46 protein-coding genes and 1 pseudogene are annotated in these 50,201 nt (G+C 68.6%); 25 read left to right on the plus strand and 22 right to left on the minus strand.

What is annotated here, in order from left to right; genetic code table 11:
• On the plus strand, positions 1-448 hold a 448-nt coding region (locus ACFE7F_RS07590; protein ID WP_375403246.1), incomplete at its 5' end, for a TolC family protein.
• Positions 449-580: 132 nt separating this feature from the next.
• Here ACFE7F_RS07590 and ACFE7F_RS07595 read toward each other — a convergent pair.
• The 5 genes from ACFE7F_RS07595 to ACFE7F_RS07615 form a co-directional block, all read right to left on the minus strand.
• Positions 581-2,926 carry a xanthine dehydrogenase family protein molybdopterin-binding subunit gene (locus ACFE7F_RS07595; protein WP_375403247.1) on the minus strand — a complete coding sequence of 782 codons (2,346 nt, stop codon included), beginning with the start codon at positions 2,924-2,926 and terminating at the stop codon, positions 581-583.
• Complete coding sequence (locus tag ACFE7F_RS07600; RefSeq protein WP_375403248.1) at positions 2,923-3,909, minus strand: FAD binding domain-containing protein; 987 nt, start codon at positions 3,907-3,909, stop codon at positions 2,923-2,925. Before ACFE7F_RS07600 ends, ACFE7F_RS07595 begins: the two co-directional genes overlap by 4 nt.
• Positions 3,906-4,415 carry a 2Fe-2S iron-sulfur cluster-binding protein gene (locus tag ACFE7F_RS07605; protein ID WP_375403249.1) on the minus strand — a complete coding sequence of 170 codons (510 nt, stop codon included), beginning with the start codon at positions 4,413-4,415 and terminating at the stop codon, positions 3,906-3,908. Before ACFE7F_RS07605 ends, ACFE7F_RS07600 begins: the two co-directional genes overlap by 4 nt.
• Before the next feature lie 338 nt (positions 4,416-4,753).
• Complete coding sequence (locus ACFE7F_RS07610; protein ID WP_375403250.1) at positions 4,754-6,163, minus strand: ATP-binding protein; 1,410 nt, start codon at positions 6,161-6,163, stop codon at positions 4,754-4,756.
• A 38-nt stretch (positions 6,164-6,201) separates the two neighbouring features.
• Complete coding sequence (locus ACFE7F_RS07615) at positions 6,202-6,894, minus strand: response regulator (RefSeq protein WP_375403251.1); 693 nt, start codon at positions 6,892-6,894, stop codon at positions 6,202-6,204.
• A 183-nt stretch (positions 6,895-7,077) separates the two neighbouring features.
• Here ACFE7F_RS07615 and ACFE7F_RS07620 point away from each other — a divergent pair, with 183 nt between their 5' ends.
• The 3 genes and pseudogenes from ACFE7F_RS07620 (at position 7,078) to ACFE7F_RS07630 (ending at position 10,096) form a co-directional block, all read left to right on the plus strand.
• Positions 7,078-7,860: a carbonic anhydrase gene (locus ACFE7F_RS07620; RefSeq protein ID WP_375403252.1), complete on the plus strand. Its 783-nt coding sequence runs from the start codon at positions 7,078-7,080 to the stop codon at positions 7,858-7,860.
• Positions 7,857-9,092: a hypothetical protein gene (locus ACFE7F_RS07625; protein ID WP_375403253.1), complete on the plus strand. Its 1,236-nt coding sequence runs from the start codon at positions 7,857-7,859 to the stop codon at positions 9,090-9,092. The genes ACFE7F_RS07620 and ACFE7F_RS07625 overlap by 4 nt, the downstream gene beginning before the upstream one ends.
• Positions 9,093-9,339: 247 nt before the next feature.
• Positions 9,340-10,096, plus strand: a pseudogene (locus ACFE7F_RS07630) (IS5 family transposase).
• Positions 10,097-10,423: 327 nt separating this feature from the next.
• On the opposite strand, the gene ACFE7F_RS07635 reads toward ACFE7F_RS07630, so the two are convergent.
• Genes ACFE7F_RS07635 through ACFE7F_RS07645 form a run of 3 tightly spaced genes read right to left on the minus strand, consistent with a single transcriptional unit; the run spans position 10,424 to position 13,681 of the window.
• A complete protein-coding gene (locus ACFE7F_RS07635) occupies positions 10,424-10,873 on the minus strand; it encodes a GreA/GreB family elongation factor (RefSeq protein ID WP_375403254.1) in 450 nt (149 codons plus the stop codon).
• Positions 10,870-11,892: a polysaccharide deacetylase family protein gene (locus tag ACFE7F_RS07640; RefSeq protein WP_375403255.1), complete on the minus strand. Its 1,023-nt coding sequence runs from the start codon at positions 11,890-11,892 to the stop codon at positions 10,870-10,872. Before ACFE7F_RS07640 ends, ACFE7F_RS07635 begins: the two co-directional genes overlap by 4 nt.
• A 1-nt stretch (position 11,893) precedes the next feature.
• Positions 11,894-13,681, minus strand: a complete 1,788-nt coding sequence (locus tag ACFE7F_RS07645) for a sensor histidine kinase (protein WP_375403256.1) — start codon at positions 13,679-13,681, stop codon at positions 11,894-11,896.
• 111 nt (positions 13,682-13,792) lie between these two features.
• Here ACFE7F_RS07645 and ACFE7F_RS07650 point away from each other — a divergent pair, with 111 nt between their 5' ends.
• Entirely contained in the window at positions 13,793-14,296 is a 504-nt protein-coding gene (locus tag ACFE7F_RS07650; protein ID WP_375403257.1) for an Lrp/AsnC family transcriptional regulator, read from the plus strand.
• A 48-nt stretch (positions 14,297-14,344) separates the two neighbouring features.
• On the opposite strand, the gene ACFE7F_RS07655 is transcribed toward ACFE7F_RS07650, so the two are convergent.
• Positions 14,345-15,625 carry a tol-pal system YbgF family protein gene (locus ACFE7F_RS07655; RefSeq protein WP_375403258.1) on the minus strand — a complete coding sequence of 427 codons (1,281 nt, stop codon included), beginning with the start codon at positions 15,623-15,625 and terminating at the stop codon, positions 14,345-14,347.
• A gap of 220 nt (positions 15,626-15,845) precedes the next feature.
• Between ACFE7F_RS07655 and ACFE7F_RS07660 the strand changes: the two genes are divergently transcribed.
• The 4 genes from ACFE7F_RS07660 (at position 15,846) to trmFO (ending at position 21,459) form a co-directional block, all read left to right on the plus strand.
• Positions 15,846-16,526 (plus strand): SDR family NAD(P)-dependent oxidoreductase, encoded by a 681-nt coding sequence (locus ACFE7F_RS07660; protein ID WP_375403259.1) that lies wholly within the window; start codon positions 15,846-15,848, stop codon positions 16,524-16,526.
• A 253-nt stretch (positions 16,527-16,779) separates the two neighbouring features.
• Positions 16,780-19,581, plus strand: coding sequence for a DNA gyrase subunit A (gene gyrA / locus ACFE7F_RS07665; protein WP_375403260.1), 2,802 nt, complete (start codon positions 16,780-16,782; stop codon positions 19,579-19,581).
• Positions 19,578-19,925, plus strand: coding sequence for a DUF952 domain-containing protein (locus ACFE7F_RS07670; protein ID WP_375403261.1), 348 nt, complete (start codon positions 19,578-19,580; stop codon positions 19,923-19,925). Before gyrA ends, ACFE7F_RS07670 begins: the two co-directional genes overlap by 4 nt.
• A gap of 169 nt (positions 19,926-20,094) precedes the next feature.
• Positions 20,095-21,459 (plus strand): methylenetetrahydrofolate--tRNA-(uracil(54)-C(5))-methyltransferase (FADH(2)-oxidizing) TrmFO, encoded by a 1,365-nt coding sequence (trmFO, locus tag ACFE7F_RS07675; protein WP_375403262.1) that lies wholly within the window; start codon positions 20,095-20,097, stop codon positions 21,457-21,459.
• Here trmFO and ACFE7F_RS07680 read toward each other — a convergent pair.
• Both ACFE7F_RS07680 and ACFE7F_RS07685 read right to left on the minus strand, forming a co-directional pair.
• Complete coding sequence (locus ACFE7F_RS07680; RefSeq protein WP_375403289.1) at positions 21,398-21,862, minus strand: histidine kinase; 465 nt, start codon at positions 21,860-21,862, stop codon at positions 21,398-21,400. The two genes, trmFO and ACFE7F_RS07680, sit on opposite strands and share 62 nt — an antisense overlap.
• A 60-nt stretch (positions 21,863-21,922) precedes the next feature.
• Entirely contained in the window at positions 21,923-22,573 is a 651-nt protein-coding gene (locus tag ACFE7F_RS07685) for a squalene/phytoene synthase family protein (protein WP_375403263.1), read from the minus strand.
• Between the two features lie 71 nt (positions 22,574-22,644).
• Here ACFE7F_RS07685 and ACFE7F_RS07690 point away from each other — a divergent pair, with 71 nt between their 5' ends.
• From ACFE7F_RS07690 to ACFE7F_RS07700, 3 genes are read left to right on the plus strand one after another with little or no spacing between them, the layout of a single operon-like run.
• Complete coding sequence (locus ACFE7F_RS07690) at positions 22,645-24,348, plus strand: TadE/TadG family type IV pilus assembly protein (RefSeq protein WP_375403264.1); 1,704 nt, start codon at positions 22,645-22,647, stop codon at positions 24,346-24,348.
• Entirely contained in the window at positions 24,345-24,941 is a 597-nt protein-coding gene (locus ACFE7F_RS07695) for a TadE family protein (RefSeq protein ID WP_375403265.1), read from the plus strand. The genes ACFE7F_RS07690 and ACFE7F_RS07695 overlap by 4 nt, the downstream gene beginning before the upstream one ends.
• Before the next feature lie 10 nt (positions 24,942-24,951).
• Positions 24,952-25,596: a pilus assembly protein gene (locus ACFE7F_RS07700; protein ID WP_375403266.1), complete on the plus strand. Its 645-nt coding sequence runs from the start codon at positions 24,952-24,954 to the stop codon at positions 25,594-25,596.
• Positions 25,597-25,614: 18 nt separating this feature from the next.
• Here ACFE7F_RS07700 and ACFE7F_RS07705 read toward each other — a convergent pair whose 3' ends face one another.
• Positions 25,615-27,099: a pyruvate dehydrogenase complex E1 component subunit beta gene (locus tag ACFE7F_RS07705; protein WP_375403267.1), complete on the minus strand. Its 1,485-nt coding sequence runs from the start codon at positions 27,097-27,099 to the stop codon at positions 25,615-25,617.
• Positions 27,099-28,154, minus strand: coding sequence for a pyruvate dehydrogenase (acetyl-transferring) E1 component subunit alpha (gene pdhA, locus ACFE7F_RS07710; protein ID WP_375403268.1), 1,056 nt, complete (start codon positions 28,152-28,154; stop codon positions 27,099-27,101). The genes ACFE7F_RS07705 and pdhA overlap by 1 nt, the downstream gene beginning before the upstream one ends.
• 115 nt (positions 28,155-28,269) lie before the next feature.
• On the opposite strand from pdhA, the gene ACFE7F_RS07715 reads away from it, so the two are divergent.
• The 3 genes from ACFE7F_RS07715 to ACFE7F_RS07725 are packed head-to-tail and all read left to right on the plus strand — an operon-like array spanning position 28,270 to position 31,783.
• Positions 28,270-29,544 carry an MFS transporter gene (locus tag ACFE7F_RS07715; RefSeq protein WP_375403269.1) on the plus strand — a complete coding sequence of 425 codons (1,275 nt, stop codon included), beginning with the start codon at positions 28,270-28,272 and terminating at the stop codon, positions 29,542-29,544.
• Positions 29,541-30,458, plus strand: a complete 918-nt coding sequence (gene cysK / locus ACFE7F_RS07720) for a cysteine synthase A (protein ID WP_375403270.1) — start codon at positions 29,541-29,543, stop codon at positions 30,456-30,458. The genes ACFE7F_RS07715 and cysK overlap by 4 nt, the downstream gene beginning before the upstream one ends.
• A complete protein-coding gene (locus ACFE7F_RS07725) occupies positions 30,458-31,783 on the plus strand; it encodes a cell wall hydrolase (protein WP_375403271.1) in 1,326 nt (441 codons plus the stop codon). Before cysK ends, ACFE7F_RS07725 begins: the two co-directional genes overlap by 1 nt.
• Here ACFE7F_RS07725 and ACFE7F_RS07730 read toward each other — a convergent pair.
• Genes ACFE7F_RS07730 through hisI form a run of 4 tightly spaced genes read right to left on the minus strand, consistent with a single transcriptional unit; the run spans position 31,746 to position 34,868 of the window.
• The gene (locus ACFE7F_RS07730; protein ID WP_375403272.1) at positions 31,746-33,563 is read right to left on the minus strand and encodes an acyl-CoA dehydrogenase C-terminal domain-containing protein; all 1,818 of its coding nucleotides are present in this window, start codon (positions 33,561-33,563) and stop codon (positions 31,746-31,748) included. The genes ACFE7F_RS07725 and ACFE7F_RS07730 overlap by 38 nt on opposite strands.
• Before the next feature lie 4 nt (positions 33,564-33,567).
• The gene (locus ACFE7F_RS07735; protein ID WP_375403273.1) at positions 33,568-33,984 is read right to left on the minus strand and encodes a MerR family DNA-binding transcriptional regulator; all 417 of its coding nucleotides are present in this window, start codon (positions 33,982-33,984) and stop codon (positions 33,568-33,570) included.
• 33 nt (positions 33,985-34,017) lie between these two features.
• A complete protein-coding gene (locus ACFE7F_RS07740; RefSeq protein WP_375403274.1) occupies positions 34,018-34,509 on the minus strand; it encodes a hypothetical protein in 492 nt (163 codons plus the stop codon).
• Complete coding sequence (hisI, locus tag ACFE7F_RS07745) at positions 34,506-34,868, minus strand: phosphoribosyl-AMP cyclohydrolase (protein WP_375403275.1); 363 nt, start codon at positions 34,866-34,868, stop codon at positions 34,506-34,508. The genes ACFE7F_RS07740 and hisI overlap by 4 nt, the downstream gene beginning before the upstream one ends.
• Positions 34,869-34,978: 110 nt before the next feature.
• Between hisI and purF the strand changes: the two genes are divergently transcribed.
• A complete protein-coding gene (gene purF / locus ACFE7F_RS07750) occupies positions 34,979-36,436 on the plus strand; it encodes an amidophosphoribosyltransferase (RefSeq protein ID WP_375403276.1) in 1,458 nt (485 codons plus the stop codon).
• Complete coding sequence (locus ACFE7F_RS07755) at positions 36,437-37,147, plus strand: SDR family NAD(P)-dependent oxidoreductase (RefSeq protein WP_375403277.1); 711 nt, start codon at positions 36,437-36,439, stop codon at positions 37,145-37,147.
• Here ACFE7F_RS07755 and ACFE7F_RS07760 read toward each other — a convergent pair.
• From ACFE7F_RS07760 to ACFE7F_RS07775, 4 genes are all read right to left on the minus strand, one after another.
• The gene (locus ACFE7F_RS07760; RefSeq protein WP_375403278.1) at positions 37,137-38,408 is read right to left on the minus strand and encodes a class I SAM-dependent methyltransferase; all 1,272 of its coding nucleotides are present in this window, start codon (positions 38,406-38,408) and stop codon (positions 37,137-37,139) included. The genes ACFE7F_RS07755 and ACFE7F_RS07760 overlap by 11 nt on opposite strands.
• Positions 38,409-38,565: 157 nt before the next feature.
• Positions 38,566-39,597, minus strand: a complete 1,032-nt coding sequence (locus ACFE7F_RS07765) for a 2-oxoacid:ferredoxin oxidoreductase subunit beta (RefSeq protein ID WP_375403279.1) — start codon at positions 39,595-39,597, stop codon at positions 38,566-38,568.
• A 148-nt stretch (positions 39,598-39,745) separates the two neighbouring features.
• The gene (locus ACFE7F_RS07770) at positions 39,746-41,689 is read right to left on the minus strand and encodes a 2-oxoacid:acceptor oxidoreductase subunit alpha (RefSeq protein ID WP_375403280.1); all 1,944 of its coding nucleotides are present in this window, start codon (positions 41,687-41,689) and stop codon (positions 39,746-39,748) included.
• A 92-nt stretch (positions 41,690-41,781) separates the two neighbouring features.
• Complete coding sequence (locus ACFE7F_RS07775; RefSeq protein WP_375403281.1) at positions 41,782-42,732, minus strand: histone deacetylase; 951 nt, start codon at positions 42,730-42,732, stop codon at positions 41,782-41,784.
• A gap of 43 nt (positions 42,733-42,775) precedes the next feature.
• Between ACFE7F_RS07775 and ACFE7F_RS07780 the strand changes: the two genes are divergently transcribed.
• From ACFE7F_RS07780 to ACFE7F_RS07815, 8 genes are all read left to right on the plus strand, one after another.
• On the plus strand, positions 42,776-42,958 hold the full coding sequence (locus tag ACFE7F_RS07780) for a hypothetical protein (RefSeq protein ID WP_375403282.1): 183 nt from the start codon (positions 42,776-42,778) through the stop codon (positions 42,956-42,958).
• The gene (locus ACFE7F_RS07785; RefSeq protein WP_375403283.1) at positions 42,955-43,443 is read left to right on the plus strand and encodes an RNA pyrophosphohydrolase; all 489 of its coding nucleotides are present in this window, start codon (positions 42,955-42,957) and stop codon (positions 43,441-43,443) included. Before ACFE7F_RS07780 ends, ACFE7F_RS07785 begins: the two co-directional genes overlap by 4 nt.
• Before the next feature lie 32 nt (positions 43,444-43,475).
• Positions 43,476-44,360 (plus strand): YdiY family protein, encoded by an 885-nt coding sequence (locus ACFE7F_RS07790; RefSeq protein WP_375403284.1) that lies wholly within the window; start codon positions 43,476-43,478, stop codon positions 44,358-44,360.
• Between the two features lie 32 nt (positions 44,361-44,392).
• Positions 44,393-45,601 carry a hydrolase gene (locus ACFE7F_RS07795; RefSeq protein WP_375403285.1) on the plus strand — a complete coding sequence of 403 codons (1,209 nt, stop codon included), beginning with the start codon at positions 44,393-44,395 and terminating at the stop codon, positions 45,599-45,601.
• Entirely contained in the window at positions 45,598-46,614 is a 1,017-nt protein-coding gene (locus tag ACFE7F_RS07800; protein WP_375403286.1) for an arginine N-succinyltransferase, read from the plus strand. The genes ACFE7F_RS07795 and ACFE7F_RS07800 overlap by 4 nt, the downstream gene beginning before the upstream one ends.
• On the plus strand, positions 46,611-47,867 hold the full coding sequence (locus tag ACFE7F_RS07805) for an N-succinylarginine dihydrolase (protein ID WP_375403290.1): 1,257 nt from the start codon (positions 46,611-46,613) through the stop codon (positions 47,865-47,867). Before ACFE7F_RS07800 ends, ACFE7F_RS07805 begins: the two co-directional genes overlap by 4 nt.
• Before the next feature lie 65 nt (positions 47,868-47,932).
• On the plus strand, positions 47,933-48,154 hold the full coding sequence (locus ACFE7F_RS07810) for a hypothetical protein (protein ID WP_375403291.1): 222 nt from the start codon (positions 47,933-47,935) through the stop codon (positions 48,152-48,154).
• Between the two features lie 32 nt (positions 48,155-48,186).
• A complete protein-coding gene (locus ACFE7F_RS07815) occupies positions 48,187-48,918 on the plus strand; it encodes a 3'(2'),5'-bisphosphate nucleotidase CysQ (protein ID WP_375403287.1) in 732 nt (243 codons plus the stop codon).
• Here the strand turns inward: ACFE7F_RS07815 and ACFE7F_RS07820 are convergent.
• The coding region (locus tag ACFE7F_RS07820; protein WP_375403288.1) for a DNA photolyase at positions 48,919-50,201 on the minus strand (1,283 nt) is incomplete at its 5' end.

The following is a 50,201-nucleotide window of genomic DNA, read 5'->3' on the forward strand; positions in this document are numbered from 1 at the left end:
GGGGCTGCGAAGCCTGTTCAGCACCGACAGCTTCCAGGGCACGGGCTCGGGCGCGGTCAGCTTTCCGCTGTTCGACGCCGGGCGGCGGCGCGCGACGGTCGACATCCGGCGCGAGCTGCGCGAGGAAACCTACCAGCAATATCGCTCGACCGTCCTCGCGGCACTGCGCGACGTGGAGGACCCGCTCGCCCGGCTCGACGCCGAACGCCGCCGCAACACGGCATTGGCGCGCGCGATCGTCGACGCGCAGGCGACCGAGCGCGCCACCTCGGCCCAGTACCGGACCGGCTTCATCAACCAGACCGCGTTGCTCGACGCTCAGGTGGCGCTGCTCCAGGCGCGCGAGAACAAGGCCCAGTCCGACGCGCAGCTGCGCCAGGATACGGCCGCGCTGTTCAAGGCGATCGGCGGCGGCTGGCGGACGGACGATGTAGCAGGCGCGCGCTAGCAAGACGGCCACGTCGGCTTGGCTGCGTGGGATGTTGAAGCGGCGGGTCCGGGGAACGGTCGTGCACGGGATCGCGCCCAAGTGGGGGACGCTCCTCGATCGAGTCGCGTGTCCCGCCAACCCCGTTTGCCGTCAAAGCAGTTTGTCCAGGGTGATCGGCAGGTCGCGCACCCGTTTGCCGGTGGCGTTGAAGACCGCGTTCGCGACCGCCGCGCCCACGCCCGTGATGCCGATCTCGCCGATGCCATGCGCGCCCATCGGCGTGTGCGGGTCGGGGATGTCGGTCCAGATCACGTCGATCTCCGGCACGTCCATGTGGACGGGGACGTGATACTCGGCGAGGCTCGGGTTCATGATGCGGCCGCTCCGCTCGTCGAACTGCGTTTCCTCCATCAGCGCGAGGCCCAGCCCCATGATGATGCCGCCGCGGAACTGGCTGCGCGCGGTCTTCTCGTTGAGGATGCGGCCGCAATCGAACGAGCCCAGGAAGCGCGACACCCGCACCTCGCCGGTCACCGCGTTCACCCGTGCTTCGCAGAACATCGCGCCGTGCGAGTGCATCGACCAGTGCATCAGTTCGAGCGGCTGCGACGCCTTCGCCTCCACCCGCAACGTGTCGCGTTGCGCGCGCGACAGGATGGACGCGTAGCTTTCGCGGCGCGACGGATCGTCCAGCTTGACGAGCCCGCCCTCATGTCCGCCGATCTCGTCCGGCTTCAGTCCGGCGAGCGGCGAGTCGTTCCCGGCCAGCTTCAGCAGTTCGGCGGCCATGTCGTTCCAGGCCGCGATCACGGCCGCGCCGATCGCTGCGGTCTGCTGCGACCCGCCCGCCATGATGGCGCCGGGAATGTCGGTGTCCCCATAGCCGACCTCGATCCGCTCCAGCGGCAGCCCCAACCGCTCGGCCGCGACGATCGCGGTCGTGGTCGCCGTGCCCATGCCCATCTCGTGCGCTGCGACTTCCACCTTGGCCACGACGGCGCCCGAGCCGTCGCGGGTCAGCGTCAGCCGAGCGGCCCCGCCCGGCATGCGGTAATACGGATAGGACGCGGTCGCGACGCCCATGCCCACCAGCCACTCGCCCTCGCGACGGCCGCCCGGTCTGGTCGACCGCCCCGACCAGCCGAACCGCTCGGCACCGTCCCGGTAGGCCTTCTCCACTTCGCGCAGGGAGTAGGGCAGGCCCGAACTCGGGTCGATGTCCGGCTCGTTCCTCATCCTGAGCTCGATCGGGTCGAGACCAAGCTTGTGCGCCAGTTCGTCCATCGCGGACTCGATGGCGAAGCTGCCCACCGCCTCGCCCGGCGCGCGCATGAAGGTGTTGGCCAGCATGTCCATGGTCGCGACCTTCACCCCCAGCCGGGTGTCGTCGGACGCATAGGCGGACTTGGTGGCGAGGATGAACGGCTCGGGGAAGTTGTTGTGTTCGGTCGTGACCGTCTCACCTTCGTGAATGAGCGCGGTGAGCCGCCCGTCGGGCCCCGCGCCGAGCGCGACGCGTTGCTCGGTCGGCGCACGACCACCGACGATGCGGTTCACGCCCTCGCGCGACAGGGCGATGCGGACCGGCCTGCCGGCCAGCTTCGCCGCCGCCGCACCGAGCATTTGGTGATCCCACAGGCACTTGCCGCCGAAACCGCCGCCGACATAGGGCGAAGTGATGTGGACCTGATCCGCCTTGATCCCGAACACGTCGGCGATCGTGGCCGCCGTCGCCGTCACCAGCTGGCTGGCGTCGTGGATGCGAAGGGTGTCGCCCGCCCATGCGATCGTCGCCGCGTGCGGCTCGATCGCGTTGTGGTTGTGCCTGGGCGTGCGATAGACATGATCGACCGTGAACGGAGCGGCCGCGAGCGCCGCGTCCGGATCGCCCTTCTCCGAACTCATCGCTTGGCCGTGGAACACGCCCGGCTGCAATCCTTGGGCCTTGGCCGCCGCGAACGACGTGGTGGCGGGCTCGAGCGCGTAGGTGACGCGGATCAGCGATTTCGCGTGGTCGGCCTGCTCCTGGGTCTCGGCCAGCACCACCGCGACCGGCTGCCCGTTCCAGTGAACGCGGTCGTCCTGCATGATGGGCAGGTCGCTCGGGCCTACGGCGGTCGGCGAGGTGCCGAACACCGCCGGCTTCGCCATCCGGGGGGCGTTGCGATGCGTCATCACCAGCACCACGCCCGGTGCCGCCTCGGCGGCGGCCGCGTCGATCGACGTGATGCGCCCGCGTGCGATCGTGCCGTAGGCGAGTGCCGCATATGCCATATCGTCCATCGGGATTTCGGCCGCGAACGGTGCGGCTCCCTCCACCTTCAGCCGGCCGTCCAGGCGCGACACGGGCTTGCCGATCAGCCCGTGCTTGTGGCCGATCAGCGGGTCGGGCCTGCCGCCCGGAATCCAGCTGTCGGGCGCCAGCGGCACCAGCTTGCCCATGACCGCCTGCATCGCGGTCTGGGCGGCGATCTTGGCGTCGTCGACGATGTTCATGCGTCCGCTCCCGTCAGCTCGCCGAGAACGGCGACGATCGTCCGCTTCGCCAGCTCGACCTTGAATCCGTTGTCGCGCAGCGGCGCGGCGTCGGCCAGCTCCGCCTCGGCCGCCGCGCGGAAAGCGTCCGCATCGGCGGGGCCGCCGCGCAACGCCGCCTCCGCCTTGTACGCCCGCCACGGTTTGTGCGCGACGCCACCCAGCGCGAGCCGCACGTCGCGCACCATGCCGCCCTCCATCTCGACCGCGGCCGCGACCGACACGAGCGCGAAGGCGTAGCTCGCGCGGTCGCGGACCTTGCGATAGGTGGAGTTGGCCGCCAGCGCCGACGCGGGCAGCTCGATCGCGGTGATCAGCTCGCCCGGCCCAAGCAGGGTGTCGACGTCCGGCCGGTCACCCGGCAGGCGGTGCAGCTCGACGAACGGCAGCGTCCGCGCGCCGTTCCCGCTCCGCAGATGCACCGTCGCGTCGAGCGCCGCGAGGGCGACGCACATGTCCGACGGGTGCGTCGCCACGCAGGCGGAGGACGCGCCGAGGATCGCGTGGATGCGGTGGAAACCCTCGACCGCGTCGCAGCCGGCGCCAGGAGCCCGCTTGTTGCAGCGCGATCCGTCGGTGTCGTAGAAATAGGCGCAGCGCGTGCGCTGAAGCAGATTGCCGCCCGTCGTGGCCATGTTCCTGATCTGCGCCGACGCGCCCGCCATGACCGCGCGCGCGAGGGTGGGATAGCGGGTCCGTACCGCGCGATGCTCGGCCAGCGTCGTGTTGCGCACCGCCGCTCCGATCAGCAGGCCGCCGTCGCCGCGCTCCTCGATCGTGTGGGACAGCCCGGTTACGTCGACCAGCGCTTCCGGCCGTGCGATTCCCTCACGCATCAGGTCGACCAGATTGGTGCCGCCGCCCAGATAGGCGGTCGCTCCCTGGGAACCCCGTCTCAGCGCGTCCTCCATGCCGGTGGCGCGCGCGTAACCGAACGGGGTCACGCGGCCATCTCCGCGCCGACCGTCCCGGCGATCGCGTCGACGATCCCGTTATAGGCTCCGCAACGGCACAGGTTCCCGCTCATTCGCTCCTGGATCTCCTCGCGCGTCAGCGCCACCCGATCGGCCGCAAGGTCGGCGCTGATATGGCTCGGCACCCCGCGCTCGGCTTCCGCGGCCATTCCGATCGCCGAGCATATCTGGCCAGGTGTGCAATAGCCGCACTGGAAGCCGTCGTGATCGATGAAAGCCTGTTGCAGCGGGTGCAGCGCGTCGCCCTGGACGAGTCCCTCGATCGTGGTGACCCGTCGGCCGTCATACTGCACCGCCAAGGCGAGGCAGGACAGGATCCGCTCGCCGTCGACCAACACCGTGCATGCGCCGCATGCGCCCTGGTTGCAGCCCTTCTTGGTGCCGGACAGGTGAAGACCTTCACGGAGGAGGTCCAGCAGGGACATGCGCGGATCTTCGGGAATCGACCTCGGCAGCCCATTGACGATGATCGGCATAGCCATCTCTCCTCCAGACGCCGCGCGTTCGTACGGGAGCGGCGGGCACATCGCAATCGACGGCGAACCGGCTCGACGAAATGGCCCTTTGCGTGGCGTACGGTGGACTCGTGAGCTTCACGTCCGAGCCGTTTGCGCGATCCTCCGCAGATCGGTCTCGTAATGGGCGTCCGCGAGGATCCGGAGTCTGATAGTCAGCGCGTTGTTCGCCGCGCGCCACCAGAGGATGTGCATTCAGGCTCCGCTTTTTCGACTCGGATTGGTCAATGCCTGGCTAGGTGCATCTGACCCTGATGATCGATACGGCACACCGCTCGTGACCGAGCCGGTAGTCTCGATCAAGCCTTGCGCGATCTATGTCGCGTCGCGACGGATAAGCCCGGCTCCGAAGAAAATGGGATGGTGACGAGCACGCGGGTTCCGCTACCCGGCCGACCCTCGATCCGCACCTCGCCGCCCAGCAGCGCAGCGCGTTCGCGCATGGCGTCGAGCCCGATCCGCTCACCTGCCCGCGCCGGTCCCTCCTCCCCGGACAATCCCCGCCCGGCGTCGGACACCTCCAACCGAATCAGGTTACCTCGCCGTTCCAGCAGCAGCGTCACCGACACGGCGGAGCCGGCGTGCTTGCGGACATTGGTGAGCGCCTCCTGGGCTATGCGGAACAGCGCGGTCTCCACGACGGGCGACGGGCGCTCCGGTCCGAGCCGGTCGACGAACGCGACCTCGCGGCCATCGTCGCGCAAGGCGTCCAGTTCCAGCCTTATCGCCGCCGCCAGCCCGAAATCGTCCAGCGCGGTGGGCCGAAGCCCCGCGATCGCGGCCCGGATCTCGCGCATCGTGCGCTGCGCCAGCTCCAGCCCGCGTCCCAGCGCCTCCTCCGCCCCCGTCCCCGCTATGGCGTCGGTCGGCGGGAACCGCTCGGCATAGGCCTGGAGATGGCCGTGCGCGGCGGCCGCCACCTGGGCCACCCCATCGTGCAGATCGTAGGCTACGCGCCGCCGCTCATCCTCCTGCGCCAGGAATAGGCGGGCCACCAACTCCTCCAGCCGGTGCCGGCGTTCGAACAGGAGCGCGCTCGCCCGGGTGAGCGCCGCGCTCAACCGGCCCACCTCGTCCGACCCCGGCGGCGGCGGCGCGAGCGGTTCCCCACGCGCCAGGCGATCGGCGTTGATCTCGAGCACTCCGACGCGGCGCACGATCCCCGTGGTGAACAATAAAGCGGCGCCCAGGCTGGCGGCGACGCCCAGCCCGCCCGCCGCGAGCATCACGGCGAAGTTGCGGCGCTGCGCCCGCCCGGCGCGGGCTATCCGCCCCGCCAGCACCACGGCCTCGCGGCGGCGCATGCCGTCCACGGCGTGTTCCAGCTTGTCGAGCGCGCGCGTCCTGCCTGTATCGTCGTCGCCCCCGGGGCGGAACGCCGCCAGGGCTCGGCGCGCGTGCGGCGTCGTCGCGGCGAGCCGGGTGCGCTGCTCGCCGTCGCGTATGGTCGCGCCCAGGCTGGCCAGCACATCCGGAAGCGTTCGTTCGGCTTCGGCCAGACGGCGCGTTCCGACGGCGTCCGTCACCCGTTCCAGCGCCGCGCGGTGGATCAGCGTCTCCAGCCGGCCCAGATCGTCCTGGATGCGCAGGGCGCGTTGGACCTGGTCGGCTGCGGCCTCCTCGTCCCTGGTCGCGCTTGCGACCCAGAGCAGCGCGCCCACGAGGATCAACAGGGGCAGCGCGGCGAGAATCACCCCCTTGATCCGCAACGGTAGATCGGCCCAGAGCCGCGCAGGCGGATGTCCGTTCACTCCGCCGCGGCGCGAACGAGCCCGCGCTCCACTCCGCGCACGGCCGCCTGGGTGCGGTCGGCGACCCCCAGCTTGCCGATGATACGTTCCACATGCGCCTTGACCGTGCCCGGGCTGATGGCGAGCTCGCGGCCGACCTCCTTGTTGGTCATGCCGCGCGCCACCAGGCCGAGCACGTCGAGTTCGCGCGGCGTCAGGGTCTCGTTCGTCCGCTTCACGTCCGAGGCCGGACCCTCGAACAGGCGCGTCCCGCGAACGAGCCGGGCGGCGAGCGCTCCGTTCAGGAAGGTCTCGCCATTCAGCACGGCGCGGAGCGCCGCCAGCAGCTCGCGCCTGGACGCATCCTTCAGCACGTAACCGGAAGCGCCCGCCCGAAGCGCTTCGGCCAGATATTCCGGGCTGTCATGCATCGTAACCATGACGATCCCGACCCCGGGGCACTCGTCCCTGACCCGGCGCGCCGTGCCCATGCCGTCCAGGCGCGGCATCCGCACGTCGAGCAGCACGAGGTCGGGGGCGAGAAGGCGGCACAGCTCCACCGCCTCCATCCCATCGCGCGCCTCGCCGACGACGGAGAGGTCCGCCTCGCCGTCCACCATCGCGCGCAGGCCCGAACGGGCGAGGTCGTGATCGTCGGCGATGATGATCCGGGACGCGCCGGGGAAGACTGGTATCGGATCGGCGGTCAAGATCGAGGCGCTCCGGCGTTGCAACCGGCCGGAGCCGCCGCGCGCGCATATCGTGAAATCCGATCACCGCCTATCCGCCATCCGGCATAGGCGGCGTTATGCCATCCGGCGGACGCGACCGTCGGTCGAAAGCTTCAGTCGGTTGGCGGCGCGCACTCCGTCGCCTCTTTTGGAGACTCCCACATGACCCGACCCCCGTTGCTGCTGGCCGCGGCGCTCGCCGCTTGTGCGATCGGCGCCGCGGCCCGTTCGCAGGTCGGCGACGCGCCTCCGACGACAGCCGAGAGTCCGCGTCGCGAATGGGGCTACACGGGACCGACCGGGCCTGAACATTGGGCGGAGCTCAGTCAGGAATACGGGGTCTGCGCGCGCGGCCAGCAGGAAAGTCCGATCGACCTGAAAAGCGCGATCGGAGCCGACCTCGGCGCGCTGACCACGCATTGGCGATCGCTGCCGCTGCGGGTGGTCGACACCGGCCACGCCCTGCAGGTCGACGCGCCGCCGGGAAGCGACATGAGCGTGGGCGGCCGCAGCTACGCCCTGGCGCAGTTCCATGTCCACCATCCCAGCGAGCACCTGCTGAACGGGCGGCGCTTTCCGCTGGAGGTGCATTTCGTCCACCGCGGCCCGAACGGCGTGCTCGGTGTGATCGGGGTCTTCGTGGAGGAGGGACGGGCCAATCCGCAGCTCCAGCGCGTCCTGGACGCCCGCCCGGCCGAGCATGGCCGGACCCGCGCGGTCGCGGGCGGAACCGTGGACATCGCCGCGCTGATGCCGGGCGGAGCATTCGAGCGCTATGAGGGGTCGCTCACCACGCCGCCCTGCTCCGAGAGCGTCGACTGGGTGGTGAAGGAGACACCGATCCAGGCGTCCGCCGCCCAGATCGCAGGCTTCGAACGGGTCTATCCGTTCAACGCGCGTCCGCTCCAGGCGCTCAACCGCCGCTTCCTCCTGCGCAGCCGATGATGGGGATCACGGGTCCGCGCGCCGTCCTGATCCTCGCGGCGGCGGCGGCCGCGCTTGCGGCTCCGATCGACGCGCAGACGGTCGGGCCGGCGACGGCTGCGAAGCCAGTGCCGCCGGTGGACCTGATTGCGGAATTCCGCATACGCGACGAGTTCGTCGACCAGGCCAATCTGCCCGACGATGCGGAGGCGTTCACCGCCCGCGCGCGGCTGGGCGTCGACGCGCGGATCACGACCAACCTGCGCGGCCTGTTCGAGGTCGAGGGGGTGGTCGACTTCAATCACCGCTTCAACAGCACCGTCAACCACCGCACACAATACCCAATCGTCTCCGACCCGCAAGGGCTGGAGATCAACCGTGCCCAACTGACCTGGTCCGGGCGCGCGGCGGAGGGGGTACTCGGCCGTCAGCGGATCGTGCTCGGCAACGGCCGCTTCGTCGGCAACGCCGGCTGGCGGCAGAACGAGCAGACGTTCGATGCGGTCAGGTTTTCCGCTTCACCGCTAAAGTCCGTTACCCTCACCTACATCTATATCGACCGGGTCCGACGCACTCTCGGGCCCGAGAGCGCGGACGGGCGGTGGAACAGCGACAGCCACCTGCTCCAAGCCGACGCGAAGATGCCGCTCGGCCAATTGTCGGGCTATGCGTACCTGATCGACCTTTCGAGCGCCCCCGCCCAATCGTCCGCCACTGTCGGCGCGCGGCTGGCGGGCGCGCGCCCGATTCGCCCGGGGCTGGAAGCGACTTACGCCGCCGAATACGCCCATCAACAGGATTATGGGCATGCTCCCAGGCGTTTTAGCCTCGACTATCTGGCGTTAGAAGGCGGACTCAAGGGCGAGAATTGGAGCGTGGCAACCGGGATCGAGCGGCTCGGCGGCGATGGGCGCACGGGTTTCTTGACGCCGCTCGCTTCGTTCCACGGTTTCCAGGGCTGGTCGGACGCGATCACCAATACCCCGCCGGACGGGCTCCTCGACCTCCACCTGCGCGCGACCGCGCGCTGGCGGGGCGCGCCGGTCGGCGACGGCCTGCGCTTCGCGGCCGGAACCTACCGCTTCACCCACCCGGACGGCGGACGGCGATATGGGCGCGAGGTCGACGCGTCGGTCGCGACGGCGCTGACCGATCATCTCGGCCTGGAGCTCAAGGCCGCGTTCTTCGACGGTGCCGACCTGGCGCTCGCCGACCGCACCAAGATTTGGCTCACGGGCGAGGTGACGTTCTGATCCGTGCGACGCAGGCACGCCTTCTTAGGCTGATCCCGACCCGATACTCTCAAACACTATGTCGAGGCGTGAACGATGACGCCTCTCGCGCTCGTAATAGTCGTGCTTGAAGCGAAGGTGAGGGTCGTTGGACATGCCTCCTAGCCGATGTGGATATGTTGATTGACCGCTCAGCTCTGGGTTGATTCAACGCTATCTTTCGGAGACGGGGTTGAGCCGGGGCGATCTTTCGGAGGCGGAGTGGCGTGTGCTGCGCCAGCTCTTGCCGTTGGAGCCGAGCAGGCGCGGACCAGGCCGACCGCCGACCAACAACCGCGAGGTGATCAACCGCATCCTGTGGCGCTTGCGGGCGGGTGCTCCCTGGCGCGACCTGCCCGAGCGTTATGGCAACTGGAACTCGGTCTTTCGTCGTTTCCGGCGCTGGAGCGCATCGGGCGTGTGGGAGGCAATATCGACCGGCCTGGCGGACGTGATGGGCGACGCGGCCCATCACAGCATCAACAGCATCACGGTGCGCGCGCACGTGTCAGCCGCCGGCGCCAAAAGGGGGGGGTGAACAGGCTCTTGGCCGCTCGCGGGGCGGGTGGACCAGTAAGCTTCACTGTGTCGCCGACGCCCGGGGACGCCCGCTCGCGTTCCACCTGACGGGCGGCGAGGCGGCAGACAGCCACTCCTACGGCATGCTCATGGCCTTGCCCGAGCGAAGGCCCCGTGCGCTGCTCGCCGACAAGGGCTACGACGCCGACGCGATCCGGGCCGACCTGGCGGGCCGCCGCGTGAAGGCCGTCATCCCCGGCCGGTCCAACCGCACGGTGCCCATCCAGTACGACCGTGAGCTCTACAAGCAGCGCAACCAGATCGAGCGCATGATCGGCCACCTCAAGATCAACCGCGCGCTCGCCACCCGCTACGACAAACTAGCCGAGAGCTTCCTCAGCATGGCCCAGATCGCCGCCATCCGGATCTGGCTCAAATATGTCCATGCCGCCTGGTTCAGCGCTTAGTTGTGATGTTATCACCGAAAGGCAAAAGGTTCACCAGAGCCTTAGGAAGTTGTGGGTACGCCCGCTCGGGACGCTTCGTGTAGGTGATCGAAAGCTGTGGCTGGACCTTACAACAGCAAGCTTGGCCTCGATGTAACCGCGGCGAGCCAATCCGAATGGCGATCGTAACTGGGTAGCGTCTCGCGAAAACACCTTGCTCGTTCAGCTACACCGTTGTACCGGCCTGTGGCCGACTCAGCTGATTGGCATCGTACCACCTGACGTGAAATCGAGTACTTAGATGGCTGTGGTATCCGGTCGGGAATCCTGTCTCCCCGACCACTGCGCTCATGGCGCGATGATCGCGATCACCTCCACTCCGCCGCCGAATGCGACCCGCTCACCCTCCATCGCGCCGATCAATGCGCGCGCGAGTGGCGAGGAGTATGCGATGCGCCCCGCGGACGGTTCCGCCTCGTCGTCGCCAACGATCTCGATTGTCCGTTCGGTGCCCTTGATCCGCACCCTTACGCACGATCCGAACGCAATCTCATCGGCGGGTGGCAAGGGTGCGAGCGTCGCGGTCACCGAGCGTGTCCGCCAATAACGCAAATCGCGCGTCAGCGGAGCGCGCTCTACTTCCGGCGCAGCCGCCAGCCGCGCTTCCAGGTCGGCCAGACGTTCGCCGATCAGCGCCAGCCCGCGCGAGGTCACCAGGTTCGGCCCCGCCGGGATCGGCAACTCGAACTTGGGCTCCGGATGTTCCTCGTCGCTCTCGCGGCGGAATGCGACGCTCATAAAGTGGTCCCGATTTCAGATAACTTCGCAGCGACGATTACATCCTCCAGCGATGCCGCGGCTACGCCAAGCCGATCGAGTCGCGTGAACATTACACTCCACCAATCCCAGAACCGCCGCAATCCTTCGGTGTCGCGCACGTATGGGGTGTGCCCCGGGGCGAGCGAGGGCGAGTGGAACGAGAACACCAGCAGCCTCAACCCATCCGCGACCGCGGCGTCGACTGCGCGGAGCGCGTCGGCGACCGGCATGTCCTCGGGCGTCAGCGCCACGCGCGACAGTAGGCCGAGCCGCGAAGTCGCGCTCAGGGCCGCCGGAACCGCGCCGAGCGCGCCGTACAGACGATGGCCGCCCGCGCGTACGACTCCGGTGAAAATCGTTGTCAGTGGCAGTTCGATCAGCCCACCCGCACGGTACGGCTCCGGCCCGACCGCACGGAAGTCGGGACCACCCGCGCGGCGATAATCGTAGCGCGACCGCACCGAGCTATCGATGCGGTAACCCTGTTCGCTCAGCAGCCCGATCGTGTTCGGCCCCAATCCGTACCGCCCCGCCCGGTAAGCGCGCGGCGCTCGGCCGAAGGCGGCGGCGATCGCGTCCGTGAGCCGATCGAGCTTGGCCGCCTCCAGCGCCGGCGGCAGGTTGCCGGGAAAGCTGTCGTGCCGGTCGGTCGGTTCGCCGTAGGGCGGATTGACCCAGGCGTGAAGTTGCGTGCCGACCTCGGACCGTCCGTCCGCGACCACTTCGCGCAGGATGTCGACCGACCAGGGATCGCACGCGATAGGATGGTCGACGAGGCACAGCAGCGGCGCGCCCGCCTGCGCGAACCGACGGTGCGCGCCCGAGAACGCCTCCATCGCCGTCGTCGCGCGCTGACGGCGGTCAAGCGGCGCGCGCCAGTCGAACTCCTCCTCGACATCGACGGTGACGATGAACCGAGTTCCGAACGTTTCCGGCCAGCGGACGACCGCGTCGGCGGCGGGCGCAGGCGGACGGTAAGGGCGTCGGCGTTCGGCCACCTCAAATCGTCGTCGCGTGCTCCACGGGGCGGTTGAAGCTGACCGGCAACCGCAAAGTCAAGCGCGCGGGCCCGAACTCGAGCGCACCGCCCAGCTCTGCGGCCAGGTTGCGCGCCACACGGACCGCAAAGCCGGTGCCCAGCAGCGGCGTTCCCTCGGGCGCGTCGTCACTCGACTTCTCGACGGTGTCGAGCGCGAGCAGCGCGTCGCCGTCCAGCCCTGCGAGGCTGCGCGGCCGATCCACGACGATCTCCACGGTTGATGGGTTCGCATACACCGATACGCGCAGCGCTTCGCCCGGTGCCCCCGCAGCCACCAGCGTGGCGAGCAGCCGGCCCAGCAACCGCTCGGCAGCCCGATCGTCGGCTATGACCTCCGCGTCGTCATCGCCGTCGACCAATAGCCGGACCCCGCGCATACCGGCGAGTTCGGCCAGGTCGGCGAACACGCGCGCGACGATCGGCCGCACGGCGAGCGGGCCGGGCCGGAGCTCCAGCGCGCCCGCCTCCATTCGCGCGGCCAGGTCGAGGTCCTCGATCGCCGCGACCAAGTCGCCGGCGCGCAAACGGATCGCGGCGGCGCGGCTGCGGTAGGCGGTCGGCACGGGGCCGAGCAGCTCGGTCTCGATCAGCTCCGCGAAGCCGGCGATGGCGTTGGTCGGCGTGCGCAGCTCGTGGACGAGTTGGCGAAGCGTATCGGCGCTGGGCGTCGCCGGGCCACGGACCGGACCCGCACTTTCATCGGCGCGCGGCCGCCTCGCGACGCCGCGGATGCCAATGAAGCGGCCGTTCGCCGGGTCGAAGGCGGGCACTCCCGTCAATCGCCAAGACCCGGCCGCATTCGAGGTTCCCCCGACCTCCAGCCGCGCCCCGTCGAAGCGCGATCGGCGGCGCAGGCCTCCGGCGGCGACGCCGTCGACGCTGGCCAACCCTTGCGCCCCCGCATGCGCGATCGACATACCGACCAGTGCGCCGCGCGCGACGCCGTCCACGCCGATCACGACACCCGCCGAGTCGGTCTCGAACACGAAGCGCTCGCCCATCGCCGCGGTCACCGCGTCAGGTACGGCCGCGCCCGCGCGCGGGCGCTCGCCTTGCCGGCGCTGGAAAGCCTCGATCCGCGCGACCAGGTCGGAGATCGCGTAGCCATCGGTGAACGGTGCCGAAGCGTCCTCCGGCTCCGCGCGCGCGAGCGCCTCCGCGACGACGGGCAACCCGCGCGCGATATCGCCCAGTGCCGCGAACGGACTTTCGCTAAGTGGTGCGTCGAAGGGCGCTGAGGTCGGCTCAGGCTGCGCGATCATCGAGGGATCGAGCTCCAGCGTTTCGGGCCGGGGAAGCGCGAAGTCGGTCGGGCCGAAGCTCTCGAGCGCACGCACCACGGCAGGCGCCAGATCGCGCCGACCACGCAGCACTGATCGCAGCGCCGGTGAAAGGCGCGGCAACAGTGTGGTCCAAGCGGCGTCGTCGAGCCCGGCCGTCCGCAGCATCGGGGCGGCGACCGCCAGCTCGTCCTCGGCGAACAGCGCCACCAGCGCAGCGTCCGGCCGAGCGTAAGCCAACGCCCGCGCGCTCCCCGCCCTGACCGGGACGGGGACCGCCTGCCGAAGCATCCGCAAACGCGCGATCACCGGAGCGTCCGCCGCTATGCGGCCGCGTCCGGCCAGATCGACCAGTTGCCGCCACGCCGCCTCGGCACCGTGTCCGGCCGCCATGTCCGACTCCAGGACCGTCTTGAGGCTATCGTCGAAACGCAATGCGATAAGTCCCGCGCGGGCGGCGAAGGCCACCCGTCAACAATTCCTTAACCGCGCGATTCAGGGGGAGACATAGACCGAAATGGCACGTCGCATTGTGGGACAATTGCGCTTGCACGCACGATTGTTACGCCGCACACACCGATGGCCGACCGATCCGGGTCGCGGCTGCTGATCGGGGTTGGATTGGATCGCATCGACAGGCAGATCCTGGCGCTGTTGCAGGCGGACGGGCGCATGACCAATGTCGACCTCGCGGAGCGTGTCGGCCTGACCGCCCCGCCCTGTCTGCGCCGCGTCCGTGCGCTGGAGGAGGCGGGCGCGATCCGGGGTTACCATGCCGAGCTCGACGGCACGCGGCTGGGCTATCCGATCACCGTGTTCGCTATGGTCAGTCTGAAGAGCCAAGCCGAGCACGACCTGTCCGCCTTCGAAGCGCATGTCGCCGACATTCCGGAGGTGCGCGAATGCCACATGCTCAACGGCGAGATCGACTTCATCCTGAAGATCGTCGCGCCCGACCTGCGCGCGTTCCAGGAAATTCTCACCACGCACCTGACGCCCGCGCCCAACGTCGCCGGCGTCAAGACGTCACTGACGATCCGCACGGCCAAGCTTGCGTCGGGTATTCCGATCAAGGCCGAATAGAAAAGGGCGGCCTTTCGACCGCCCTCCCCGTCCTCAAGCCCGATCCGTTCACGCCGTGATGGGCGTATCCAGCGAGGTGATCCAGAGCTGCGCCAAGTCGGAGCGCGGCGCGCCCTTGACGGCGGTGAACGCGGCGCGCGCGCCCTCCTTGTCGCCCTGCCGCGCGAGCGCGATGCCCAGGCGGGTATTCACCTCGTCGGCGTTCACGTTCCCCTTCTGAAGCGCGATGCGGTATAGATCGGCGGCCTTGGCGTTGTTGTTCTGGCTCAGATACGCCTCGGCGGTCTGCGCGGCGAGCCTGCCGTCGCCCGCCGTCCTGGCCTTGGCCTCCAACGGGCCTAGCGGGCTCTCGTTGGCGATGGCCTTGGCGATCTCGGTGCGCATCGCCTTGTAGTTCGCGCCGGACACCGGGATCTTGCCTGCCGCACTGCCCTCATCGAGGATGCGCTTGGCTTCCTCGGGCAGACCTCGACTAAAGGCATCATCCGCATATTCGCGGTAGTCGTACTCGTCGGCGAGCGACCGCGTCTGGTGCATCAGCCGGAACAGATCGAGCTTCTGCTGCTTGTCCAGCGTCGCGACCGAGCCCTGCTGGATCCCGTACAACACCGATACGTCGCGCCAATTCTTCTTGGTCGGATAAGCGACGAGCAGCCGCTGCATCGACGGCACCGCCTGACCGGGCAGCTTGACGCTCTTGGCCATGCTGTACCGGTACAGTTCCTCCTTGGGCTTCTGACCGGCCGCCGTGGTGCGCTGCAGTTCGGCGTTCAGGTCGGCGAGCGCACCCTGTGCGTCGCCGGTCTGCTCCTTCACGCGCATGATGTTCATGTCGAGGTTGGGATCGACATAGCCCAGCTGCTTGGCCTGCTGCCAATATTGCAGCGTCTGCGGATACTGCTTCGCGTCGTAGGCGAGCTGGCCGCGGATATAGGCCATCTGGCCTTTCCTGGACTGCTCGGTCAGCGGGCTTGCGAGCAATGCGTCGAGCGGCGCGGCGAGGCGGCTCTGGTCGACGGGTCCGTTCGGGTTCGCCGCACGCGCGACGCGGAGCCGCGCCTGCTCCATGTCGAGGCGAAGCGCCGCGGCGGTGTAGCGGTCCTGATCGGTCTTCACGGCGGCGTCCATCTGGACCAGCGCCGCCTCCGCGGTCGGGAAATCGTTGGCGGTGGTCGCCGTCTGCACGGCCTGCGCGGCCTTCAGCGCGGCGGGGCTGAGCTTCGGACCGGCGGTCTTCTTCTGCGCGACGGCCGGGGCCGCGACGATTGCGCCGCCGGCGACGCCGGTCATGAGCAGCGCCGACAGCACGGCGCGGGAAACGGTGTTCATTGGGCTCTCCATCATGGCGTTATCGGCCTTCGACTTCGCTCGAACCCGTACCGGGCCGGCGCGTTCCGTTCAAGCGAGGCGCAGTAGTCCGTTATCGTTCCTCCACTGAACCGTGATTGAACGCCGGATCCACTGCGGCTACCGCCGGCGCGACGATGACGACCCCGCCCTCTCCCGCGAAGCCTCGGCTGCTCGACGCAGGCCGGCGACACCTGGCTGCATGAGGGCAGTCATCATAGGCGCGTCGGGCGGGATCGGCGCGGCGCTTGCGGCCGCGCTGCGCGAGGAAGATGCGGATGTCCACGCCTTCGCGCGCTCGTCGCCGGGCGACGGCCGCCTCGATCTGACCGACGAGGCGAGCATCGCCGCCGCCGCCGCGCGCGTCCCGCCCGGCGTCGATCTGGTGTTCGTCGCGACCGGCCTGCTTCATGACGGCGCGCGCGGCCCGGAAAAGACGTGGCGCGACCTCGACGGCGAGTGGCTCCAGCGGAATTTCCTCGTCAACGCGATCGGGCCCGCGCTCGTCGCCAAGCACTTCCTGCCGCTGCTGCCCCGCGACCGCCGAGGCGTGTTCGCGGCGTTGTCGGCGCGGGTCGGCAGCATCTCGGATAATAAGCTGGGCGGCTGGTACGGATACCGCGCGTCGAAGGCCGCGCTCAATCAGCTGATCCGCACGCTCGCGGTCGAGGAACGCCGCCGCAACCCGCAGGGGATCGTCGTCGCGCTCCATCCGGGGACCGTCGACACCGGCTTGTCCAAGCCGTTCCAGGGCAACGTCCAGCCCGGCCGCCTGTTCGCCCCCGACCGCGCGGCGGTGCAGCTGCTGGATATGTTGGAGGAGCTCCGCCCCGTCGACAGCGGCAAGCTGTTCGATTGGGAAGGCAAGGAGGTCAGTCCCTAGAACCCTCTCCCGCGTAGGGCTACGCCCGCCTTCGGCTCCGCGGGAGAGGGACAGGCGCGAAGCGCCAGGGTGAGGGCCGGACCTCTCCCAAGAAGTGCCCTCACCCGACCTCGCTACGCTCGGCCACCCTCTCCCGCGAAAGCGGGAGAGGGACAGGCAAGAACTCCTCGCGCATACGCCTACGCGCGCGTGACAAAACGGTCCCGAATACCTACATCACATCTGTAACATTCCCCTGCCCGAAAGCGAAAACTTGGCCGACGACACGCTGCTCGACGACCCCATCCAGTCCATCTCCATCGTCGACGAGATGAAGTCGAGCTATCTCGACTACGCAATGTCCGTCATCGTCGCGCGCGCATTGCCCGACGTGCGCGACGGCCTGAAGCCCGTCCACCGCCGCATTTTGTATTCCGCCGCCGAGAGCGGCTTCGTCGCGGGCAAGCCTTACCGGAAGTCGGCGCGCATCGTCGGTGACGTGATGGGAAAGTACCATCCGCACGGCGACAGCTCGATCTACGAGGCGCTGGTCCGGATGAGCCAGGACTGGTCGATGCGCGTCCCGCTGATCGACGGCCAGGGCAATTTCGGCTCGATGGATCCCGACAAGGCCGCGGCCATGCGCTACACGGAGGCGCGGCTGGCCAAGGTCGCGAACTCGCTGCTGGGCGATCTCGACAAGGACACGGTCGACTTCGTGCCCAATTACGACGGGTCGGAGCGTGAGCCCGCCGTCCTGCCCGCGCGTTTTCCCAACCTGCTCGTAAACGGCGCGGGCGGGATCGCGGTCGGCATGGCGACCAACGTGCCCCCGCATAATCTGGGTGAGGTCATAGACGCTTGCCTAGCCTACATCGAGAACGGCGCGATCACCGTCGAGGAGCTGACGGAGATCGTCCCCGGTCCCGACTTTCCGACGGGCGCGATCATCCTGGGTAAGGCGGGCGCGCGTTCCGCCTACAGCACCGGCCGGGGCTCGGTCATCATCCGTTCGCGCCACGTCATCGAGGAGGGCCGGGGCGACCGCCGCTCGATCGTCCTGACCGAAATCCCGTTTCAGCAGGGCAAGAACGCGCTGGTCGAAAAGATCGCCGAGGCCGCCAAGGACAAGCGCGTCGAGGGCGTCAGCGACATCCGCGACGAGTCGAGCCGGTTGGGCGTCCGCATCGTCATCGACCTGAAGCGCGACGCGACGCCCGAGGTCGTGCTGAACCAGCTCTGGCGGCATACCCCCGCCCAAGGATCGTTCCCGGCCAACATGCTCGCGATCCGCGGCGGGCGTCCCGAGCTTTTGAACCTGCGCGACATCATCCAGGCGTTCATTCAGTTCCGCGAGCAGGTGATCACCCGCCGTTCGAAGTTCGAGCTGAACAAGGCCCGCGAGCGCGCGCATCTGTTGCTCGGCCTCGTAGTCGCGGTCACCAACCTCGACGAGGTCGTCCGCGTCATCCGCGGCTCGGCCAACGCGACCGAGGCGCGCCATGCACTGCTGATGCGCGAATGGCCGGTCGCGGAGATCGCGGGCTATCTGCGGCTCGTCGAGGCGGTCGAGAACGAGGTGACGGGCGACGTGTACCGCCTGTCCGACCTCCAGGTCCGCGCGATCCTAGAGCTGCGGCTCCACCGTCTGACCGCGCTCGGCCGGAACGAGATCGGGGCCGAACTGGAGACGCTGGCGGGCTCGATCGCCGAGCTGCTCGCCATCCTCGCCGACCGCGCCAAGCTCTATGCCGTCATGCGCGATGAGCTCGCCGCGATCCGCGCTGAGTTCGCCACCCCGCGCAAGACCGAGATCGCCAGCGCCGCCGACGGCATCGACGACGAAGACCTGATTGAGCGCGAGGACATGGTCGTCACCGTGACCGTGCAGGGTTATATCAAGCGCACCCCGCTGGAGACGTTCCGCGCGCAGAAACGCGGCGGCAAGGGCCGCGCGGGCATGGCGACCAAGGACGAGGACGCGGTCACCAGCTTGTTCGTGACCTCCACCCACACGCCCGTCCTGTTCTTCTCGACGCACGGCAAGGTCTACCGCAAGAAGGTCTGGCGCCTGCCCGAGGGCGGGCCCGCCACGCGCGGGCGGCCGATGGTCAATCTGCTCCCGCTCGCCGAGGGCGAGACGATCTCGACCGTCCTCCCGCTGCCCGAAGACGAGACGCGGTGGGGCGACCTCCACGTCATGTTCGGGACAGCCGGGGGTACGGTGCGTCGCAACTCGATGGATGCGTTCGCCAACATTCCGGGCAACGGCAAGCTCGCCATGCGCTTCGACGAGGGGTCGGACGACCGGCTGGTGGGCGTCGCGATCCTGACGGAGGAGGACGATGTCCTGCTCGCCACCAAGGCGGGCCGCGCGATCCGCTTCGCCGCGACGGACGTGCGCGAGTTCCAGAGCCGCACCGCCACGGGCGTGCGCGGCGTGTCACTGGGCGCGGGTGACGAGGTCATCTCGCTGTCGATCCTGCACGGCTTCCCCGCCACCACCGACGAGCGCGACGCGTATCTACGCGCCGCGCCGTGGAAGGAGGGCGAACGCGTCCACACGCTTTCGCCCGAGCGGATGGCCGAGTTCGAGGCGGCCGAGGAATTCATCCTCACCGTCACCGCTAACGGATACGGCAAGCGCACATCCGCCTTCGAGTATCGCCGGTCGGGCCGGGGCGGCCAGGGGATCACCAACATCGTCACGTCCGACCGCAACGGTTCGGTCGTGTCGAGCTTCCCCGCGCATTCGGGCGAGCAGCTGATGCTCGTCACCGACCAGGCCAAGCTGATCCGCATGTCGGTCGGCGACACGCGCGTTACCGGCCGCGCCAGCCAGGGCGTCCGCCTGTTCGATGTCGCCCCGAACGAGCACGTCGTCTCCGCCGCGCGCATCGACGAGGCCGACGATCCCGAGAACGAGGCGGAGGCGGTGGTCGCCGTCGAGCGCGTCGACCTTGCCGTGCCGGTCGACGCCGACGTGCAGCTCCGGCTTGATGACGGGACCGGGCCGGGCACGATCTCGGAGCAGGTGGACGGACGCGGCGACCTGGACGAGGATCCAGCCGCATGACGTCTGCCACCGCCTACAAGGTGCTGCTTGGCGACGAGATGGCGGTGCTGGAGAAGGACGGCTGGTTCGACGGATCGGCCATCGACCAGGCCGACGGCTTCATCCACCTGTCGACCGCCGACCAGCTGACCGAGACCGTCGACAGGCATTTTGCGGGCCGGGACGACTTGCATGTCGTCGAGGTCGATCTCGCTGCGCACGGCGACAAAGTCAGGTGGGAGCCGTCGCGGGGCGGCGCGTCCTTCCCGCATCTGTACGGGCCGATGTCGCTGGAGGCGGTGATCGCCTATGGTCCACTGCACCGCGGTGCGGATGGCGGGGTGTTGCTGCCCGTAATGGGTTGAGGGTCGAGTCGCCAAGGGTGGGACGCGATTTAAATGCTGTCCTACACGCCGCCGCGATGCCATCACTGCCGATGACACCGTTCTCGCATTCCGTATCGCGCAACAAAGTTACAAGCGGACGCAATGGAATTGCCGAACGGGCGTGAAATGATTGAAGTGGTGGCGAATCATGGCTCATGATATCCATATCATCGGCGGCGGCCTCGCCGGGTCCGAGGCCGCATGGCAGCTCGCCGAAGCGGGTTTCCGCGTCCGCCTGTCCGAAATGCGCGGATCGGGCGAGAGCACGGCGGCGCACCGGACCGACGATCTGGCGGAGCTCGTCTGCTCCAACTCCTTCCGCTCCGACGATGCGGAGGCGAACGCGGTCGGGCTGCTCCACCAGGAGATGCGTACGCTCGGATCGCTGATCCTGCGCGAGGCGGACAAGCACCGCGTCCCCGCCGGCTCGGCGCTCGCGGTAGACCGCGACGGATATTCGGCGGGCGTGACCGCCGCGCTCCAAGCGCATCCGAACGTGACGCTGGTGCGTGAGCGGGTCGACGTCCTCCCGGACGGCCCGGCGATCGTCGCCACCGGCCCGCTCACCGCGCCTACGCTCGCCGACGGCATCGGCGAGGCGACCGGCCGCGATGCGCTCGCCTTCTTCGACGCGCTCGCGCCGATCGTGCACCGTGACTCGATCGACCTGGACGTCGCCTGGTTCGCCTCGCGCTGGGACAAGGGCGAGACCAAGGACTACATCAACTGCCCAATCAATAAGGAGCAGTACCTCGCTTTCCACGCCGGACTGATCGAGGGCGAGAAGACGCCGTTCAAGGATTGGGAGAAGGACACGCCGTACTTCGAGGGCTGCATGCCGATCGAGGTCATGGCCGAACGCGGGCTCGATACGCTCCGCTATGGGCCGATGAAGCCCGTCGGCCTCGACGATCCGCGCACCGGCCGCTGGCCGCATGCGGTCGTCCAACTCCGCCAGGATAATGCGTCGGGAACGTTGTGGAACATCGTCGGCTTCCAGACCAAGCTCAAGCACGCCGATCAAGTGCGGCTGTTCCGCACCATCCCCGGCCTGCACGACGCCGAGTTCGCGCGGCTCGGCGGGCTGCACCGCAATACCTTCATCCGCTCGCCCGAGCTGCTGGACGGAACCTTACGCCTGAAAACGCGTCTCCACATCCGCTTCGCCGGGCAGATCACCGGCTGCGAGGGCTATATCGAGAGCGCGGCGATCGGCCTGCTCGCGGGCCGCTTCGCCGCCGCCGAGCTGCGCGGCGAGGCTGCGGCGTCGCCCCCGATCGAGACCGCGCTGGGCGCGCTCCTGAACCACATCACCGGCGCGGCGGTGGCGGAGACGTATCAGCCGATGAACGTCAACTTCGGGCTGTTCCCGCCGATTCCCGGCCGTTCGAAGAAGGGCGACCGCAAGCGGATGTACACCGACCGCGCGCGCGCGGCGCTGGGCGGGTGGATCAACCCTCCTCCGCTTGAGGCGGCGGACAGTTCGCTCGCTTGGGAGCCGGTCGCCGTTTGACGGCGGTGGTCGCGAACTCCGCCGCGTTCATCGTACCCGACTTGTCGCGGTCCGCACCCGCGAACTTGGTCGTGGTCTTGGCCGACCATTCGTCGAACGACAGCCGCCCGTCGCCGTCGCCGTCCAGCCGGACATAGGCCTTGCGGCGGTTGGCGAGATATTCCTCACGCGTAATCGCCCCGTCCTCGTCCTTGTCGTAACGCCCGAACCGCTTCTCCTCGCGCGTCTCAGGCGTCGCCTCGGGCAGCCGCGCCGGAGCGGCCGCGCTCTCCTCGGCAGCCGCCGCAAGCTGCGCGGGCCGATCGGGCAACGCCGGCCCGGGTCGCGCCGCACCGCCGAACGCCAGCATCGCCGCCCCACCCATCGCCAACGCCGCCGCGCCGCCCGCCAGATACCGCCACATCACGCCCGCCGCCTCCTTCGTCCACCCTCGCGCCACTCGGGACATATCGGCCCTTAATCGTTAACGTCCGGTCAGCCGGTGCATCAGCAACCGCCCGACCCGCCCGGCCGGGCTCCGCCCTTCCAGCTCGAACCGGGCGATCAACGTCAGCGCCCCCAGCGCACGACCTTCGCGCGACCAGCGGGACTCCGTCGCCGTCTGCAACCGTTCCGCGGCCATCGCCCGCGCGCGTGCGGCCACCGCCGGGTCCGACATCGCCGTCGCGAGATCGACGAGCGCCCACCCCTCACCCGCCGTCCGCGTCTGCGCATCAGCCGCGCCGCATACCCGCGCCATGGCGTCGAACAACGTCCCGCCCCGCGCCTCGGCAAAGGTCGTCAGCATAGCGTCGTCGATCGGCCCCTCGTCACCGATCGCCTCCCAGCCGTCGATCATGCCCGCCAGCGCCGCGCCCGTGACCCCGCACGGCAGCACCGCGGCCGCCACCGCGCGCAGCACCGGCTCGGCGGGCGGCGGTGCGGTGTCGAGCCCCTCCAGCGCCTCGAACCACCAGGCATAACGCATCCGCGCCAGCATCGGCTCACGCGCGCGGCGCAGCACCGCTCCCAACGCGTCGTCAAGCGCGAGCAGCGCCAGCAGGCCCGGCCGGGCCGCGGCGGGCGCGTAAGCGACCGCGAGCGCCCGGTCGGGTGACAATCGTTCGGTAACCATGTCGTTTCAAATCCGGTTAGCGGTCGGCGGCGTATGGCCTCCCGAACGTAACGCGACATCAGGGCAAGCACATGCTATTCGAAAAAGGGAAGGACAAGCCGGCAAGTGCGTTCCTGACCCGTCTCGGACGCGACAAGTGCGGCAATACCCTGATGCTGTTCGCGTTCAGCCTAATCCCGATAGTCGGCATGGTCGGCAGCGGGCTAGACCTCTCGCGGCTCTACCTGGTCAAGACACGTCTGCAACATAGTTGCGATGCCGGCGCGCTCGCCGGTCGCAAACGCATGGGCAGCGGCGCGTGGACAACCACCGGCACCGAGTCCAGTAGTACGGTCGCGAATCGCTTCTTCGACGGCAATTTTCCTGCGAACGCGTATGGAGCGACAGGTACGACCCGCGCCTTCACGGAAGCGGGCGGAAACGTGAATGGGACCGCCTCGGCGACCGTGCCGATGACGTTGATGTCGGTGCTCAACGCGCCGACCCGTACCCTAACCGTCAGCTGCAGCGCGATACAGCAGGTTCCGAACACCGATATCATGTTCGTGCTCGACAATACCGCATCCATGAGCCGGGACGCCGCCGGTTATGGGTATGTCGACGCCGGAAACACCCCGAGCGCCTCGTCGCGCATCGTCAAACTAAAAGCAAACGTGAAATGCTTCTACGAAGCGATGAGCAAGCTGGATACCGGCGAGCCGACGTGCGATGACATCGGCGGGGTCGCGACGACATCGCGACTGCGCTTTGGTCTGGTTCCGTACGCCATCAATGTCAATATCGGGGGGCTCGGCCTTCCCGCCGCCTACTTTGCCCAGAACTGGAGCTACCAGAGTCGGGAATGGTCTCCGGGTTCGGAAATCTGGCAATATAAGCAAGTCAACTTCCGCCTGACCGGGTTTAACAATAGCACCACGACGTTCAATTTGCCGCTCGGTGCCAAAGGTGCAGATCAGAGCTTCACGTGGGACGGCTGCGTCGAAGAGAACACACCGGTCAGCAACATCAACGCCATCCCGAGCGCCACTACTCCCACCAGCCTGTACGCACCGACCATCCCCAGAGCCGTTTATTATCGGGCCGAGAACCGAGACGACACTACCGCGGCCGGAAGCATGCTGCGGATGGCGCAATTCGACACGAACGGTGCCGTTTTCAACGCGAACATCGACCCGTATTATACCTGCCCCGCCAGATCATGGCCACTGCAGACCTATTTAGGCTCCACTGGCGTCTCGAGCTTCAACACGCGCGTGAATAGCATGGTGCATGCCGGGAACACGAGGCACGATGTCGGGCTGCTGTGGGGTGCGCGCCTGCTCTCGCCGCGCGGCATCTTTGGAACTACGAACGCCACGCCAGCCACGGGGGGGAAGCTATATCGTCATCTGATCTTTATGACCGATGGTGACGCCAAGGCGAACGAGTGCGACTATTCAGCTTATGGGATCCCTTGGTTCGACAAGCGCGAAGTACCGAGCGGCACGACGATCACGAATACGAATTGCCAGTACCTGGGCAACGCGAACCTGACGTTGACGGATGCCGTGTACGCCCGTTCCGCCGCTCTATGTACTGCGATCAAGGCCGAGGCGGACACGATCCTGTGGGTAATCTCCTACGGCGGCTCGGGCATCGACGCGACCACCAAGTCGAAGCTTCAAACTTGTGCGACGGACGCCAACCACTTCTTCGACGCGACGGACGACGACAAGCTGAAGGCCGCATTCAAGCAGATCGCAGGACGAATCAACCAGCTGAGGCTTACCCAGTGACGGCGTATGGGCTCTGGCGCGACCGGGACGGCAGCACGGTCGTCGAGTTCGCGCTGATCGCGCCGGTGCTGATGTTGATGCTGGTCGGTATCCTGGACGTTGGACATACCGCCTATACGACCGCGGCTCTGCAGGGAGTGGTGCAAAAGGCCGGGCGTGACTCAGCGATCCAGAGCAGCAACGCGGCGACGATTGACGCTAAGGTGTACGATCAGGTACGCGATCTGACCAATACGATGACGGCGCCGGTCATCTCCCGCCGTTTCTTCCGCGACTATAGCGCAGCGTCCATCAAGCAACACGAGCAGTATAACGACCTCAACGCCAACAGCAGATGCGACAATAACGAAACCTACACCGACAAAAACTGGAATGGTGTATGGGACGCGGACGGTGGCGATGCGGGTCAGGGCGGCGCGCAGGATCGGACGGTATACGCCGTCACCATTTCCTATCCCCGAATGCTCCCTCTTCACGGCTTCATCAACGTGCCGCCGAACGTCACGCTGACCGCGAGCACCGTCTACGCCAACCAACCCTTCGATCAACAGGCTCAGTACGCGGCCACCCCGCCGACGCGGAACTGCTCTTGAGGAACACGTGATGGCGACTTTGCGACATCCGCGTCCGGCGGTCCTCGCCCGTGACATCCGCGCCATGGCCATGACCGAATTCGGCCTGGTGCTGCCGGTGCTGGTGCTGCTTAGCTGCTACGGCCTAGAGCTCGCCAACTACGTGATCACCAAGATGCAGGTCAGCCAGGTCGCGTTGCAAATCGCCGACAACGCCTCGCGGATGGGCGACGCCGTCCAGGGCGTGAAGACGGTCAGTGAAGCCAACATCGCGGAGACGTTCATCGGCGGCCAGCTTCAGGCGGGCCGCCTCGATCTGCAGAACAAGGGACGGATCATCGTATCCAGCCTGGAGCCGATGACGAACCCGAACTCGACGAGTGCCCCGCGTTTCAGGATCAGATGGCAGCGTTGCTCCGGTGTCCTGACCAACGCATCTTCCTACGGCCTGCAGGGAGCGACCGATCTCGTCGGCATGGGCCCGGCCGATCGCCAGGTGACCGCGCAGGATTACGAAGCGACCATGTTCGTCGAAGTAGTGTACAGGTACACACCCCTCTTCTCGGCCGATTACGTACCGAACGCCACGATCAAGGAGTTCGCGACGATGGCGGTACGCGACCCGCGTACGTTGGGCGTAGTCCCCACCAGCACCGGAACGGCCGCTACGTGCTGACACTGGTCCACGGGCGGGTCAGTTCCGATAGCAGACCTTCCTGACCGCCTCGACCACGCGGGCGCTGTCGATCAGCGCCAGCTTCTCCAGGTTGGCGGCGTAGGGGAGCGGCACGTCCTCGTCGCAGACGCGGATCACGGGGGCGTCGAGGTCGTCGAACCCGTCCTCCATGCACAGCGCCATGATCTCCGACGCGATCGAGCAGGTGGGCCAGCCCTCCTCGACCACAACGACGCGGTTGGTCCTGGCCAGCGACTTGAGCACCGCCCCGCGGTCGAGCGGGCGGAGCGTGCGCAGGTCGATCACCTCCGCCTCGATACCCTCGCTGGCCAGCCTCTCGGCGGCCTCCAGCGAGACGCCGACGCCGATCGAATAGCTGACGATCGTCACGTCCGCGCCCGGCCGTACGATCCGCGCCTTGCCGACGGGAAGCACGTGATCGTCGCCGACCGGCACGTCGAAGCTGCGGCCGTAGAGCAGCTCGTTCTCTAGGAACACGACCGGGTCGTCGGTGCGGATCGCCGCCTTCAGCAACCCCTTGGCGTCGGCGGCGTCATAAGGCGCGATGACGATCAGGCCGGGGACGCTCGCGTACCACGGCGCGAAGTTCTGGCTGTGCTGCGCCGCCACGCGGGTCGCCGCACCGTTGGGGCCGCGGAATACCATCGGGCAGCGCATCTGCCCGCCGGACATGTAGTTGGTCTTGGCGGCCGAGTTGATGATGTGGTCGATCGCCTGGAGCGCGAAGTTGAACGTCATGAACTCGACGATCGGACGCAGGCCGCCCATCGCCGCGCCGGTGCCCACGCCCGCGAAGCCGTATTCGGTGATCGGCGTGTCGATCACGCGCCCGTCGCCGAACTCGTCGAGCAGTCCCTGCGTCACCTTGTACGCGCCCTGATACTGCGCGACCTCCTCGCCGATCACGAACACGGCGGGATCGCGGCGCATCTCCTCGGCCATCGCGTCGCGCAGCGCCTCGCGGACGGTGAGCTTGACCGTTTCGGTGCCGGCGGGGATTTCGGGATCGGCGACGGGCGCGGGGTCGGCGGCCTGGACGAGCTGGGTGGTTCCCGTCTCCTGATCGGGCGAGGGGCCGAAATCTTCCGTACCCTGGTCCGACGGCATGGGAGCCACTCCTTCTTCCTCTCCCCCCTGGGGAGAGGGCTGGGGAGAGGGGCCGTCCCGGTCACCGGCCTGTGGGCTGGACAGCCCCTCTCCCCGGCCCTCTCCCCGAGGGGGAGAGGGGGCAGCATCGTCCCCCTCGCTCGTGATAGTCGCGATGACGGTGCCGACCTTCACCCCGTCCGTGCCCTCGGCCACGTCGATCGAGGCGATCACACCCTCGTCGACCGCCTCGAACTCCATCGTCGCCTTGTCCGTCTCGATCTCCGCCAGGATGTCCCCCGATTTTACGTTGTCCCCAGCCTTCACCAGCCACTTGGCAAGCGTCCCCTCCTCCATCGTCGGCGACAAGGCGGGCATCTTGATCTCGGTCGGCATCAATAACGCTCCACCAGCACGTCGGTATAGAGTTCGGCCGCGCCCGGCTCGGGCGTCGATTCCGCGAAGTCGGCGGCCTCGTTGACCAGCTTGCGCGTCTCCTGCTCGACCGATTTCAGCTGGTCCTCCTTGATCCCCTGTTCGGCCAGCAGCGCCTTCATGCGCTCGATCGGGTCGGACTTCTCGCGCACCGCCTGCACCTCCTCGCGGCTGCGATACTTGGCCGGGTCGGACATCGAATGGCCGCGGTAGCGGTACGTCTTCATTTCCAGGATGATCGGCCCCTTGCCCGCCCGCACCCATTCGAGCGCGGTCTCGGCAGCACCCCGGCATTCGAGCACGTCCATGCCGTCCACCTGGATGCCGGGAATGCGGAAGCTCTCGCCCCGGCGATAGAGCTGGTCCTCGGCCGACGCGCGGTTGACGCTGGTGCCCATGGCGTATTGATTGTTCTCGATCACGTAGATGATCGGCAGCTTCCATAGCTCGGCCATGTTGAAGCTTTCGTACACCTGCCCTTGATTGGCCGCGCCGTCGCCGAAATACGCAAGAGCGACGCCCCCGTCCGCACGATATTTGTGCGCCCAGGCAAGGCCGGTGCCGAGCGATACCTGCGCGCCGACGATGCCGTGACCACCATAGAACTTATGCTCGACGGAGAACATGTGCATCGACCCGCCCTTGCCCTTCGAGATGCCGGCCTGGCGTCCCGTCAGCTCGGCCATCACGTCGCGCGGCGGGATGCCGCACAGGAGCATGTGGCCGTGGTCGCGGTAGCCGGTGATTACCGAGTCCTTGTCCGACAGCGCCGACTGCAGCCCGACCGCGACCGCCTCCTGCCCGATATACAGATGGCAGAAGCCGCCGATCAGCCCGAGCCCGTATAACTGCCCAGCCTTCTCCTCGAACCGGCGTATCAGGAGCATGTCGCGGTAGAAGCGCAGCAGCTCGTCCTTGCTCGCGGTGTAAGGCGTGGGTTCCGCGGGCCGCTCGCGGTTGGGCGTGGGCGGAACGGCCGACACGGGGGGCGCCGCTTTGGCGGGAGCTTGGGCCATGGGGGTGTAACCTCGATCCGGGGAGGAAGGTGCGCCAGTCTATAGGCGCGAAGTCCAGACACGTTCAATGTCCCGCACTTCCAATGCGGAAGCTCGCGCCGTAGACGGCGCCCCGATGACGACGGCCCCGCATCCGTTCCGGATCGCCAACTTCCGCGCCTATTGGGTGTCACGCCTGGCGAGCACGCTCGCGACCGGCGCGATGGCGCTGATCGTCGGCTGGCAGGTCTATACGATCGCACGCACGACGATGGACGTGCGCGACTCGGCCTTTCTGCTCGGCATGATCGGGCTCGCGCAGTTCGTGCCGCTGTTCCTCCTGACGCCCGTGGTCGGCCTGGTCGCCGACAGCGTCGACCGTCGCCGGATCGTGCGCGCGACGACGACTTTGCTGGTGCTGGTGGCGGGCGGGCTCGGTATCCTAACCTGGACGGGCGCGCTCGGGCTGCCCGCGCTGTTCGGCGCGGCGGTGCTGATCGGGGTGGCGCGCGCCTTTTCCGGCCCGGCCTACTCCGCGCTGGCACCGAACCTGGTCCCGCGAGAGGTGCTGCCCACCGCCATCGCGGTAGGCTCCATCGCCTGGCAGGTGGGCTCGATCGCCGGCCCGGGCGTGGGCGGGCTGCTGCTCGACGTCAGCCCGGTCGCCGCCTACGTCGCCGCCGCGCTCATGTTCGCGGTCGCGCTGGGCGGCGTGTTCCTGATCGGCCCCGTGCCGCAGCCGCCCGCGCAGAAGGATCATCGCCCGCTCGCCCGCATCGTGGAGGGATTCGGCTATGTCCGCCGTAACCGACTCGTGCTGGCGACGATCACGCTCGATCTGTTCGCCGTGTTGCTCGCCGGGGCGACCGCACTCCTCCCTGTTTTCGCGCGCGACGTGCTGCATGTCGGCGAGGCGGAGCTCGGCCTGCTCGCCGCGAGCGCGGGCGTCGGCGCGGCGTCGATGGCGATCTGGTTCTCGGTTCGACCCATGAAGCACGATGTGGGCCGCAAGATGCTGCTCGCGGTGATCGTTTTCGGCGCGGCGACGATCGTATTCGGCGTGTCGCGCCAGCTCTGGCTGTCAATCGGCGCGCTCGTCGTCGCGGGCGCGGCCGACATGGTGTCGGTCTATATCCGCTCGTCGCTGATCCAGCTTCATACGCCCGACGCGATGCGCGGGCGGGTGAGCGCGGTATCGCAGCTTACCATTTCCGCCTCCAACGAACTCGGCGAGGCCGAGAGCGGGCTGCTCGCCGCGCTGATCGGGCCGGTCGGCGCGGTGGTGTTCGGCGGGGTCGGCGCGATCGCGGTGACGCTGCTCTGGGCCAGGCTGTACCCCGAACTCAAGCTTGCAAAGAGCTTCGATCCTCCCGAAGTCTCGCCCCAGCCACACGGAGTAGCGCAGACATGAAGGCCGACACCATCCTCGACACCGTCGGGAATACCCCGCACATCCGCATGCAACGGCTGTTTCCGGGCTCCGAAGTGTGGATCAAGTCGGAGCGATCGAACCCCGGCGGTTCGATCAAGGACCGCATCGCGATGGCGATGGTCGAAGCCGCGGAGGCGGACGGGCGGCTCCGACCCGGCGGCACGATCATCGAGCCGACCAGCGGCAATACCGGCGTCGGCCTGGCGATGGTCGCGGCGGTAAAGGGCTACAAGCTCGTGCTCGTCATGCCCGAGTCGATGTCGATCGAGCGGCGGCGTCTGATGCTCGCCTATGGTGCGACCTTCGACCTCACGCCGCGCGAGAAGGGCATGAAGGGCGCGATCGAGCGCGCGCTGGAGCTGGTCGGGCAGACGCCAGGCGCGTGGATGCCGCAGCAGTTCGAGAACCCCGCCAACATTGATGTCCACGTCCGCACCACGTCGCAGGAGATCCTGACCGACTTCGCCGACACGCCGATCGACGTGCTGATCACCGGAGTGGGCACCGGCGGCCACATCACCGCCGTGGCCGAGACACTGAAGGCCGTCTGGCCGCACATGAAGGCATACGCGGTCGAGCCCGCCGCCTCGCCCGTGATCGGCGGCGGCCAACCCGGCCCGCATCCCATCCAGGGGATCGGCGCGGGCTTTATCCCGGCCAACCTCCACACTGCCGCCTTGGACGGGGTAATCGAGGTTGACGCGAACGTGGCCAAGGACATGGCGAGGCGGGCCGCTGCTGAGGAGGGGATGCTGGTCGGCATCAGCTCGGGCGCGACGCTCGCCGCGATCCTGCGGAAGCTGCCCGATCTGCCCGACAATGTCCGTGTGCTCGGCTTCAACTACGATACCGGCGAGCGGTATCTGTCTGTGCCGGACTTCCTGCCGGAGTGATGCGCCTGCTGCTCGCCGGGATCGCGATGGTTGCGGTTGCCGGACCCGGGTTGATCGTCGCCACCGCTCCGCCGGTTCGTCCGACGGCGGCTGTTGCAGCGCGCCCGCAACGCGTCGTCCCTGCCGCCGAGCTCCCGCCGGTCGAGCCGACTGCGTTCGTAGAGATCGCGCGTGAAGACGCGCGCAGCTTCAACGCGACGGTCCCGTTCTCGGCCGCGACCAACCCGCCCGCGCGGCCGTTCCGATTCGGCGGCGGCCCCGAAGACCTGGCGCGCGCGACCGACTGTCTGGCGGCGGGCGTGGTGTACGAGGCGGGCGACGACGTGGTCGGCGAGCGGGCGGTGGCGCAGGTCGTGCTCAACCGCCTGCGCCATCCCGCCTTTCCCAAGACGGTGTGCGGCGTCGTCTTCCAGGGGCAGGAGCGTAGCACGGGATGCCAGTTCACCTTCACCTGCGACGGCGCGCTCCGGCGGCCACCGTCGGAGGGTGGATGGCGACGCGCGCGCGGGATCGCGGCGGCCGCGCTGGCGGGGTCGGTCTACGCCCCCGTCGGCCATGCGACGCATTACCATACCGACTGGGTCGTGCCCTACTGGTCGTCCAGCCTCGACAAGATCGCGAAGGTCGGCACGCACCTGTTCTTTCGCTGGACCGGTTGGTGGGGCACTCCGTCCGCGTTCGATCGCCGCCCCCAATCGAGCGAGCCGGTGGTGAGCAGGATCGCCTATCTGTCGCCCGTCCACGGCGACGCATCCGGCACCGCCATTACGCTCATGCCGGAGGACATGGCCGATGCGGAGGCGTTGAAGGCGATCGCCGCGGCGGGCGCTTTCGCCGCGACCGCCCCGTTGCCCGATCCGGAGTTCACACCGGACCGCGACAGCTTCCTCATGACGTTGCCAGCGAACATCGCACCCCAGCTATGGCCCGCGTTGGCCGACAAGACGTGTGGCTCGCGCTCATACTGCAAGGTGCTCGGTTGGACAGACCGCTCGCGCACGCCGACGCGGCTGCCGCTGAACACCGCGCAGGTCGCGGGCATGAGCTTCAGCTACCTTCGCGACCGTCAGGCGGGGATCGAGCGCAAGCTGTGGAACTGCCGCGAGACGAAGCGGCCCGTGCCGGTCCAGTGCATGAAGCTCCAGACCTACATTCCCGCCGGCGAGACGCTGCCCGCGCCCGCCACGGCGACGGCGCGCGGTCCCGAGGCGCTCGGCGGCGTACGTCGCAGGAACGTCGAGCCCGCCGTCCGGCCGCCCTCCACAGCCGTGAAGGGCGGCCGGTCTGTCACGCCGCCAGGAACATCTCCGGCGGCAACGCCATGATCGCATCCGCGCCGCCCTCGATCTTGCGGCGGAGCGACCCCGTCTCGGGCAGGACGCGCTCCGCGTAGAAGCGGGCGGTGACGAGCTTGGCGTCGAGGAACGCCCCGCTGAACTGACCGGCCTCCCCCTCGCCCGCCGCCTTCAGGCGCGCGGCGGCGGCGGCCATCCGGAGCCACATATAACCGACCGCGACGATGCCCATCAAATGCATGTACGGCACCGCGCCCGCGCCGACATGGTCGGGGTTCTTCATGCCGTTCGCCATGAACCACATGCTCGCCGCCTGCAGATCGCCCAGCGACTTCTCCAGTCGCGTCGCGATGTCGGCGGTCGCCGGGTCCGCCTTGCCCGTCGCGATCTCGTCGGCGACCATCTTGAGCATCGACTGCGCCGCGCGACCGCCATTCTGCATCAGCTTCCGCCCGACCAGGTCCATCGCCTGGATGCCGTTCGTGCCCTCGTAGATCATCGCGATGCGGGCATCGCGGACATATTGCTCCATGCCCCACTCGGCTACGTAGCCATGGCCGCCGTAGACCTGCTGTGCGTCCGTCGCGATCTGATAGCCCATGTCCGTGCCGTAACCTTTGATCACCGGCGTCAGCAGCCCGATCAGGTCGCCCGCGAGCCGTCGGTCCTCCTCGGTCACGCCGATATGCTCGAGATCGACCTGGAGCGCGCCCCACAAGCACAGCGCACGCAGGCCCTCGGTCAGCGCCTTCATCTGCATAAGCATCCGGCGCACGTCCGGGTGGACGAACAAGGTGTCCGCGCCTTGATTAGGCTCCGCCGCGCCGGTCAGCGCGCGGCCCTGGCGGCGATCGCGGGCGTAGGCGACCGCGTTCTGATATGCCGTCTCCGCGACGCCCAGCCCCTGCAACCCTACGCCGAGCCGCGCCGCGTTCATCATGATGAACATGGCGGCCAAGCCCTTCATCTCCTCGCCGACGAGCCAGCCGGTCGCGCCGTCATAGTTCATCAGGCAAGTCGAGTTGCCGTGGATACCCATCTTGTGCTCGATCGACCCGCACGACACCGAGTTACGGTCGCCGAGCGAACCGTCCTCATTTACGATGACCTTGGGGACCACGAACAGCGAAATGCCCTTGGAGCTGTCGGGCGCGCCCGGCGTTTTGGCGAGCACCAGATGGATGATATTGTCCGTCAGGTCGTGCTCGCCCGACGAGATGAAGATCTTGGTTCCGGTGATCGCGTAAGATCCATCGCCGTTCGGTTCCGCGCGGGTGCGGATCAGGCCCAGATCGGTGCCGCATTGCGGCTCCGTCAGGTTCATGGTTCCGCCCCACTCGCCCGAGACGAGCTTGGGCACGTACATCGCCTGCTGCTCGGGGCTGCCCTTGGCGATCAGCGCGGCGATCGCGCCGTGGGTCAGGCCGGGATACATGGCGAACGCCATGTTCGATGAGATCATGTATTCCTGGAACGCGGTCGAGACGACATGCGGCATGCCCTGCCCGCCATATTCGGGTTGGTTGCCGAGCGTCGCCCAGCCGCTTTCGACGAACTGCTTGTACGCTTCCTTGAAGCCGGTCGGGGTCGTCACCGACCCGTCGGCGTGACGGACGCAGCCCTCGCGGTCGCCGACCTGATTGAGCGGGAACAGCACCTCCGCGACGAAGCGGCCGCCCTCCTCCAGCACCGCGTCGACCATATCGGGAGTCGCGGCCTCGAAGCCGGGCAGGTTCGAATAGCGGTCGAGCCCGACGACATGGTCGAGCACGAAGCGCGTATCGCGGACGGGGGGCGTGTAGGTGGGCATCGGGTCAGTCCTTCAGCGGATCGGTATCGAGGAGACGGACGAAGTCGGTAAGTTCGGTGATCGCGGCGTCGATGTCGTGCTTCTGCGCCTCGAGCGCGGCGATGCGCTCGCGGCAGCGGTCGGCGGTGACGGCGCGCTGGACGCGGCGGCCGTCGCCGACATCGTACAGGTCGATCATCCTGCGGATCTCGCCCAGCGAGAAGCCTACGCGCTTGCCGCGCAAGATCCAGGCCAGCCGGGCGCGATCGCGGTGCGAATAGACCCGCGCGGTACCGCGACGCTCGGGCGCGATCAGCCCTTCGTCCTCGTAGAAACGCAGTGCACGGGGAGTGACGGCGAACTCGGCGCAGAGATCGGTAATCGAATACCGGTCACGGTCCGCCCGCGGCTCGATGGTGGCATAGGCGGCGATGGTCGACATCGCTCGCGCAGATAGGTACCGCTTACGTCAACGTCAATCAGCGCATAACAGTCGTCCGGACGGCGCGCGGAACGTCGCCGCCTCGGTCGCCGATCCGCTGACCCGCTCGACGGTCAACGCGGCCAGGCTGGCGTTCCCGAGACAGACCTTGCCGCAATCCTCGTCCACCTCCGCCGGAAAGCTGATCCGTTCGCCGTCGAAGCGCGCGTCGATCCGGCAGCGGCCAAGATCGATCGCCAGTTGATCGCCCGATCTTCGGACGGTTCCCGCCGCGACGCACCCGTTGCTCTCGCCATAGTCGATCGCCACGCCGATCCGTTCACGCCCGCTCCCGCTCGGCACGACGCAGACGCGGTCGTTGTCGCGCGCCCATGCGCCCACAATCGATGCGCGGGCGGGATCGGGCACCAGCCCCGCCGCGACAGCCGCGCGCTCCAGCTCGGAACCCGCGCTGGTTGCGGCGATGGGTGCGCTTGCTTGATCGCAGCCGCTGATCAGCAGCGCCGGAACGAGCAAGTACCTCACGCGACCGGGGCCAAGCCGTCGCCCTTGATGCGGCGGTAGAAGCAGCTTCGTGCGCCCGTATGGCAGGCCGGACCGGTCGGCTCGACGAGGAGCCATAGCGCGTCTTGATCGCAGTCGACGCGCATGTCGCGGACGCGGAGCACATTTCCCGACGTCTCGCCCTTGCGCCACAGTCGGTCCCGGCTCCGCGACCAGAAATGCGCCTCGCCGGTCTCGCGGGTGGCGGTGAGCGCGTCGGCGTTCATGTGCGCCACCATCAGGAGCTCGCCCGTCGCCATATCGGTCACGACGGCGGTGATCAGACCGGCCGCGTCGTACTTGGGATCGAGCCCGAGCCCGGTTTCGCGGGGGTCAGCCATGGCGGGTCTTGATCCTCATGCGGCGAGCCGTTTCCTAAACACCGGTTACAAAGAGGCGACAAGCGAACGGACCCGGCTTATAGGCCCGCCAACTTCTCCGGCGGTGTCATATGCTTACCACGCATCCATTCGACGACGACAAGCTGCACGAGGAATGCGGCGTGTTCGGGGTCTCCGGCACCCCGAGCGCGGCCGCTTTGGTAGCGCTCGGCCTTCATGCGCTCCAGCACCGGGGGCAGGAGGCGGTGGGGATCACCAGCTATGACGGCGACAATTTTCATACGCACCGGGCGATGGGACATGTGGCGGGCAATTTCGACCGCGACGAGGTGATCCGCGCGCTCACGGGCGAGGTCGCGACCGGCCATGTCCGCTACGCCACGACCGGCGACACCGCGCTCCGCAACGTCCAGCCGCTCTATGCCGAGCTGCAAAGCGGCGGCTTCGCTATCGCGCATAACGGCAATCTGTCCAACGCCGCCCGGCTCCGGCGCGAGCTTGTCCGGCGCGGGTCGATCTTCCAGTCGACCAGCGATACCGAGGTGATCATCCACCTCGTCGCCACCTCCAACTACCGTACGCTGCTCGACCGCTTAATCGACGCGTTGAAGCAGGTGGAGGGCGCCTATTCGCTGGTGGTGATGACGCCCGAGGGCATGATCGCCTGCCGCGACCCGCTCGGCATCCGGCCGCTGGTCATGGGTCGGCTCGACGACGCAGTGATCTTCGCGAGCGAGACGGTGGCGCTCGACGTGTGCGGCGCGACGTTCGAGCGCGCGGTCGATCCCGGCGAGCTGATCATCGTGCAAGGGACCGAGATCCGATCGATCCGCCCGTTCGCCCCGATGGCGGCGCGGCCGTGCATCTTCGAATGGGTGTATTTCTCGCGCCCTGACTCGATCGTCGACGAACAGTCGATCTACACCGTTCGCAAGGAGATCGGCGCGCAGCTTGCTGCCGAGTCGAGCGTCGACGCGGACCTGGTCATTCCCGTCCCTGATTCGGGCGTGCCTGCGGCGATCGGGTATGCGCAGGCGTCGGGCATCCCGTTCGAGCTGGGCATCATCCGATCGCACTATGTGGGCCGCACCTTCATCCAGCCGGGCGACAAGGTCCGGCATCTGGGCGTCAAGCTGAAGCACAACGCCAACCGCGCGCTGATAAAGGGCAAGCGCGTTATCCTGGTTGACGACTCGATCGTGCGCGGGACCACCAGCCTCAAGATCGTGCAGATGATGCGCGAGGCGGGCGCGGCGGAGGTGCATCTGCGCGTCGCCTCGCCGCCGACGGCGCATTCCTGCTTCTACGGCGTCGACACGCCCGAGCGCGCAGGCCTGCTCGCGGCCAAGCACGATCTGTGCGGGATGACGGACTTCATCCATGCCGACAGCCTGGCGTTCGTGTCGATCGACGGGCTGTACAAAGCGCTGGGCGAGGCCAAGCGCGCGGACGTGCGGCCCAAATACTGCGACGCGTGCTTCACCGGCGATTACCCGACGACGCTGACCGATCAGGACGAGTCGGCCGAGGTCGACCAGTTCGCGATGCTCGCCGAGCGGGTGAACTGAATGCCGGGACCGCTGGACGGCAAGCTCGCGCTCGTCACGGGAGCAAGCCGGGGCATCGGCGCGGCGACCGCGACCGCGCTGGGTCTGGCGGGAGCGCATGTCGTGCTGACCGCGCGCACCGCGGCCGGGCTGGAGGAGGTCGAACAGGCGATCTTCGACGCGGGCGGATCGGCGACGATCGCACCGCTCGACCTGACGCAGACCGACGCGATCGCGCGGCTGGCGGCGGCGGTGAGCGAGCGGTGGCAGGCGCTCGACGTCATGGTGCTGAACGCGGCCATGCTCGGATCGCTGACGCCGGTGCCGGCGATCGATCCCAAGGAGTTCGCCAAGGTGCTGACGCTCAACGTCAGCGCGCAGGTCGCGCTGCTGACCGCGTTCGACCCGATGTTGCGGGCGTCCGACGGCGCGCGGGTGATCGGGGTCACCTCGTCGGTCGGGCGTTCCCCACGCGCCTATTGGGGCACATACGGCGCGTCCAAGGCGGCGTTCGAGAATATCGTGCTCGCGTACGGCGACGAGCTGGCGGAGATCGGCGGGGTGCGCACGATGATCCTCGATCCCGGCGCGACGCGAACCCGGATGCGCGAGGACGCATTTCCAGGCGAGGACCCGCTGTCGGTGAAGGAGCCAGCGGTCGTAGCGTCGCGGATCGCCGAGCTGGCCGTTTCGGGCTTCGAGCAGGGCCACCACGAGCGGGTCAGCACCTGACCAGCGTCACCTGCGCGACGTCGATGCCGCCGCCGCGAAAGCCGCCTTCGCAATATTGCAGGTAGTAGCGCCACAGCCGCCGGAAGCGCTCGTCGTAGCGGGGCGGCAGGTCGGCGGCGTCGAACGCCTCGCGCCAGCGGCGGAGCGTCTCGGCGTAATCGAGCCCGAAGGCGTAATGGTCGCGCCATTCGAGCCCGCGCTCCTGCGCCAATGCGCGGAAACGGCTGTCCGACAGGAGCATGCCGCCGGGGAAGACGTAGCGCTGGATGAAGTCGACGCTGTCCGCATAAGCAGGGAATATGTCGTCGGCGATGGAGATGTACTGGATCGCGGCGCGTCCGCCGGGCCTGAGCACGCGCGCGATCGTATCGAGATAGGCGGGCCAATATTCCTGGCCGACCGCCTCCACCATCTCGATGCTGACGACCGCGTCATAGTGACCCTCGACATTGCGATAATCTTCGAGCGAGATGGTAACGCTAGGTAACGCTAACGCGTCGATATGCGCCTTCTGCTCGGTGGAGAGCGTCAGCGCATCAACCGCCCTGCCCTGCCCGCTCGCAAGCGCGGCGAACGAGCCCCAACCGCAGCCGATCTCGAGAATGCGGTCGCCGGGCTTGGTGGCGGTTCGGTCGAGGACCGCCTGGAGCTTGCGGCGCTGCGCCCGCTCGAGCGGCTCGTCGGGCTCAGCGAAGATCGCGCTGGAGTAGGTTTTGGTCGGGTCGAGCCACAGGCGGTAGAAGTCGTTGCCCAGATCGTAATGCGCGGCGATGTTGCGGCGGGCGTTCGCGGGGCTGTTCGCGCGGCGTCTGTGCCACCAGCGGAGCGAAGGTCGCATCGGGCCGGCGGCCCGAGCGGACGATGCGAGGCTGACGCGATTGCGCATGAACAGGTCGAACAGCGGCACGGGATCGGGGCTCGACCAGTCGCCCGCCGCCCAAGCCTCGTACCAGCCGACCGACCCACCGAGCGCCAGCCGGACCAGCGCGCGCCAGCGGTGGAGCGTGACGACCGGCACGGGGCCGCGCGCGCGGCCGCCGAGCAGGCGGCGCGTACCGTCGGGGAGGTGCGCGTCGATGCCGCCGGTTTCTAATCGCTCGTCGAGGCGGTCGAGGAAGCGGTGGAACGGGGCGGCGACTAGCCAGGCGAGTCGCGGGGGGCGAAGGTAACGAAGGTCACGCGAGTTTGGCGTAAAATCGCCTCGAACCGGGCGCTGTAAGGTGGGTTGGGCGGTCGGGTCGAGGCGTCGCAAATCGTGCACGGGCGCGGCTATGGCAAAGCGGCAAGCTGTAGGACAGCCCCGCGAACCGATTTCATCCCGTCACCCCGGACTTGTTCCGGGGTCCCGCTTCTACGGCGCAAGTTCCAAACCTGAAGCGGAAAGCGGGACCCCGGCTCAAGGCCGGGGTGACGAAGGGTCAAATCATGTGCGGTTGCTTGTCGACCATCCAGGTCTGGCCTTGGGCGAGCAGCTTCTGGAGGTTCGCCGCCTTGCCCTCGCTGGCCTGGGCGTTCTGGCGAACGACGGCGGACTCGAAGGTCGAGGCGGGGTCGTCATAGAGCATGCCGAGCGCCATCGGGAATGGGCCGAACGGCATCTCCACGAGCATGTGCGCGAGGCCGCGGTTGCACTGGTCGTGGACGATCACGCCAGCCGCACGCCAGTCGCCGTCGAGGACGTCGACAACGCGGAGCGTCAGCCGCTCGGCGTCGAGCGCCAGGCCCTTTTGCCGGCCCGCGAACAGCAGCGGCTCACCGTGCTCGACCCAGAGCTGGTTGGCGACCGACTGCTTCTTCTCGGTGAAGGGCGCGAATACGTCGTCGTTATAGACGATGCAGTTCTGGAAGATCTCGACGAACGCCGCGCCCTGGTGCGCGTAGGCCGCCTTGAGCACGTCCGTGAGCTTCTTGTGCACGTCGATCCCGCGCGCGACGAAGCGCGCGCCCGAGCCGAGCGCGAAGGCGCACGGGTTGGCGGGGGTGTCGACCGAGCCGAGCGGGGTCGAGGGCGTGCGCGTGCCGACGCGCGAGGTGGGCGAATATTGCCCCTTGGTCAGGCCGTAGATCTCGTTGTTGAACAGCAGAACCTGGCAGTTCAGGTTGCGCCGGAGGAGATGCATCGTGTGATTGCCGCCGATCGACAGCGCGTCGCCGTCGCCGGTGATGATCCACACGTCGAGGTCCGGATTGGCGAGCTTGACCCCCGTCGCCACCGCCGGCGCGCGGCCATGGATCGTGTGGAAGCCGTAGGTCTCCATGTAATAAGGGAAGCGCGACGAGCAGCCGATACCCGATACGAACACGGTGTTCTCGGGACGTGCGCCGATCTCGGGCATGGTGCGCTGCACCGCCTTCAGCACGGCATAGTCGCCGCAGCCGGGGCACCAGCGGACTTCCTGGTCGGTCTCCCAGTCCTTGGGCTTGGTGACGAAGGGGGTCATGTCGTTCATTGTCTAACCTTTACACCCTCTCCCGCTTTCGCGGGAGAGGGACAGGCGCGGTACGCGCCAGGGTGAGGGCAGTGGTGGGACGTAGTGCCCTCATCCGACCTCGCTTCGCTCGGCCACCTTCTCCCGCGAAAGCGGGAGAAGGGAGGCGTTACGCGTTTATCGCAGCGGGGCTGGGCAGCTGTCCCGCATTGACCGCCACTTCGCCGCCTTCGTTGCCGGATATGGCGTCGAAATAGGCCGCGATCGCCGCTTCGATCTCCGAGATGCGGAAGGGCTGGCCCGACACCTTGTTCAGGGGCTTGGCATCGACGAGGAACTGGTCGCGGAGCACGGTCTTGAGCTGGCCGGTGTTCATCTCGGGCACGAGGATGTTCTCGTAGCCGCGCAGGAGCGGGCCGAGGTTGGCGGGCATCGGCCATATATGGCGAATGTGGATGTGCGCCACGTCGAGCCCGCAGCGGCGGGCGCCGCGGACGGCCTGGTGAATGGGGCCGAAGGTGGAGCCCCAGCCTACGATCGCCAGCTTGCCCGATGTCTCGCCGAGTTCAACGACCTGGTCGGGCACGACGATGCCGTCGATCTTGTCGCGGCGGATGTCGGTCATCGCCTGGTGATTGGCGGGGGAATAGTCGATGTTGCCCGTGCCCATCGCCTTCTCGATCCCGCCGATGCGGTGGAGCAAGCCGGGTGTACCGGGCCGCGCCCAGGGGCGGGCGAGTTTATCGTCGCGGGCATAGGGCTTGAACCCGCCCTCGGGCACGTCGCGGGCGAAGGTAACGGGAAAGGGCTGGTAACCGCTGACGTCGGGCACTTTCCACGGCTCGGCGGCGTTGGCTATGTAGCCGTCGGTCAGGATCATGACGGGGGTCATGTAGGTGACGGCGATCCGTACCGCCTCGATCGCGACCTCGAAACAATCGGAGGGCGAGCGCGAGGCGAGCACGGGCATCGGCGCGTCGCCGTTGCGGCCGTAGACGGCCTGGTAGAGATCGGACTGCTCGGTCTTGGTCGGAAGCCCGGTTGACGGCCCGCCGCGCTGCGAATTGACGATGACGAGCGGGAGCTCGGTCATGATCGCCAGCCCTATCGCCTCGCCCTTGAGCGCGATGCCGGGCCCCGACGAGGAAGTGACGCCGAGCTGGCCCGCATAGCTCGCGCCGATCGCGCTCGCGATGGCGGCGATCTCGTCCTCCGCCTGGAAGGTGGTGACGCCGAACTCCTTCAGGCGCGCAAGATAGTGGAGGATCGCGGAGGCCGGGGTGATCGGATAGCCGCCGAAGAACATCGGCAGCTCGGCCAGCTGGGCGCCCGCGACCAGCCCCATGCTGATCGCCTCCGCGCCGGTGACGGTGCGGTACAGGCCGGGCTCGACGGGGGCGGGTGCGATCGCGTGCTGCTTCATCGGACCGGCGAGCTCGGCGGTCTCGCCGTAGGCATGGCCGGCGTTGAGCGCGGCGATGTTGGCCTCCGCGAGCAGCGGGATCTTGACGAATTTGGATTTCAGCCAGTCGACGATCGGCGCGCGGTCGCGGTCGAACATCCAGAGCGCGAGCCCCAGCGTCCACATATTCTTGCAGCGCAGCGCCTCCTTGTTGCCCAGCCCGAACGGCTTCACCGCATCGAGCGTCAGCTGCGAGATGTCGAACGCCATCAGCTGCCAGCGCGCGAGGCTCCCGTCCTCGAGCGGGTTGCTGTCGTATTTGGCCTTGGCGAGGTTACGCTCGGTAAACTCGCCCTTGTCGGCGATGATCAGCCCGCCCGCTTTCAGCGCATCCACGTTCACCTTCAGCCCAGCGGGGTTCATCGCGACGAGCATGTCGGGCTCGTCGCCCGCGGTCTCGATGTCGGTCGAGCCGAAATTGATCTGAAAGGCCGACACGCCGAACAAAGTCCCCTGCGGCGCGCGGATCTCGGCGGGGAAGTCGGGAAAGGTCGCCAGGTCGTTGCCCGCCAGCGCGGTCGACAGCGTGAACTGGCCGCCCGTCAGCTGCATGCCGTCGCCGCTGTCGCCGGCGAAGCGGACGACCACCGACTCCATGACGGGATGCGCGGCGGCCTCGGCGGGAGTGATCTCGTGGACGGCGGTGGCCATGGGCGTTCCTGCGACGGTTGAACTGCGGCTGTCTATGCGGCCGGGGGGCGTGATGGCCAATGTAGAATATGCGGCGGGTGCGGCAAGCTACCCTACCCCGCCCGGATCGGCCCGAACGCGTCGCCCAGGGTCAGGATCGCGTCGACGTGCCGCTCCGCGATCTCGGCCGCGTCGTCGCCGTAGCCGCCGCCGACCGTGCTCGCCAGGGGCAGACCGCGCGCTCGGGTCAGGCCGGCGACGAGGCGTTCGCGCGCGCGCAGGCCCTCGCGGGTGAGCGACAGGCGGCCCAGGCGGTCGCCCGCATAAGGGTCGACGCCCGCCTGGTAGAGGATCAGGTCGGGTGCGCGCGCATCGAGGAACGGGGCGAGCGTCACCTCCAATGTGGTCAGATACTCGTCGTCGCCCACTCCGTCCGCGAGCGGCACGTCGAGCGTGGACCTGGCCTTGCGGACGGGGAAGTTCTTCTCGGCGTGGACCGAGTAGGTCGCGATCCCCGGCCGGCCCGCCAGCAGCGCGGCGGTGCCGTCGCCCTGATGCACGTCGACATCGACGACCGCGACCCGCCGGACCGTTCCGTCCTGGATCAAGCGGACGGCGGCCACCGCCAGGTCGTTGAATATGCAAAAGCCCGCGCCGGTGTCGTGAAGCGCGTGGTGGCTGCCGCCCGCCGTGTTCGCGCCGTAGCCGTGCTCGAGCGCCAGCCGCGCCGCGAGCCAGGTTCCGCCGGGCACGACCGCCGCGCGTGCGGCGACCTCGGGCGTGACAGGAAAGCCGATCCGGCGCGTCTTGGCGGCGGGGACGCGAGCTTCCAGCACCTCGGCCACATAGTCGGGGTCGTGGACGGCTTCGAGCGCGGCGAGCGGGGTCGGGTCGGGTCGGTGCCAGGCTATCCGGTCGCCCTCGGCCATAAGCAGGTCGCGGATCAGGCCGTTCTTGTTCCAGCGATAGGTCGAGCGGGCCGGAGGGGAACCCCGCGAAGTATTACTTTGCGGGGACCCCGGGGCCGGGGCGACGTAGGCGGGATGGTGGACGACATGGATCACCAAGGGCTAGGTAGGCGCGACCGGCGTCGCGCAGGAGAGGTGCATGACCGACATGAGTTCGAGGCAGCCGTTCGTCCGCGCGGACGTTCGCGGGTTCCTCGATCATCTGAACGCGCTGTCCGGGCCGCGGACGCCCGAGATGGACGCCGCCGATCCGCCGGTGATCGAGCGGGGTCAGATCGCGGAGGTCCAGGGACGGCGCGTCATGACGCAGGCAATGGGATGAGCGATCCGACCGCCCTCCCCTACCGCCCCTGCGCCGGCGTCATGCTGTGCGACGCAGTGGGCCGCGTGTTCATCGGGCAGCGGATCGATACGGTGCTGGAGGCGTGGCAGATGCCGCAGGGCGGGATCGATCCGGGCGAGGACGCGGAAGTCGCCGCGCGGCGCGAGCTGGAGGAGGAGACGGGGATCGTCCCAGAGCTCGCCCGGCTGATCGCGCGCGCGCCGACCGAGCTGTTCTACGACCTGCCCCCCGAGCTGGTCGGCAAGGCGTGGAAGGGAAAGTGGCGCGGGCAGCGGCAATGGTGGTTCCTGTTTCGCTTCACGGGCCTCGACACCGACGTACGTCTCGACACCGCGCATCCCGAGTTCCGCGCCTGGCGCTGGGCCGACCCCGACGAGCTGCCGAAGGTGGCCGTGCCGTTCAAGCGAAAGCTGTACGAGGACGTGCTGGCGATGTTCCGCCCCCATTTGCCGCAAGGCCGGTAGCGCCCCCGACCGCGTGCCCGTACGCGCGCGTAATGCGATCGATCCTGCTCCTCGTCTCCGCATGGCTGTTGATCGGGAACGCCGACCTCCCGGAAGCGGTGCGGCGGATGCTCGATGCGGCGTACGCGTCGGGCAACGAGGGCGAGGTTGCGACGTTGGTGAAATACGCCAGCGCCGCCGCGCCGGAGTCGGCCGAGGCGATCGCGCGGGAGGCGGACAATTGGCGCGCGAAACGACGGGAGGCGCAGGCGGCCGCGCTCGCCGGGGCGTCGATCATCGAACTATGGCGCGGGCGTGCGGAGCTCGGCGGCTTCGTATCGACGGGCAACAGCGACGTGACGGGGTTGGCCGCCATCATCGACCTGACGCGCGAAGGGCCGCGGTGGCGCAACAAGCTCCGGCTGCAAGCGGACTATCAGGAGTCGGGCGGCATCGTCTCGCGCGAGCGTTACCTGTTCGCCTACGAGCCCAACTACAAGGTCGGCGACCGGACCTACATCTACGGAGCGGTGCAGGCGGAGAGCGACCGGTTCCTGGGCTATGACGGCCGTCTGTCGGCGTCGGCGGGAGGCGGCTTCGGCGCGATCCGGTCGCCGGCGTTGACGCTCGACCTTGAGCTCGGCCCCGCCTTTCGCCGGACGGACTTCAGCGACGACCGCACCGAGAGCGCGGTGGCCGCGCGCGGCCGGGTCGATCTCGATTGGAGGCTGACGCCGGCCATCACGCTCAGCCAGGACGCGTCCGCCTATCTCCAGACCGTCAACAGCACGGTCGCGAGCGTCACCGGGCTGAACGCCCGGCTGTTCGGACCGCTCTCCGCGCAGATCTCCTACGCCGTGCAGTATGAGAGCACGCCGACGGAGGGCCGCCGCACCACCGACACGACCAGCCGGGCGTCGCTCGTCTACAGCTTCTAGCGCCGTCCCGCGCGCGTCGCTAAACCCGGGCGATGCGGGAGTTGACCGAGACGGAGCAGGACGCGGTCGCGCAGATCGAGACCGGGCCGATGCTGGCGCAGGTATTGCGCTGGAGCGCGGTCAACAGCGGCACGGGCAACTTGCCGGGGCTGGCGACGATGGCGGAACTGCTCGGCGACGCGTTCTCGGCGTTGCCGGGGGAACTCGCCTTGGTCGAGCCTGAGCCCGCCGATCGGGTCGAGGCGGACGGGCGGGTCGTCGCGGTCGAGCATGGCCGGCATCTGCGGCTGTCGGTCAGGCCGGACGCGCCGGTGCGGATGTTGTTCACCGGGCACATGGACACGGTCTATCCGGCCGACCATCCGTTCCAGCAGGTGACCGAGCGCGGCGACGGCACCGTCGGCGGACCGGGCACGGCCGATATGAAGGGCGGCCTGGCGGTGATGCTCGCCGCGCTAGGAGCGGTCGAGGCGAGCCCGCTCGGGAGCCGGATCGGCTACGATGTCATGATCAACTCGGACGAGGAGACCGGGTCGCTCTCCTCCGCCCCGCTGATCGCGGAGCTCGCGCGCGGCAAGGTCGCGGCGCTGACCTACGAGCCCGCGCTGCCCGACGGCACGCTGGCCGGTGCGCGCGGCGGGACCGGCAACTTCTCGGTCGCGGTGGAGGGCCGAGCGGCGCATGCCGGGCGCAATCCGGAGGACGGCCGCAACGCGCTGGTCGCGGCGGCGGACCTGACGCTCAAGCTTGCGGCGGCGGCGTCGGCGGGGCTGACGGTCAATCCGGCGCGGATCGATGGCGGGGGACCTAACAACGTCGTCCCGGATCGTGCGGTGCTCCGCGTCAACTTCCGCCCGGTCGATGCCGACGCGGCCCGGCGCGCGCGGGCGGCGATCGACCGGGCGGCGGCGGACGTCGCCCGCGAACACGGGGTCGCGGTGCGCGTCCACGGATCGTTCAACCGTCCGCCCAAGCCCGTCGACGAGGGCGCGGCGCAGCTGTTCGCGCTGGTCGGCGAGGCGGGCGCGGCGCTCGGTATCCCCATCTCGGCGCGCGCGACCGGCGGGGTGTGCGACGGCAACAACATCGCCGCCGCCGGGGTGCCCGTGATCGACACGATGGGCGTCCGCGGCGGCGCTATCCATTCGCCCGACGAGTTCATGATCGTGGACAGCCTGGCCGAGCGCGCCGCGCTGTCGGCGGTTACGGTGCTGCGCATCGCCGAGCGGGGGCGCGTATGACACACGTCGTCCGCCCCGCCCGTCCCGGCGATCTGAAGCATCTGTACGAGATGTCCAAGCTGACCGGCGGCGGCTTCACCAACCTGCCGCCCGACCGCGAGGCGCTGCAGGCCAAGCTGGCGCAGAGCGAGGAGGCGTTCGCGCGCACCGGCGACGGCTTCACCGAGGAGCTGTTCGTGCTGGTGCTGGAGGACATCGACAGCGGCGAGGTGCGCGGCACGTGCCAGCTCTTCACCCATATCGGCCAGCGGCATCCGTTCTACAGCTACCGCCTGGGGACGCTGACCCAGCATAGTCGCGAGTTGGCTCGCACATTCCGCGCGGAGATGCTGTCGCTGTCGACCGACCTGGAGGGGTCGAGCGAGGTGGGCGGGCTGTTCCTTCATCCCGGCGAGCGCGCGGGCGGGCTGGGCATGCTGCTGGCGCGGAGCCGGTATCTGTTCATCCGCGCCCACCGCGCGCGCTTCGCCGACCGCGTGCTGGCGGAGCTGCGCGGCGTCATCGACGAGGCGGGCGGATCGCCCTTCTGGAACGGCCTGGCCGGGCGGTTCTTCGGCATGAATTTCCAGGACGCCGACGAGTTCAACGCCGTCAACGGACACCAGTTCATCGCCGATTTGATGCCCAAGCACCCGATCTACACCGCCATGCTCGAAGAGGACGCGCGCGCCGCGATCGGGCTGCCGCATCCCAGCGGCCGAGCGGCAATGCGGATGCTGGAGCGCGAGGGGTTCCGTTACGCCAACTATGTCGACATCTTCGACGGCGGGCCGACCATGACCGCGCAGACCGATCAGGTGCGGTCGGTCCGCGACGCGCGCGAGCACCGCGTCGTGCGCACCGACGGGATCGACGGCGAGGAGTCGCTGATCGCGACGGGCGCGATGCGCGATTTCCGCTGCACGGTCGGGCCGTTGCGCGAGGAGGAGGACGGCGTCGTTCTGTCCGCCGACGCCGCTCGCGCGCTCGGGGTGCGGAAGGACGCGCGCGTGTGGCATATCGGCCGGTGGTGACGCTCCGGGAGATCAACTTCGACGGGATCGTGGGGCCGAGCCACAATTATGCGGGGCTCAGCCCGGGCAACCTCGCCGCGACGCGGAGCGCGGGCGCGGTGTCGCGACCGCGCGCGGCGGCGTTACAGGGGATCGGGAAGATGCGGGCGAACCTGCGGCTTGGGCTGGTTCAGGGCGTATTGCTCCCTCACGCGCGGCCGGACCGGCGATGGCTGGGCGAGCTGTCCACTTCCTACGAGGACGCGTCCGCGCATCTGCGCGCGCAGGCGTTGTCGGCGTCGGCGATGTGGGCGGCGAACGCGGCGACCGTCTCGCCCGCCCCGGACACGGCCGACGGTCGCTGCCATCTGACCGTCGCGAACCTGCTGATGATGCCGCACCGCAGCCACGAATGGTCCGAGACCCTCGCGCAACTGCGCCTCGCCTTCGCCGACCCCGCCTTTGTAGTCCACCCGCCCGTCCCCGCGCCGTTCGGCGACGAGGGCGCGGCCAACCACATGCGGCTCAGCGTCACGCACGACGCGCCCGGCATCGAACTGTTCGTGTACGGCGAACGGGGGGGCTCGTTCCCCGCCCGCCAGCACCGCGAGGCGAGCGAGGCGGTGGCGCGCGCGCACCGGCTCGACCCGGCGCGCATCCTGTTCGTGCAGCAATCGGAGGCGGCGATCGCGGCTGGGGCGTTCCACAACGACGTGGTCGCCGTCGCCAACGGCCCAGTGCTGTTCGCGCACGAACAGGCGTTCGAACACCGCGAGCGGGTGCATGCCGACATTTGCCGCATCATGCCCGAAGCGGAGATCGTCGAGGTGCCCGCCGACCGGGTGAGCCTCGCCGACGCGGTGTCGAGTTACCTGTTCAACGCGCAGCTGGTCACGGTGCCGGATGGGACCATTACGTTGATCGTTCCGGGCGAGACGCGTGCGCATTCGAGCGTATGGGCGTGGTTATCCGAGATGATCGCCGGTAACGGCCCGATCCGCCGGATCGAAATGGTCGACGTGCGCGAGTCGATGGCGAACGGCGGGGGACCGGCCTGCCTGCGCCTGCGCGTCGTCGCCGATCCCGCCACCGTCGACCCGCGATTCCTGGTCGACGAGGCCAAGCTCGACCGCATCGCCGAGGTGATCGCGGCCTATTGGCCCGAGACGATCGATGCGGACGCGATCGGCGACCCGGCCCTGATCGTCCGCCTCGAGAGTGCCCGCGCGGCGCTGCTCGGAAGCCTCGATCTTGTCGAATTAACTTACAGGTAACCATGTCCGGTCGGGCCGGAACCGCGCAAATCCGCGATCGGCCCGGGACTTGCTCCGTGACGGGCATGTTCACCCGCTTCACCAGCCTTTTCGTCATCAAGACCAAGTTCGAGGCGTTCCTCGTGCTGTACGGCCTCGCTACCGGCGCAACCGAGCGCGGCGTGCATTACCTCCAGCAATATCCCGGCACCGGCGGCTGGATGATGTTCGCGGTCTGCCCGATCGCGGTGTTCATGGCGGGCGCGCGCATCCTCGACTCGATCGAGCGCGAACGGGCGGAGGGGTAGCGGGCCCGTCGGCCCCGCCCTAGACCGGGCAGGTGACCGACGCCGAACTCGCACGATCGATCGCCCGGGAAGCGGGCGAGCTGCTGATGCGGGTACGCGGGACGAGCGGGCTGACCGGCGCTGCGCTCGGCGACGAGGGTGACGCTCGGGCCAACGACCTCATCCTGAACCGGCTGGCGACCGAGCGGCCGGGCGACTCGGTCCTGTCGGAGGAGTCTTTCGACGACCAGGCGCGGTGCGCGACCCGGAGGGTATGGATCGTCGATCCGCTCGACGGTACGCGCGAGTACCGGGAGGGGCGGGGCGACTGGGCGGTGCATGTCGCGCTCGCGGTCGACCGCGCGGCGGCGGCGGGCGCGGTGGCGCTTCCCGCGCTCGGCCGCGTGCTGGCGAGCGACGAGGTCGTGGCGCCCTCCCCGCTCCCGGCCCGACCGCGCATGGTGGTCAGCCGCTCGCGCCCGCCCGCGATTGCGACGGCCGTCGCGCGCGCGCTGGATGCCGAGATGATCCCCATGGGATCGGCGGGCGCCAAGGCGATGGCGGTCGTCGCGGGCGAGGCGGACATCTACCTCCATGAAGGCGGGCAGTTCGAGTGGGACAATTGCGCCCCGGCGGCCGTGGCGCTGGCGCACGGGTACCACGCCAGCCGGATCGACGGCGCGCCGCTCGTCTATAACTGCCCCGACCCTCGGTTACCCGACCTGCTCGTCTGCCATCCCGCGCTCGCCGCGCGCGTGCTGGAGCTGGTCCGTGCGCACGCCTGATCAGATCGGCAACTTCTCCGACAGGTACGGATCGACCGGCGGCGCGTCGGGCACCGACAGGCGCGGCCCGGGCCGGGCGGCGTTGCGCTTGAGCCATTCCTCCGCGCCCGGTCGCCCGCGGATCGTCTTGTCGGTGCGCGTCTGGACGAGGCCGTAGATCGGGTTGTCACGGTAGCCCGGCGACGAGTCGCCCCACGCCCAGGCGAGATTGCCGTAGGTCGACGGGTCGCGCCCGTCGAGGCTCAGCCGGTCGTTCAGGTAGCAGGCGGTCGCCCAGCCCGTGCGCGGATCGGGGGTCATCGCGATCAGGCGCTTGGCCCAATACATCCGCAGGTTGTTGTGCATCCAGCCGTCGATCAGATATCCTTTCTGGGCGGCGTTCCAGGTCTCGTCGGCCGTCTCGCCGTGGAGCAGCGCGTCAAGCGTCTCGAGCTCCGGCCGGGGATCCTCGGCGTGGGCGGCGAGCTGACCCTGCGGATAGCGCGGGATGCGGGCGTAGCTTTCGGGCACCCGCATAGACCGCGCCTTGTAGTGGAACCACTCGCGCCAGGTGAGCAGCTCGTCGGCGAACTTGTCGCGCTGGGATTGCGGGACGTCGGCGGCCTGGATCGCCGCCATCACCTCGCGCGGACCGCACACGCCGAAATGGAGATAGGGCGACAAGGTACTCGCCCCCTCCGGCCGGGCGGCATTGTTGCGCGCCGCCGCATAGGCGGGCAGCACCTCGGTCGTCAGGCGGCGCAGGCGGACGAGCACCTCGTGGCGCGACCCGGGCAGCATCGCGCTGGGCGGTAGCGCGTGGTCGATGTCGAGCGAGGCGACGAGCGCGTCGATCTCCGCGTCGGACAGCCCGCCCAAGTGGTCGGGTTCGTATGCCAGGGGCCCGTCGTAGGGCGCGTGGCTCGTCTCCTCCTCATGCCAAGCATACCAGCCCTCGCGCGCCTTTTCGTGGCGGCGGCGAAAGGCGGAGGTGGTGCCCACGCCCTGGTCGAGCGCGGCGGGCGGGACGACGCAGGCGGCGTTGACCGCGATCACGGCCGTCCCGCTCTTGGCGGCGACGCGCTCCGCCTGCCACTGCGCGACGAAGGCGGGCTGGTCCTCCAGCACCAGGGCCGCGGCGTCGGCGGCGAGGCGGTAGACGAGGCCCTTCTCGCGCTTGGCCGCGCGGTCGACATACTGGACGCAGGCGAGCCCGCGCTTCTCGCACCCGATCGCGACATCCCGGCTCGCCCCCAGGATGAAGCGGTGGAGCCGGTCGGAGGCGAAGGGATAATCCTCGCGCA

The sequence above is a fragment of the uncultured Sphingomonas sp. genome (assembly GCF_964235535.1).
In the GTDB taxonomy this organism is placed as follows: domain Bacteria; phylum Pseudomonadota; class Alphaproteobacteria; order Sphingomonadales; family Sphingomonadaceae; genus Sphingomonas.

Excerpts from the sequence above, each read along its gene's own strand:
- ACFE7F_RS07680 (WP_375403289.1), bottom strand. The coding sequence starts at position 21,862 with ATGTGGCGGTATCTGGCGGGCGGCGCGGCGGCGTTGGCGATGGGTGGG.
- ACFE7F_RS07620 (WP_375403252.1), top strand. The coding sequence starts at position 7,078 with ATGACCCGACCCCCGTTGCTGCTGGCCGCGGCGCTCGCCGCTTGTGCG.
- ACFE7F_RS07700 (WP_375403266.1), top strand. The coding sequence starts at position 24,952 with ATGGCGACTTTGCGACATCCGCGTCCGGCGGTCCTCGCCCGTGACATC.
- ACFE7F_RS07765 (WP_375403279.1), bottom strand. The coding sequence starts at position 39,597 with ATGAACGACATGACCCCCTTCGTCACCAAGCCCAAGGACTGGGAGACC.
- ACFE7F_RS07670 (WP_375403261.1), top strand. The coding sequence starts at position 19,578 with ATGACGTCTGCCACCGCCTACAAGGTGCTGCTTGGCGACGAGATGGCG.
- ACFE7F_RS07795 (WP_375403285.1), top strand. The coding sequence starts at position 44,393 with ATGCGGGAGTTGACCGAGACGGAGCAGGACGCGGTCGCGCAGATCGAG.
- ACFE7F_RS07690 (WP_375403264.1), top strand. The coding sequence starts at position 22,645 with ATGCTATTCGAAAAAGGGAAGGACAAGCCGGCAAGTGCGTTCCTGACC.
- ACFE7F_RS07790 (WP_375403284.1), top strand. The coding sequence starts at position 43,476 with ATGCGATCGATCCTGCTCCTCGTCTCCGCATGGCTGTTGATCGGGAAC.
- ACFE7F_RS07660 (WP_375403259.1), top strand. The coding sequence starts at position 15,846 with ATGAGGGCAGTCATCATAGGCGCGTCGGGCGGGATCGGCGCGGCGCTT.
- ACFE7F_RS07770 (WP_375403280.1), bottom strand. The coding sequence starts at position 41,689 with ATGGCCACCGCCGTCCACGAGATCACTCCCGCCGAGGCCGCCGCGCAT.
- ACFE7F_RS07735 (WP_375403273.1), bottom strand. The coding sequence starts at position 33,984 with ATGTCGACCATCGCCGCCTATGCCACCATCGAGCCGCGGGCGGACCGT.
- ACFE7F_RS07800 (WP_375403286.1), top strand. The coding sequence starts at position 45,598 with ATGACACACGTCGTCCGCCCCGCCCGTCCCGGCGATCTGAAGCATCTG.
- ACFE7F_RS07715 (WP_375403269.1), top strand. The coding sequence starts at position 28,270 with ATGACGACGGCCCCGCATCCGTTCCGGATCGCCAACTTCCGCGCCTAT.
- ACFE7F_RS07625 (WP_375403253.1), top strand. The coding sequence starts at position 7,857 with ATGATGGGGATCACGGGTCCGCGCGCCGTCCTGATCCTCGCGGCGGCG.
- ACFE7F_RS07655 (WP_375403258.1), bottom strand. The coding sequence starts at position 15,625 with ATGAACACCGTTTCCCGCGCCGTGCTGTCGGCGCTGCTCATGACCGGC.
- ACFE7F_RS07685 (WP_375403263.1), bottom strand. The coding sequence starts at position 22,573 with ATGGTTACCGAACGATTGTCACCCGACCGGGCGCTCGCGGTCGCTTAC.
- ACFE7F_RS07730 (WP_375403272.1), bottom strand. The coding sequence starts at position 33,563 with ATGCCCACCTACACGCCCCCCGTCCGCGATACGCGCTTCGTGCTCGAC.
- ACFE7F_RS07595 (WP_375403247.1), bottom strand. The coding sequence starts at position 2,926 with ATGAACATCGTCGACGACGCCAAGATCGCCGCCCAGACCGCGATGCAG.
- hisI (WP_375403275.1), bottom strand. The coding sequence starts at position 34,868 with ATGGCTGACCCCCGCGAAACCGGGCTCGGGCTCGATCCCAAGTACGAC.
- pdhA (WP_375403268.1), bottom strand. The coding sequence starts at position 28,154 with ATGGCCCAAGCTCCCGCCAAAGCGGCGCCCCCCGTGTCGGCCGTTCCG.
- ACFE7F_RS07755 (WP_375403277.1), top strand. The coding sequence starts at position 36,437 with ATGCCGGGACCGCTGGACGGCAAGCTCGCGCTCGTCACGGGAGCAAGC.
- cysK (WP_375403270.1), top strand. The coding sequence starts at position 29,541 with ATGAAGGCCGACACCATCCTCGACACCGTCGGGAATACCCCGCACATC.
- ACFE7F_RS07650 (WP_375403257.1), top strand. The coding sequence starts at position 13,793 with ATGGCCGACCGATCCGGGTCGCGGCTGCTGATCGGGGTTGGATTGGAT.
- ACFE7F_RS07780 (WP_375403282.1), top strand. The coding sequence starts at position 42,776 with ATGACCGACATGAGTTCGAGGCAGCCGTTCGTCCGCGCGGACGTTCGC.
- ACFE7F_RS07635 (WP_375403254.1), bottom strand. The coding sequence starts at position 10,873 with ATGAGCGTCGCATTCCGCCGCGAGAGCGACGAGGAACATCCGGAGCCC.
- ACFE7F_RS07810 (WP_375403291.1), top strand. The coding sequence starts at position 47,933 with ATGTTCACCCGCTTCACCAGCCTTTTCGTCATCAAGACCAAGTTCGAG.
- ACFE7F_RS07605 (WP_375403249.1), bottom strand. The coding sequence starts at position 4,415 with ATGCCGATCATCGTCAATGGGCTGCCGAGGTCGATTCCCGAAGATCCG.
- trmFO (WP_375403262.1), top strand. The coding sequence starts at position 20,095 with ATGGCTCATGATATCCATATCATCGGCGGCGGCCTCGCCGGGTCCGAG.
- purF (WP_375403276.1), top strand. The coding sequence starts at position 34,979 with ATGCTTACCACGCATCCATTCGACGACGACAAGCTGCACGAGGAATGC.
- ACFE7F_RS07725 (WP_375403271.1), top strand. The coding sequence starts at position 30,458 with ATGCGCCTGCTGCTCGCCGGGATCGCGATGGTTGCGGTTGCCGGACCC.
- ACFE7F_RS07705 (WP_375403267.1), bottom strand. The coding sequence starts at position 27,099 with ATGCCGACCGAGATCAAGATGCCCGCCTTGTCGCCGACGATGGAGGAG.
- ACFE7F_RS07785 (WP_375403283.1), top strand. The coding sequence starts at position 42,955 with ATGAGCGATCCGACCGCCCTCCCCTACCGCCCCTGCGCCGGCGTCATG.